This is a genomic window from Catenulispora pinisilvae (assembly GCF_015356865.1).
GTDB classification, from domain to species: Bacteria; Actinomycetota; Actinomycetes; order Streptomycetales; family Catenulisporaceae; genus Catenulispora; species Catenulispora pinisilvae.
Genome location: NZ_JAAFZA010000070.1, coordinates 1 through 44,021 on the forward strand (window position 1 = coordinate 1; position 44,021 = coordinate 44,021).

At 71.2% G+C, this 44,021-nt stretch carries 26 protein-coding genes and 1 pseudogene; 20 read left to right on the forward strand and 7 right to left on the reverse strand.

Annotated features, from left to right (window positions below):
• Positions 1-220: hypothetical protein (locus IZR01_RS20390; protein WP_194898947.1), on the reverse strand; the 220-nt coding region annotated here is incomplete at its 3' end.
• Between the two features lie 128 nt (positions 221-348).
• On the opposite strand from IZR01_RS20390, the gene IZR01_RS20395 reads away from it, so the two are divergent.
• Positions 349-1,083 (forward strand): Crp/Fnr family transcriptional regulator, encoded by a 735-nt coding sequence (locus tag IZR01_RS20395; protein ID WP_194924751.1) that lies wholly within the window; start codon positions 349-351, stop codon positions 1,081-1,083.
• Here IZR01_RS20395 and IZR01_RS20400 read toward each other — a convergent pair.
• Positions 1,019-2,302: an APC family permease gene (locus IZR01_RS20400; protein ID WP_194924752.1), complete on the reverse strand. Its 1,284-nt coding sequence runs from the start codon at positions 2,300-2,302 to the stop codon at positions 1,019-1,021. The genes IZR01_RS20395 and IZR01_RS20400 overlap by 65 nt on opposite strands.
• A 55-nt stretch (positions 2,303-2,357) precedes the next feature.
• Here IZR01_RS20400 and IZR01_RS20405 point away from each other — a divergent pair, with 55 nt between their 5' ends.
• From IZR01_RS20405 to IZR01_RS20430, 6 genes and pseudogenes are all read left to right on the forward strand, one after another.
• Entirely contained in the window at positions 2,358-3,410 is a 1,053-nt protein-coding gene (locus IZR01_RS20405; RefSeq protein ID WP_194898950.1) for a GlxA family transcriptional regulator, read from the forward strand.
• Entirely contained in the window at positions 3,407-4,483 is a 1,077-nt protein-coding gene (locus IZR01_RS20410; RefSeq protein WP_194898951.1) for an ArsR/SmtB family transcription factor, read from the forward strand. The genes IZR01_RS20405 and IZR01_RS20410 overlap by 4 nt, the downstream gene beginning before the upstream one ends.
• A gap of 78 nt (positions 4,484-4,561) precedes the next feature.
• Positions 4,562-6,250 (forward strand): ABC transporter transmembrane domain-containing protein, encoded by a 1,689-nt coding sequence (locus tag IZR01_RS20415; RefSeq protein ID WP_194924753.1) that lies wholly within the window; start codon positions 4,562-4,564, stop codon positions 6,248-6,250.
• Entirely contained in the window at positions 6,247-8,034 is a 1,788-nt protein-coding gene (locus IZR01_RS20420; protein ID WP_194924754.1) for an ABC transporter ATP-binding protein, read from the forward strand. The genes IZR01_RS20415 and IZR01_RS20420 overlap by 4 nt, the downstream gene beginning before the upstream one ends.
• A 1,970-nt stretch (positions 8,035-10,004) precedes the next feature.
• Positions 10,005-11,158 (forward strand): annotated as a pseudogene (locus tag IZR01_RS54305) (inorganic phosphate transporter).
• 24 nt (positions 11,159-11,182) lie between these two features.
• Positions 11,183-11,434, forward strand: coding sequence for a hypothetical protein (locus tag IZR01_RS20430; RefSeq protein WP_194924755.1), 252 nt, complete (start codon positions 11,183-11,185; stop codon positions 11,432-11,434).
• A gap of 80 nt (positions 11,435-11,514) precedes the next feature.
• On the opposite strand, the gene IZR01_RS20435 is transcribed toward IZR01_RS20430, so the two are convergent.
• Both IZR01_RS20435 and IZR01_RS20440 read right to left on the reverse strand, forming a co-directional pair.
• Entirely contained in the window at positions 11,515-18,129 is a 6,615-nt protein-coding gene (locus tag IZR01_RS20435; RefSeq protein WP_194924756.1) for an isopeptide-forming domain-containing fimbrial protein, read from the reverse strand.
• 299 nt (positions 18,130-18,428) lie between these two features.
• Positions 18,429-19,001, reverse strand: a complete 573-nt coding sequence (locus IZR01_RS20440; RefSeq protein ID WP_194924757.1) for a hypothetical protein — start codon at positions 18,999-19,001, stop codon at positions 18,429-18,431.
• Between the two features lie 231 nt (positions 19,002-19,232).
• Between IZR01_RS20440 and IZR01_RS20445 the strand changes: the two genes are divergently transcribed.
• From IZR01_RS20445 to IZR01_RS20455, 3 genes are all read left to right on the forward strand, one after another.
• On the forward strand, positions 19,233-20,855 hold the full coding sequence (locus tag IZR01_RS20445; protein WP_323747054.1) for a M4 family metallopeptidase: 1,623 nt from the start codon (positions 19,233-19,235) through the stop codon (positions 20,853-20,855).
• A 216-nt stretch (positions 20,856-21,071) separates the two neighbouring features.
• Positions 21,072-22,151 (forward strand): ATP-binding cassette domain-containing protein, encoded by a 1,080-nt coding sequence (locus IZR01_RS20450; protein WP_194897494.1) that lies wholly within the window; start codon positions 21,072-21,074, stop codon positions 22,149-22,151.
• Entirely contained in the window at positions 22,148-23,008 is an 861-nt protein-coding gene (locus tag IZR01_RS20455) for an ABC transporter permease (protein ID WP_194897493.1), read from the forward strand. Before IZR01_RS20450 ends, IZR01_RS20455 begins: the two co-directional genes overlap by 4 nt.
• A gap of 9 nt (positions 23,009-23,017) precedes the next feature.
• Here the strand turns inward: IZR01_RS20455 and IZR01_RS20460 are convergent, their stop codons facing one another.
• Together IZR01_RS20460 and IZR01_RS20465 are read right to left on the reverse strand one after the other, a co-directional pair.
• A complete protein-coding gene (locus IZR01_RS20460) occupies positions 23,018-26,299 on the reverse strand; it encodes an ATP-binding protein (protein WP_194924758.1) in 3,282 nt (1,093 codons plus the stop codon).
• A gap of 9 nt (positions 26,300-26,308) precedes the next feature.
• The gene (locus IZR01_RS20465) at positions 26,309-26,947 is read right to left on the reverse strand and encodes a TetR/AcrR family transcriptional regulator (RefSeq protein ID WP_194897300.1); all 639 of its coding nucleotides are present in this window, start codon (positions 26,945-26,947) and stop codon (positions 26,309-26,311) included.
• A gap of 142 nt (positions 26,948-27,089) precedes the next feature.
• Between IZR01_RS20465 and IZR01_RS20470 the strand changes: the two genes are divergently transcribed.
• The 8 genes from IZR01_RS20470 (at position 27,090) to IZR01_RS20505 (ending at position 38,708) form a co-directional block, all read left to right on the forward strand.
• Complete coding sequence (locus tag IZR01_RS20470) at positions 27,090-27,845, forward strand: SDR family NAD(P)-dependent oxidoreductase (protein WP_194897299.1); 756 nt, start codon at positions 27,090-27,092, stop codon at positions 27,843-27,845.
• 434 nt (positions 27,846-28,279) lie between these two features.
• On the forward strand, positions 28,280-32,263 hold the full coding sequence (locus tag IZR01_RS20475; RefSeq protein WP_194924759.1) for a non-ribosomal peptide synthetase: 3,984 nt from the start codon (positions 28,280-28,282) through the stop codon (positions 32,261-32,263).
• Entirely contained in the window at positions 32,253-32,462 is a 210-nt protein-coding gene (locus IZR01_RS20480; protein WP_194897297.1) for an MbtH family protein, read from the forward strand. The genes IZR01_RS20475 and IZR01_RS20480 overlap by 11 nt, the downstream gene beginning before the upstream one ends.
• On the forward strand, positions 32,459-33,874 hold the full coding sequence (locus IZR01_RS20485) for an ATP-grasp domain-containing protein (protein ID WP_323747055.1): 1,416 nt from the start codon (positions 32,459-32,461) through the stop codon (positions 33,872-33,874). Before IZR01_RS20480 ends, IZR01_RS20485 begins: the two co-directional genes overlap by 4 nt.
• The gene (locus tag IZR01_RS20490) at positions 33,871-35,211 is read left to right on the forward strand and encodes an MFS transporter (RefSeq protein WP_194924760.1); all 1,341 of its coding nucleotides are present in this window, start codon (positions 33,871-33,873) and stop codon (positions 35,209-35,211) included. The genes IZR01_RS20485 and IZR01_RS20490 overlap by 4 nt, the downstream gene beginning before the upstream one ends.
• Before the next feature lie 46 nt (positions 35,212-35,257).
• Positions 35,258-36,745: an NAD(P)/FAD-dependent oxidoreductase gene (locus IZR01_RS20495; RefSeq protein ID WP_194897295.1), complete on the forward strand. Its 1,488-nt coding sequence runs from the start codon at positions 35,258-35,260 to the stop codon at positions 36,743-36,745.
• Positions 36,745-37,002 (forward strand): phosphopantetheine-binding protein, encoded by a 258-nt coding sequence (locus IZR01_RS20500; protein ID WP_194897294.1) that lies wholly within the window; start codon positions 36,745-36,747, stop codon positions 37,000-37,002. Before IZR01_RS20495 ends, IZR01_RS20500 begins: the two co-directional genes overlap by 1 nt.
• 173 nt (positions 37,003-37,175) lie before the next feature.
• The gene (locus IZR01_RS20505) at positions 37,176-38,708 is read left to right on the forward strand and encodes an amino acid adenylation domain-containing protein (protein WP_194924761.1); all 1,533 of its coding nucleotides are present in this window, start codon (positions 37,176-37,178) and stop codon (positions 38,706-38,708) included.
• A gap of 114 nt (positions 38,709-38,822) precedes the next feature.
• Here IZR01_RS20505 and IZR01_RS20510 read toward each other — a convergent pair whose 3' ends face one another.
• Complete coding sequence (locus tag IZR01_RS20510; protein WP_194924762.1) at positions 38,823-40,565, reverse strand: DUF885 domain-containing protein; 1,743 nt, start codon at positions 40,563-40,565, stop codon at positions 38,823-38,825.
• 663 nt (positions 40,566-41,228) lie between these two features.
• Here IZR01_RS20510 and IZR01_RS20515 point away from each other — a divergent pair.
• The gene (locus tag IZR01_RS20515) at positions 41,229-41,750 is read left to right on the forward strand and encodes a hypothetical protein (RefSeq protein ID WP_228555456.1); all 522 of its coding nucleotides are present in this window, start codon (positions 41,229-41,231) and stop codon (positions 41,748-41,750) included.
• The gene (locus IZR01_RS20520) at positions 41,747-42,508 is read left to right on the forward strand and encodes a class I SAM-dependent methyltransferase (RefSeq protein WP_194924763.1); all 762 of its coding nucleotides are present in this window, start codon (positions 41,747-41,749) and stop codon (positions 42,506-42,508) included. The genes IZR01_RS20515 and IZR01_RS20520 overlap by 4 nt, the downstream gene beginning before the upstream one ends.
• The last annotated feature ends 1,513 nt before the right edge of the window (positions 42,509-44,021 follow it).

Genomic DNA, 44,021 nt, shown 5'->3' on the forward strand with positions numbered 1-44,021 from the left:
CCACCAGGTCATGCACGATCCGCACCTCGTCCACCCCGACCGGCGCCACCGCCGCCTCCCCGTCCGGCGCCGACCCGATGTACAGGCGGCCGAAGCCGAACGACCCCCCGCCGCCGCTGGGACGGCACACCTCGGTGAGCAGACCCAGCGGTCCACCGGCCAGCACCGCGCACAGGCGCCTGCTTCCCCGGCTAGGCTCGACGAGCTCCCCCACCTGCACCTCGCGCCCCCTTGCCTCAAAGCAGACCCCTGTGCCGCGGGCCCTTGCCCTGACCACTATCGGGAGGAATCGTGGTTCTCATCCCGTGCTAGTACGGGATCTGCTCAAAACTTCCATTGGAGGCAGCGATGAACGCCGCACCGGGAACCTGGGCCTGGCCGCCGCGAAGCCTGCTGCACAGCCTCGGACCGGCCGCCCGCCAGCGGTTTCTGGCCCTGGGCACGATGATCGAGTACGAGCCGGACCGCAAAGTCATCCGCGAGGCCGACGAATCGACGTTCGTCCTCATCCTGCTGGACGGCGTGGTCAAGGCGACCGGCCGCACCCAGGACAGCCGCGACGCGCTCCTCGCCGTCCGCGTCGGCGGCGACCTGGTCGGCGAATTCGGCGTGATGGACGGCCACCCCCGCTCCGCCACCATCACCACCTGCGGAGTGGTCGTCGCCCGCCTGATCACCCGCGACACGTTCCTGACGACCCTGCGCGACGACCCCCCGATAGCCGCAGCAGTAAGCGCCTCCCTCATCACAAAACTCCGTGCCTCCAACACCCGCCGCATCGAGTTCGCCGGCACCGACGCCCCCACCCGCGTCGCCCGCATCGCCTACGACCTGGCCCTCACCTACGGCGAACCGGACGGCGACACGGTCATCCTGCGCTGGCCCCTGACCCAACCCGAACTGGCAACCCTCATCGGCGCCGCCGAACCCACGGTCCACAAGGCCCTGCGGGAGCTGCGCGAGGCCGGGGTGCTGAGCACGGGGTACCGCGGGTTCCGGGTCAACGATCTCGAACGGCTCAAGCAGGTCGCTTATCCAGCCACCGCGTCAAAAGCGCCACCGAAACAACAAGAACCGGAATAACGACATGCCGCGCAGCGTCCGGAATGACAAGCGCCGTCAGGCAAACAGTCAGCACCGCGCACCCGCGAGCGACCCCGCGTAGCAAGCGGATGCCGGCAGCGGCTGCCAGAAGGTAGACCGTGACCACGAGCGTGGAGGGGACGACCACCAGCGTCTCGGTCCCCCACCGGAAGCCGGCGGCCGCGGCCAGCCCCGCGTAGGCGATCGCGGCGACCGTGACGATGCCGCCGACCGGCACCGAACGCCGGTTGATATACGCGCTCTGATGCGGCAGCCAGCGGTCGCGGGCCAGGCTGTAGCCGAGGCGGGAGACGCTGGCGATGAAGGCGTTGGCGGTGCCCAGGCTGATGAGGACGGCGATGACCGCGGCCGCGATGTTCGCGCCGGGCCCGAAGGCCGAGCGCAGGAGGAGGCCGATCGCGACGTGGTCGGTGTGCGGGTCGCCGTAGGTGCCGGTGAGGACGACCGCGGCGGCGATGCCGAGGTAGAGCACTGAGACGATCGCGATGGTGGCCGCCACGGCGCGCGGGACGTCCCGGTCGGGGTCGGTGAACTCCTCGGCGAGGTGCGCCACGGCCTCCCAGCCCGCGAAGGCGAAGAAGAGCACGATGACGCCGTCCGCGACCGGGCCGAGGCCGTGGGGCGCGAAGGGGTGGAGTCTGTGTACTGACATGTGTGGCGCGGCCGCCGCCGTGGTGAGGACCAGCGCCACGGCGACCGCGGCGGCCAGGGCGAGCTGGGTGCGTGCGCTGACCCGCCGGCCGTGCAGGTTCGCGGCCACCGCCGCCGTGAGGATCGCGACGGCGACGAGGTAGGCCCAGCCGCTCCCCAGGTTCAGCGCCTGGGCGACGTAGTAGCCGCCGGTGAGCGGGACGATCGTCTGCCCGAACGAGCCGGCGGCGAAGTAGAGCCAGCCGGTCAGGGCGCCGGCGGTCGGGCCGAACGCGCGGCCGACGTACGTCGCCACGCCCCCGGCCTCCGGAAAGCGGCGCGCGAACGCGGCGAACATCCAGGCCAGCGGCACTCCCAGGACGCAGGCGAACGCCCACGACAGCAACGACGCCGGCCCGGCCATCGAGGCCACCTGGCCGGGCAGCACGAGCACCCCCGCGCCGAGGATCGCGCTGACGTAGAGGGCCGTGCCCTGCCACCGGCCGATGTGCCGGGTGAGCTGGGCCGGAGCCGTCGCAGCGGGAGATGTCGAGGAGTCGGTAATCATCACCAGCCACTCTGCGGGGTTCCCAAGCGGCACCGTGAGTGGCAAATTAGCCACTATGCGCAAGGAATCAGACGGGGCACCCGACAAGACCGGCCTGACCACCGATCCGCATAGTCAATCCGCCACAGCCACCCACCAAATAGCCCTGGTAGCGATCCCAGGCGTCCGCCTCTTCGAACTGGCCATCGCCGCCGAAGTCTTCGGCGTCGACCGCCACGACCTCGTCCCCGACTGGTACGACTTCGCCCTCGTCGCCAGCAGCCCCTCCGGCGAGACCATCTCGCACGGCATCACCGTGCCCGCCGGGCGCGGACTGGACGCCCTGCGCAGTGCCGACACCGTGATCATCCCCGCCTCGGCCGAAGCCCACAGCGGTGCGCCGGCCGAACTGCTCGCCGCACTGCGCGCAGCCCACGCTCGCGGGGCTCGCATCGCCGCGATCTGCTCCGGCAGCTTCGTCCTCGCTGAAGCCGGGCTGCTCGACGGGCGCCGCGCCACCACGCACTGGATGCACGCCGACGAGCTCGCCCGCCGCTACCCGACTGTGGACGTCGATCCCGCCGTCCTCTACGTCCACGACGGGGTGTGGACCTCGGCGGGCAGTGCTGCGGGCCTCGACATGTGCCTGGAATTGGTCCGGCGGGACCACGGGTCGGCGATCGCCAATGAGATCGCGCGCCGTATCGTGATTCCGCCGCACCGGGACGGTGGCCAGGCGCAGTACATTCGCGCGGCCGCCGGCGTCAGCGAATCCGCCCCGAAGCGGGACGTCTACGAGTGGGCGCGGCGCAATCTGCGCGCCGTCACCGTCGCGGCGATGGCCGAGCACCTGGGAATCAGCACTCGCACTCTGCACCGCCGCTTCCTCGACGAGACCGGCCGCCCGCCGCAGGTCTGGCTGCAACGCCTGCGCCTGCAATCGGCCGCCGAGCTGCTGGAGTCCACCGATCTCGGCCTCGACGCCATCGCCCGCCGCGTCGGCCTGGGCACCGCCACCAACCTGCGCGCGCAGTTCGCCGCCGTCTACGGAGTGCCGCCCGCGCACTACCGCCGCACCTTCCGGCCGGCCTTGGAGCCCGCGAGCGCCGGGCCAGGGAGAGCCGAATGATCCGCATCCACCTGGATCCGGCGACACTTGCGCGCACCCGGATCGCGATCAGCCCGCTGGCGGAGACGGTCAGTGCCCTGCAACTGGTCCAGCGCAGCGGGCCGCGGGCCGCGTGGCCGTACACCGGCTGGGCCAAGCAGGCATGGGAACTCCTGCAAGCGGACGAGCGCCTGGCCCCGCTGGGGATCTACGCGCTGCTCCAGGAGTGGCAAAAGTACGGCCCGACACCGGACTTCTTCGACCCGGTTCCCGAAGCACCGCGCGCGGAGTTGGCCGAGGAGCTGGAAGCGCTGCGCCGCACGCCCGCAGCACTGATCAAGGAGCAGTTCGCACGACACTACCCCGCGGAGCTGCCCAAACCGCTCCAGCCCTTCCGCGACGATCACACCGCCACACTCAACATGCTCGCCGACGCGCTCAGGGAGTTCTGGCGCGGTGCGCTGGAGCCCGTGTGGCCGAAAATGCGCGCGGCCCTGGACGAGGAAGTCGTGCTGCGAGCCCGCTCGCTGGCCTCCCACGGCCCGGAGTCCGTGATCGCCGGACTGGGCGGTCGCACGGTGTGGGAGGAGCCGGTGCTGTCGCTCCCCAAGCTCAAGGAGTCCAAGCGCTACACCGTCGATCAGCGCCTGGTCCTGGTGCCGCTGATCTTCGCGCAGGAGCGGGTCTCCTGCTCCACCGACCATCCGCACCTGCTGCGCGTGAGTTACCAGGCGCGGGGTGCGGCGCTGCTGGCCGGTGGCGCGGCCGCACCGTCGGCGGCCGAGCCGGATCGCCTGGTCCCGCTCGTCGGGACACGGCGTGCGGCGGTCCTGCGGGCCCTGGAGGTTCCCGCCACCACCAGCACGCTCGCGGCCCGGTTGGCGCTGGCTCCCAGTACCGTCTCGGAGCAGTTGGCCGCGCTCGTGGCGTCGGGGGTCGCGCGGCGGACGCGTTCGGGTCGGCAGGTCTTCTACGAGCTGGAACCGGCCGGTGAGGTGCTGCTCGCGCTGTTCCAGGCAGGCGTGGACCCGGCTGCGGAACCAGCCCCGGAACCAGCCGCAGACCCAGCCGCTCCGGTAATCGACAGCCCATGATTCGGTGACACCGAATCGTTTGAGCCCCCGCACCGACCCGCATACCGTGGCGCCGTTCCACCAAGGAAGGGCGCCACCATGACAGAGTTCGTACCCGCGCGCGCCGCGGGCATACCCCCGCCGCGCGAGGTCCTGCGCACCGTGCTGCGCAGACAAGCACGTCCCCTGACGATCGCCGCCGTGGGCTCCTGCGTGCATCAGGCATGCGAGGCACTGGTGCCGCTCGCGATCGGTCTGGTGGTCCAGAACGCCGTCGCCGGCGGCGACCTGTCCGACGCGCTGCTGGCCGTCGCGGGCGTGCTGGCGCTGTTCGTGGTGTTGGCGACCGGCGGCGGGCTGGCCTTCTACCTCAACGCCCGCAGCGTGTTGCGGGAGGCGCACCGGCTGCGCAGCGATGCCACGGCCCGCATCCTCGCCGACCCGGCGGCCGGGGCCGGGCGCACCGCCGGGGAGTGGGCCTCAGTGCTCACCTCCGACGCCACGGCCACCGCGCAGGCCGCGCGCGCCCGGTCGAACGTCGTCTCCGGGGCGGTCGGGCTGGCGGTCACCGCGGCGGTGCTGCTGCACATCGACCTGTGGCTGGGGTTGGGCACCCTGCTGACCATGCCGCCGCTGATCCTCGGGATCGATGCGATCAGTCCCCGGCTGGAGGCCAGGCTGCGGGAGCGGTCCCAGGCCGCCGGGCTGGCCGCGGCGCTCGCCGCGGAGCTGGTGCGCGCGCTGGCGCCGCTGCGCGCGTTCGGCGGAACCGGGGAGGCGCTGCGCCGCTACCGCGCGGCCACCGCCCGCTGCCTGGACGCCGACCTGGCCGCGGCCTCGGCGAACGCGGTGGTCGCCGCCGCCGGCCTGGTCTCCACGGCGTTCGTGACGGTGGCGATCGCGGCGGCGGCCGGGTGGATGGCCTTCGACGGGCGGATCGACGTGGGCCAGTTCGTGACCGTGGTGGCGATGGCCTCGTTCGTCGGCGATCCGGTCAGCAGGATCGCGTTCGGCGTGCAGCAGCTGAGCGCCGCCCGGGCCGGCGCGGCGCGCATCGCGCCGCTGCTCGGCACGTCCCCAATCCACGACGCCGAACGAAGCCATAGCCACGCCGCTCCGATGGGCCTCGATCATCCACCGACACTCCATCAGGAGCCTGTGATCCTCGAGAACGTGTCGGCGGGGCCCATCCGAGCCCTGACACTCCGACTCGATCCCGGCGCCGCGGTCGGCGTGGTCGCCGTCGATCCCGCAGCGGCCGCGACGCTGCTGGCGATCCTGCGCGGTCGGCAAGCGCCCAGCACCGGTTCGGCGCGCCTGGGCGGCCAGCCGTTGCTGGTGGTCCCGCACCAGATCCACCTGCTCGGGCGCACCCTGACCGAGGCACTGCAAACCGGCCGCGACACCGATCCGGCCCGCATGCGAGAGGCCCTGGTCACCGCGAGCGCCACGGACCTGCCGGAGCAGCTGACCGAAGCCGGGTCCAATCTCTCCGGCGGCCAGCGTCAGCGGGTGGCCGTGGCCCGCGCGCTCGCCGCCGAACCGGCCGTCCTGGTGCTCAGCGATCCGCTCACCGCCCTGGACGCGGTGACCGAAGACCAGGTCGCCGCCCGGCTGCTCGCGACCCGCCGGGCCCAGGGCGGCGCCACCGTCGTCCTCACCACCTCGCCGCCCCTGCTCTCGCGCTGCGACCACGTGCTCTACATCGACGCGCAGGGCACCGTGCTCGACGCCACCCACGCCGAGCTGATGTCCGAGCCCGGCTACGCCGCGGCGGTGCTGCGATGACCGCGCTGCCGGTGGCCACCGGCCGCCAGACCCTGTCCACGATGCTGCGCCTGGCCCGGAGCCACCCGCGCGGCTGCGTGGCGACCGGGGCGTGGACCCTCGCCGCCGCGCTGGCCACCGTGACCGGACCGCTGCTGCTCGGCGCGCTGGTCGACGCGGTCAGCAGCCGGCACCGCGGCTCGGCCGGACCGCTGCTCGCGCTGCTCGCCGTGGTCGGCGTGGCCGGGGCGATCCTGACCGCACTGGCCCAGCGCGCGATCGTCGCGCTCGCCGCGCGCATCACCGCCGCGCTGCGCGAGCGGATCCTCGGCCGGGTGCTGACGCTGGACTCGACCGTCGTGCACGGCGCCGGAAGCGGCGACGTGACCTCGCGGGTGACCGAGGACATGGAGATCTTCTCGGAGGCGGCGCCGCTGCTGGCCGAGGTGTTCGCGGCCACGGTGACCGTCGCCGTGTCGTTCGTCGGCTTCAGTTCCTTGGACTGGCGCTTGGCAGCCGCGTTCGTCATCGTCTTCCCGGTCTACGCGCTGAGCCTGCGCAGCTATCTGCCGAAGGCCGGTGCGCGCTACGCGGCCGAACGCCGCGCCGCCGCCGACCGCACGCAGACGATCCTCGAATCGCTGCACGGCGCGGCGACCGTCGAGGCTTTCGACATGGCCCCGCTGCAAGCCGAGCGGGTGGCCGCGTCCTCGGCGCGCGCCACCGAGGCCGGTATCAGCGCCCTGAGGCTCTCGCTGTGGCTGACGAAGACGATGAACGGCGCTGAGGCCTTGGGCCTGTCAGCGATCCTGCTCACCGGCTCCGTGCTGGTGCACGACCACGTGATCGCCGTCGGCGCGGTGGCCGCCGCGGCGTTGCTCTTCCACCGGCTGTTCGATCCGCTCGGCACACTGCTGGGTTCCTTCGACGACGTCCAGCGCGCCGGGGCCGCGCTCTCGCGCATCGTCGGCGTCGCCGACATGCGCGGGGCGGAGCCGGTGCCCGTGCGCGCGCCGGACGGTCCGGTCACCATCGAGGCGTGCGGGGTGCGCCACTGCTACGACGGCACGACCGAGGTCGTGCGCACCATGGACCTCACCGTGCCGGCCGGCACGTCGGTCGCCGTGGTCGGGGCCAGCGGGGCGGGCAAGTCCACGCTGGCCGCGATCATCGCCGGGCTGCTGCCGTCCTCAGCCGGCACGACCGCCCTGCGCGACGCGCACGGCACGGTGGCCAGCGCAGACCTCGACGAAGCGGGCCGATCCCGCTGGATCGGCATGGTCGCGCAGGACACGCACGTCTTCACCGGGACCCTGCGCGAGGACCTGACACTGGCCGTGCCCGACGCCGACGACCACCGGATCAGCGCCGCTCTGGCCACCGCCCGCGCCCGCTGGGCCACCGCCCTGCCCGACGGCCTCGACACCCGGATCGGCCCCGACGGCCTGCACCTGGACCCCGCCCAGGCCCAGCAACTCGCCCTCGCCCGCATCGCGCTGGCCGATCCCCCAGTCGTCGTGCTCGACGAGGCGAGCGCCGAGGCCGGCAGTGCGCACGCTCACGAACTCGAGGAAGCCGCCACCGCATTGATGCACGGGCGCACAGCGCTCGTCGTCGCGCACCGACTGTCGCAGGCGCGGGTCTGCGACCGCATCCTCGTCATGGACGACGGCCGGGTCGTCGAGGAGGGCACGCACGACGAACTGCTCGCGCGCGATGGGCGGTACGCGGTGTTGTGGCGGATGTGGACGATGCGCGCGCATGCTCCGGCCGAGCCGGTTCGAGCGGTGTCGGGTCGGGGTTGAGGGCGTCGCTTGGGCACCGCGTGGGCACCGCTCAAGGGCGCCGCTCAAGGGCACCGCTCAAGGGCACCGCTCAAGGGCACTGCTTGAGGGCGCTCTTAGGGACCGCACCGGCAGCTCGCGCAGTAACGCGTCGAGGAAGATATCGAATCTGGGTGCTGCTTCGCGCAGGTTCAGCGAGTACTCCGTGCCGGCCAGCCAGCTCACGATCGAGGTGGCGAAGATGTACCAGCTCTGCTCGGCCAGCTCCGGGCTGGCGCCGGTACGAGTGGCAGGTGCTAGTGACAGGTGGCAGTGACAGGCTTGTGGCTTGCGGTTGGCATGTTGGTTAAAGGCGATTTTTACGGAACTACCTGGTATTGACTAATCACGGATCGAGACGCAGTTCGCTGTGGTGCTCGATGTGCGTGGGCGGCTGCCGGTTGTGTGGGTGGTGCGCGCAGGTCCGAGTCACTGCGCACGCGTTGTGTTGGCGGCAATCGCTGCGTGTGGTGGGTGCCTGAAGTCAACGGCAGGCGCCTCCGGCGGGGGCTCTTGGCTCCCTCGGGGAACTGGCGCGGTTCCATAGGGGGGTCGCCTCAGGGCCCTGCGCTGGCGGTTTGTGAGGTGGTGCGGTTCGTTCCCCTCGGTCGCGTCGTCAGCCCCAAGGGGTACAGCGCCGAACCCCGGGAGTAAAGTCCGCGCGCTGCGGTCAGGCGTGGAAGTGGCGGCTACGTACAGCGCGAACTTGACTCCCGAGAACCGGCACTGTAGGCAAAGCCCTGCCGACGCGACCGAGGGGAACGAACCGAAAACCGACCGGAAGAAGAGCAACCGCAGGGCCCGTAGACACAGGCTGGTTGATGCCGCTGCCGGTGAGGCCCTGGCGGCGGGCCGGTAGTCAGTTGGTCGACAACATACCCGAGTGCAGCACAGTGCAACGGCGCCGGAGGTGAGCTTCGAGGATGCGGGCGGGATCGAGCTCGGTGACCAGCTACCTTGTGCTGGTCTGACTCGGCATACCTGCCACGCCGGATGTATCGGTTGGGGCTGCCGGGCCGGTCCGCACCCGCCAGCCCAGAGTGCGCACCCGCGCGACTGCCGCGCCGCCAGCCTCCGGACCGGCGGCCGAACTCGTCGAGTCGCCGGTCCCGCACCACTCGGCTTTGCACCTATCCGGTCGGTTTTCGGTTCGTTCCCCTCGGTCGCGTCGGCAGGGCTTCGCCTACAGCGCCGGTGGCCGGGAGTCAAGTTCGCGCTATACAAACCGCAGCTTGCAGGCCCGACCGCAACGGCGCGGACTTTACTCCCGGACACCGGTGCTGTACCCCTTGGGGCTGACGACGCGAGCGAGGGGAACGGACCGTAGCCACCTCACAAACCGCCGCCGCAGGGCCCTGACCCGGCCACCCTATGGAGCAGCGCCAGTTCCCCGAGGGAGCCGAGAGCCCCCGCCGGAGGCGCCGGGCTCTTCACCATAGCTCTTGACCTTGATCTTGCTTGGGCTCTTGATCTTGATCTGGCCGTTGATCTGCTCTTGTTCCGACTTGCCGGAGTTGAAGAGGCCTGAGGTGAGGCGGGATCGTGAACACGGGAACCGGCAGCCGACAAGCACACCCGCCACCCCGAACCCCGAACCGGCACAACCATGACCGAAGGCCGTAAAATGTCTTTACAACCAACAAACTAAAGTAACCCGCCCCGCAAACTTCAGCCCCGAAAGAACCCCCGCAGCGTTGCCTCAGCAGCGGGTCACGCTGCCCCGCAGCGTCGGCCAGGTTTCAAGTTTCGCATACCGCTGACCATCCATAACGGCTGACCATCCATAACGAGCGCCGCGTCCCACGAATCCGCAGCCGGCCGCCATCGCCCACCTTGGCCGCTCCCCCAACACAGGGTGAGGTCCGAGTGAATCCAGATGAATAGCTCCCGCGCCCGGCACCAGCGCGCCTCGGGAGCGTTTCCGCAGGCCGGATGCGGTTACTCAACCGGTTGTGACTGGCAACAGTGTCCTGCTCGCGCTTGTAGTAGCCACAGCGCTGGGCTTCGACTTCACCAACGGCTTCCATGACACCGGCAACGCGATGGCCACGTCCATCGCCACCGGGGCGCTGCCGCCCCGGGTCGCCGTCGCCATTTCCAGTGTGCTGAACCTGGTCGGCGCGTTCTTGTCCTTCAGCGTCGCGGCCACGATCGCCAGCGGGCTGGTTCAGACCCATCTGGTGACGCTCACGATGGTGTTCGCCGGGCTGGCCGGCGGCATTCTGTGGAACCTGGCCACCTGGTACCTGGGGCTGCCCTCCAGTTCCTCGCACGCCCTGATCGGCGGGGTCATCGGGGCCGGGCTGGCCTCGGCCGGCGGGCACGCGGTGCAGTGGCACGGCGTGACCTCCAAGGTCATCCTGCCCGCGGTCCTGTCGCCGGTGATCGCGGGGTGGTGGCCGCGGTGGGGACGTTCCTGGTCTACCGGATCAGCCGCGGCGTGCCGGAGGAGCTGCGGGGACGGGGCTTCCGGCTCGGACAGATCGGGTCCGCTTCGATGGTCTCGCTGGCGCACGGCACGAACGACGCGCAGAAGACCATGGGCATCATCACGCTCGCCCTCATCGCGAACGGCTCGATCGGCGCCCATGCCAAGGCGCCGGTGTGGGTCATCATCTCCTGCGCGCTGGCGATCAGCCTGGGTACCTACGTCGGCGGCTGGCGTGTGATCAGGACCCTGGGCAAGGGCCTGGTGGAGATCGAGTCGCCGCAGGGGATGACCGCGGAAGCGGCGTCCGCCTCGGTGATCCTGCTCTCCAGCAGCTTCGGCTACTCGCTGTCCACGACGCACGTCGCCACCGGCTCGATCCTGGGCTCCGGCGTGGGCAAGAAGGGCGCCGAGGTGCGCTGGTCGGTGGCCGGCCGGATGGCGTTCGCCTGGGTACTGACGCTCCCGGCCGCGGGCCTGGTCGGCGCGCTGGCCTACGCCACGGCCCACGGCATCGGCGGCACTACCGGCACCTCCACGATCTTCGTGGTCCTCGCCGCCTGCGCGACCGGCTTCTACCTCGCCTCGCGCCGCACCGCGGTGACGGCGTCGAACGTCAACAGCCAGTGGTCCGGCTCGATGGCCCCGACGCCGGTCCCGGCCGGCGCGGCGCTGTGAACGGCTGAAGGGAGCGGATGAGCCGTGAATTCCTGGATCAATCTGAACGCGCTGTGGAAGATCGTCGTGATCGGCCTGCTCATGGGGGCCGGGCTGCCCGCGCTGTTCGCCGTCGGGCTGCGGGCTTTGGTGCCCCGGGGCGGGACGGTGGGCGGGACTGAGGCCGGGGCCGCAGCAAGCCCGGCCCTACTCGGCAAGCTGATCGCAGGGCTCTGTTTCGCCGCGATACTCGCGGCTATGGCTTGGGGTATCTACAGCATCGTCCACAACAGCTGACAAAGCTCTACATAGCTCTCCACACGTGAGGCTCGGCTGGAGTCCCAGCCGAGCCTCACGTGATCTACCGACAACTCAGATCAGACGCCCGTCCTCCTCGACCCCGCCAGATCCCTCGCCCGACGCCGCGCGGCGAACGTCAGCGCGCCACCGGCGGCCAGCGCCGCCAAAGCGGCCGTCGAGGTCTGCCACAGTCCGTCGGCACCGGTCGCGGGCAGCGTCCCGACCAGAATCCGAACCCTGGCATCGTGCGGGTCGTTGCTGTTGTTCCCGGGGTTCGGATCGATGGCGTCGCTGGCTGCGGTCGCCTTGTTCCGGATGTCCGAGCCGTTGCCCTGGTACGTCGGTGCCAGCCGCACCGTGAACGTCCACGACTTCGACGCCTCCGGCACGAGCTTCGCCTCCGGCCCGCAGGTCACCGTGCCGCCGTACACGCCCGCCGGCCCGGTGCAGCCGTCCGGGGAGGAGAGGAACGACAGCATCTTCGGCAGCGGGTCGGTGATCCGGGCGTTCGGCGCCGTCGCCGGGCCGTGGTTGGTGACCGTGACCGTGTACTGGAACGTGCCGCCCGGAAGGACCCGGCCGTTCTTGGGCAGCTGGGCCACCTTCACCGTCGACAGGTCGGCCTCGGCCGGGGCCACCTTCCCGCCCGGCAGCGGCGCCGGCGGCGAGGTGTTGTCGCCCGGGTTGGGGTCCTTGGTGTCCGACGACGCGGTCGCCACGTTCATCACGTCCGAGCCGTCACCGACGTAACTCGGGTCCAGCTTCACCGTGAACGTCCACGCCACCGACGCGCCCGGCGCCAGCGACGCCCGCGGTCCGCAGGTCACCGTTCCGCCGTACACACCCACCGGTCCGGTGCAGCCGTCGGCCGAGGAGAGGAACGCCAGCCGGGCCGGCAGCGCGTCGACCGACTTGGCCGTGAGCGCCGTGGACGGCCCGGCGTTGGTGATCCGCACCCGGTAGGCGAAGGTCTGCCCGGGGCCGATCGGCGTGTCGGTGACCGCCTGCTTGTGCGCGGACAGGTCAGCCTCCGGCGGGTCCACCTTGCCGCCCGGCAGCGGCGCCGGCGGCGAGGTGTTGTCGTCCAGGTTCGGGTCGGGGGTGTCGGACAAGGAGGTCGCGCGGTTGCCGAGGTCCGAGCCGTCGCCGATGTAGGCGGGGTCGAGCCGCACCGTGAACGTCCACGACTTCGACGCGCCGCCGCCCAGGGAGGGCACCGGCCCGCAGGAGACCTGGCCGGCGTCCGCCCCGACCGGGCCGGTGCAGCCGTCGGCCGAGGAGAGGAAGGACAGGTGCGCCGGCAGCGGATCGGTGACCCGGACGTTCACCGCCGCGGACGGGCCGTGGTTCGTGGTCGTCACCAGGTAGTCGAAGGTCTCCCCCGGCTTGACCGGGGTCGTGCCGACGGCCGACTTGGCCGTCGACAGATCCGCCTCCGGCACGATCGGGCCCGGAGGGTCGACCCGGTCACTGGGGTTCTTGTCGCCGCCGGTCGGCGAGGTCGCGGTGGCCACGTTGCCCTGGTCCGAACCGTCGCCGGTGTAGGCGTGGTCAAGCAGTGCGGTGAAGGTCCACGACTTCGACGCGCCCGGAAGCAATGCCGTCTGCGGACCACAGCTGACCGTCCCGCCCTCACCGGGGGTTCCGGTGCAGCCGTCGGCGGAGGACACGAACGAGATCTTCGACGGCAGCGGGTCGGTCGCGCCGACGTTCACCGCGGTCGAAGGGCCCTGATTCGTGACGGTGATGGTGTAGGTGAAGGTCTGCCCCGGCTTCACCGCGGTCGTCGACGTCGTCTTCACCGTGGTCAGGTGCGCCTCCGGCGGCGCGACCGGGCCGGGCGGGTCCACCGGGTCGCTGGGGTCCTTCTTGCCGTCGGTCGAGGACGTGGCGGTCGCCACGTTGGCCTGGTCGGAGCCGTCACCGGTATAGGAGGGGTCCAGCTTCACCGTGAAGGTCCAGGTCTTCGTCTGCCCCGGCAGCAACGTCACGTCGCCGCCACAGGTCACGGTGCCGCCGTTGGTACCGGCCGGACCGGTGCAGCCGTCGACCGAGGAGACGAACGACAGCTTGGACGGCAGCGGGTCGGTGGTCCCGACGTTCACCGCGGTCGAAGGCCCGTTGTTCTTCACGGCCAACACGTAGTCGAAGGTCTGACCCGGCTTGACCGGCGTGGTCGACGGCGTGGTCTTGGTCATCGCCAGGTCGGCCTCGGGCCGGATCGGGCCGGGCGGGTCCACCGGGCCGCTGGGGTCCTTGGTGCCGTCGGTCGGGGACGTGGCGGTCGCCACGTTGGCCTGGTCCGTACCGTCACCGGTGTAGGAGGGGTCCAGCTTCACCGTGAAGGTCCACGACTTCGACGCGCTCGGAAGCAGCGACGGCTCAGTCCCGCAGGTCACCGTCCCGCCGTTGCCGGCCGTCCCCGTGCAGCCGTCCGCCGAGGACACGAACGAGATCTGCGACGGCAGGGCGTCCGTGGCGCCGACGGTCACGGCCGTCGAAGGGCCCTGATTCGTCACCGTGATGGTGTAGGTGAACGTCTGCCCCGGCTTCACCGCGGTGCTCGACGTGGTCTTCACCGTCTTCAGATCCGCCTCGGGGTGGATCGGGCCGGGCGGGTTCACCGGCGGACCGCTGGGGTCCTTCTTGCCGTCGGTCGAGGACGTGGCCGTGGCGACGTTGCCCTGATCGGAGCCGTCACCGGTGTAGGAGGGGTCCAGCTTCACCGTGAACGTCCAGGACTTCGACGCGCCCGGAAGCAGCGTCGCCTCCGGACCACAGGTCACGGTCCCGCCGTTCCCGGCCGTGCCGGTGCAGCCGTCCGCCGAGGAGACGAAGGAGATCCTCGACGGCAGCGGGTCGGTCGCGCCCACACTCACCGCGGTCGAAGGACCCTTGTTCGTCACGGTCACCGTGTAGGTGAACGTCTGGCCGGGCTTCACCGGGGTGGCGGAGGTGGTCTTCGTCGTGTCCAGCTCGGCCTCGGGCTTGATCGGGCCGGGCGGGAACACCTCAGGGCTCGGATCCTTGTCGCCGCCGGTCGTCGAGGTCGGCGTGGCGACGTTGCCCTGGTCGCTGCCGTCACCGGTGTAGGAGGGGTCGAGCATGACCGTGAACGTCCACGACTTCGACGTACCCGGGAGCAGCGAAGCCTCCGGACCGCACGTCACCGTCCCGCCGTTCCCGGCCGTACCCGTGCAGCCGTCGGCCGACGACACGAACGAGATCCTCGACGGCAACCGGTCGCTCGCGCCCGCGGCCACCGCCGTCGACGGGCCGTTGTTGGTGACCGTCACCTTGTAACTGAAGGTCTGTCCCGGGACGACCGGGGTGGTGGTCGTGGTCTCCTTGGCGGTCAACAACTGCGCCGAGGGCGCCGCCGGTCCGGGCGGGAGCACCGGACCGCTGGGGTCCTTCGTCCCGCCGGTGGTGGAGGTCGGCGTGGCGACGTTGCCCTGGTCCGAACCGTCACCGGTGTAGGAGGGGTCCAGCTTCACAGTGAACGTCCAGGACTTCGACGCGCCCGGAAGCAGCGTCGCCTCCGGCCCACACGTCACGGTGCCGCCGTTCCCAGCCGTACCGGTGCAGCCGTCCGCCGACGACACGAACGACACCTTCGACGGCAGCGGGTCGGTCGCGCCGACGGCCGCGGCCGTGGACGGCCCGTTGTTCTTCACCGTCACGGTGTACGTATACGTCTCGCCGGGCTTCACCGGCGTGGTCGAGGCCGTCTTGGTGGCCACGAGCGCGGCGGTCGGCGTGATCGGCCCCTTCGGGTACGCCGGGTCGCTCGGCGTCATCGTGCCGGGGGTGTCGGCCGAGGGGGTGGCGACGTTGCCCTGGTCGCTGCCGTCACCGGTGTAGGACGGGTCCAGCTTCACCGTGATCGTCCACGTCTTCGTCCCGTTGGCGGCCACAGTCGCCTCCGGTCCGCAGCTGACCCTGCCGCCGTTGCCCGCGGTCCCGGTGCAGCCGTCGGCCGACGACACGAACGCCACCTTCGACGGCAGCGGGTCCGAGATCCTGACGTTGCGCGCCGGGTCAGGCCCCTTGTTCTCCACCGAGATCTGGTAGGTGAAGTTCTGGCCGGGCTCGACCGGGGCGGCCGAGGCCGTCTTGGTGGCGACCAGGTCGGCCTGTTCCACGGCGCTGGTCGCGGTGGCCGGGTCGGAGGTCTGCGGTGCCACGCCGGCCACCGGGGTCCACGTGGTCGTGGCCGAGTTGGTGACGGTCGAACCGGCCGGGGCGCCGGCGTTGACCGTGGTCTGGAAGGTCACCTTCCAGGTCTCGCCGGGCTGCACGGCGCCGCCGGTCGCGGGCGGGCCGCCGGTGCCGATGGCGACCCGGACGACGCCGTTGGCGTACCCGTTGGCGTCGCTCACCGGGGTCGTCACGCCGGTCGGGCTGATCAGCTTGATGGAGCCGGGCACGAACGTGGTGTTCGCGGGGATGGGGTCGTTGACGTACGAGCCCGTGGTCTGGGTGTTCCCCGGGTTGTTCGCGGAGACCGTGTAGGTCAGGGTGTCACCGCGCCGGGCCGGGTTGTTGCCCTGCACGTTCGCGACGGTCTTCATCGGCTTCAGGCAGCCGGGCGAGCCGAACACGATGTTGTCGAGGAAGTTGCCGATGCTGTTGTTGCCGCCGGTGGCGGAGACCGAGACGAAGGCGAAGCGGGTCACGGTCTGCCCGGCCGGGACGGTGTACGAACCGGTGTAGCGGCCCCAGGCGGTGTTGCCGTCGGAGATGGCGGTCGTGCTCTGACCGTCCGGGGTCTGGGCGACCAGCGGCCCGCCGGGCGGGCCCATCTCCAGAGCCATGACGTCGGTGCCCAGGCGTCCGCGGTGGGACAGGGCCCAGTTCATCGGGGTGCCCGGCACGGTCGGGATGTCCTGGTAGAGCGTGGAGACCTGGTTGGCGTTCAGCTCGACGAACTGGTTGCCGTCGGCCGCCGGCACCCCGTTGGTCCCGCTCTTCCAGATCTCGATCTTGTGGTCGGTGGCGGTGGTGTTCCAGCCCGGCACGGTGGAGTCGTCGACCATGGTCACGCCGCCGGAGGTCACCGGCTGCTCGAAGCTGCCGTTGACCATGTTCACCGGCACGTAGCCGCAGGCGTCCTTGGGCGCGGTGACCGAGGTGGAGGTGGTCGAGCGGTTGTCGGTCTGGTCGGAGTCGGTGGTGCCGGCGGCCGCGGCGATGGTCGCGGTGTTGTTCAACACCTGGGTCTTCATCGTGGCCGAGGTGTTGCCCTTGACGGTGACCACGGCCTGTCCGCCGACCGGGAGGTCGACGTTCGCCGAGACGTTGTTGCCGCTGCCCGAGGCGGTGGCGCACTTGGCTCCGCCGGAGGCGGCGCACGTCCACGTCACCCCGGTCAGCTGGGAGTCGACGCTGTCCTGGACGACGGCCCCGGTCGCGGCGGCCGGACCGGCGTTCGTCGCGGTCAGGGTGAAGGTGATCGAGTCACCGGCCTGGGCCGTGGCCGGCGCCGACTTGACGACCTTCAGGTTGGTGCCGGTGTCCACCTTGAACGGCTGGGTGTTGCTCGCCGGGTAAGTGGCCGAGGGCGCCGTAGGGTCGCTCGCGGTGGCCACCACGGAGTGCGATCCGTCGGACAGCGCCGTGGACGGTGTGCACGACCAGGAGTTGTCCGGCTGCACCGTCGCGGTGCACAGCGTCGTCGAGCCCTCCTTCACCGTGATGGTGGTGCCGGGGACGCCGGTGCCGCTGATCGGCGGCTTGTTGACGAGCTGCGTGGAGTTGGCGGCCGGGCCGGTGATCACCGGGGCCGGAGCGGTCCACTGGAGCGTGACCGAGCCGTTGCTGCTCGCGGCGCTGCCCTGGCCGGCCTGGGTGGTGCCGTTGGTGACGCCGGTGCCGCCGGCATAGCCGGAGCCACCGCCGCCTCCGGTGTCGCTGTTGTTGCCTCCGGTGTCCTGCTGGCACTGGCCGCCGCCGCCACCGAAGTAGCCGCCACCGCCGGCGCCACCGGCGTCAGCCCCGCCGTTGCCACCGTTCCCGCCCCGGTACTGCGCACCCGCGGTCGGACCGGTGGAGCAGTTGTTGTTGGTGACGGCCGCGGCCCCGCCCGCGCTCTGCGTGCCGCCCTGGCCGCCGTTGCCGATGCCGCTACCGGGGTTGCCGCCGTTCGTGCCGGTGGCTCCGCCGCCGCTGCCGCCGCCGGAGCCACCCTCGGCACCGCCGGCTCCGCCACCGGCGATGAGCAGCGGCGTCCCGGTGAGCGAGGCGCCGGTCCACAGGGCGCTCATACCGCCGCCGGACCCGCCGCTGTAGCGCGAGCCGCTGCCGCCGGAGCCACCGCCGCCATAGGTCGCGGCGCCCTTCAGGCTGCCGCCCTGCCCGGCCATGACGCTGAGGCTGTCGCCCGCGGCCACGGCCAGCGTCCCGGTGGTCAGGCCGCCGGCCGCGCCGTTGCGGCCACCGCCGCCGGCTCCGGACAGGCTCGCCGTCAGGCTGCTGACGCCCTTGGGCACCACGAACGCCTGATCGCTCCCGGAATAGGTGAACTGCACACAGCTGGTATTCGAACCCGTCGGAGTGCACGCCACTTGCGCGGCCCGGGCCGGCGCGGCCCCGGCCGTGAAGCCGGCCACGGTCGACGCGGCCACGAGGGCGGCACTGGTGATGACGCGCAGCAGCCGAACGGCTGCGGCGCCCGCGGGTCGGGAGGGCAAGGTCACAGATCCTCCGGCAGGAGAAGGGGAAGGAGGCGATGCGGTTGACGCGCTCGACGCGATCGACGCGTTGACGCGGTTGATCAGCAAGGTAAGGCCCTTGCTTTCCCGGTTCCTGCCGACATGAGGGTTGCGCGATAAATGCGCCCTATTCAGCGCATTTCTCCGACTATTCCGTCTGACTATTCGGTCCGACTAATCTGCCCGACTATTCCGCCCGGCTAGCCACGGACCCGGGCCGTGCGCCGAACCGCGCGCGGACATCGCACGCCGGCCGCCGCGATCCCCCGCTGCCGGGCTCAGCGCGCCGGCTGGATCGTGAACCGCAGCACCTGCTTGGTCAGCGTCAGGCTCGCGGCGGGCTGGTCCGGGTCGGCCGGGCAGTCCACGAAGGCGACACGCACGGCCCCGACGGTCAGGACGTAGCTGTAGGCGTCGCGGCAGCGGGTCGGCGGCCGGGACCTTGCCGCCTCGGTGGTGAGCCGGGGGTCGGCGGCCAGGGTGGTGATCCGGGTCGCCTGGTCCGGTGTCAGCTCGCCGGTGCGGCGGGTTCCGCTCTTGTCGGTGGCGGTCCACGATCCGTGCGGGGCGAGGTCGACGGTGTCCTTGGCGCCGGCGAAGCCGCCGGTTCGCTGGACGGTGATGTTCGGTACCGATGCGGTGGCGGTCGTCGTGCTGTCGGCCGGGGCCGAGACGGTGGCGCCGCTGTGGCCGTTGGCGCTGCCCTGAGTGGAAGCGCCGGAAGCGCCGGGAGTGCTCGAAGTGCCGGAGGCGCAGGACGCGGTCGCCGTCACCGACGCTGCCAGGGCCAAGCCCGCACCGAGGGTGAAGGATGTCAGGCTGCTGACTTTGGTTTGTCCGTGTGCTGGCATCGTCCTCCCGCCGTCCGGCGGCTTCCTCGCCGATTGTCATGAAATGGCAAAGAGTCTGCCATCCGGCGAATCCACCCTTTGTTCAGCATTGACCCCATCAGGGTACAGCGATACGTTCCGCGTCAGCTGACAGGTTTCTGAAGATTTCCTGAAGGCCTGCGCGCTCGGGCCGCGCCGCGGGTGGCTCGAGCACGCCCCTCACCCGCCTCGTCTTACGCGAAAGGAATGGCCGTGAGACTCAGCAACACCCTGACCCGGCGCCGAAGTATGCGGCGTCTGGCCATCGGCGTCACCGCCGGCGCCACCGTCCTCGCGATGTCCACCACGATGGCTGCGTATGCCAACGCGTCGCCGTCACACCGGGACGGTTCGGTGGCCTCCCCCGCCGCGATCCAGGCTCTGGCCGCGCGCTCCGCCGACGCCCTGGTGGCCACTCACCCGGCGTTCCTGATGGCGGCCGCGCAGGACCAGTTCCAGCGGCAGCAGGTCGTCTCCGCTCAGGGCACGCAGTATGTGCCCTATCTGCGTACGCACGCGGGCCTGCCCGTGGTCGGCGGCGACTTCGTCATCGTCACCGACAGCGCCGGGCACACCGTGTTCCACTCGGTGGCCCAGCAGCACCCGATCGGCGCGCTGTCCACCACGCCCAAGCTGGGCAGTGCCCAGGGCGCGGCGGTGGCCGAGCACCAGTTGAAGCAGGTGTCGAAGGTCGAGTCCACCAAGCTGGTGGTGTTCGCCCTCGGCGCCGCCCCGGCCGCGCTGGCGTGGGAGAGCACGGTGGACGGCATGGGCTCGGACGGCGTGAGCCGGCTGAGCGTGGACGTCGACGCCGGCACCGGCCGCGTGCTGCACACGCAGGAGCACGTCACGGACGGCACCGCGAACGCCGTGTGGAACGGCCCGGAGCCGCTGAGCATCGACACCACGAACTCCGGCGGGACGTACTCGCTGCAAGCCCCGAACATCAGCGGCCTGGCTTGTCAGGACGCTGCCAACAACACCACGTTCACGAACTCGACCGACTCCTGGGGCAACGGCGACGCCACCGACCGGGAGACCGCCTGCGCCGACGCCCTCTACAGCGCCGAGACCGAGAACCACATGCTCTCGCAGTGGCTGGGCCGCAACAGCTTCGACGGCAACGGCGGGGCCTGGCCGATCCGGGTCGGGCTGGACGACGTCAACGCCTACTACGACGGCTCGGAGGTCCAGGTCGGGCACAACACCGCGGGCCAGTGGATCACCGCGATGGACGTCGTGGACCACGAGATGGGCCACGGCATCGACGACCACACCCCCGGCGGCATCTCCGGCAACGGCACCCAGGAGTTCATAGCCGACGTCTACGGCCAGTCGAGCAAGGCCTTCGCCAACGAGCCCTCGCCGTACGCGGTCGTGGACTGGGTGGTCGGCGCCGAGGTCAACCTCGAAGGTACCGGCCCGATCCGCAACATGTACGACCCCTCGCAGGTGAACGGCGACCCGGACTGCTACTCCGACGCCATACCGGGCGACGAGGTGCACCAGGCCGCCGGACCCGGCAACCACTGGTTCTACCTGCTGGCCCAGGGTTCCAACCCGAGCACCGGGCCCACCAGCCCGACCTGCGACGGCTCGACGGTCACCGGCCTCGGCGTGGAGAACGCGCTGAAGATCGTGTACAACGCCCAGCTGATGAAGAACTCTGACAGCTCCTACCTCGCCTACCGCACCTGGACCCTGCAGGCCGCGATCAACCTGGACCCGACCTGCGCCGAGTTCAACACGGTCCAGGCCGCGTGGAACGCGGTGAGCGTGCCGGCCCAGTCCGGCGACCCGACCTGCTCGGCGGGTGGGAACGCGACTCGGAGGTGAACTGCTCAGAGGTGAACTGCTTCTAGCAGACTGCGGACTGCGGAACAGCAAGGTTGAAGGGACGTGTGCCCGTCGCGCTCAGCGGCGGGCACACGTCTTTCGTCTGCCGACCTCGGTCTGCGCCACAGCTGTGAAACCGCCATGAAGCCACGGTGAAGCCGCCCCCGCATAGCGTCCCGGCATGAGTTCCACACCAGGACGAAGGAGCACGACGCGATGACGACAGCCACCGCCGCCGTGGAGGCGATCGGGCTGCGCAAGGACTTCGGCGGGTTCCGGGCGGTCGACGGAGTCGACCTGGAGGTCCGCCAGGGGGAGATCTTCGGCGTGCTCGGCCCGAACGGGGCGGGCAAGACGACGGCACTGCGCATGCTCGCCACTTTGTTGCCGATCGACGGCGGCCAGGCCCGGGTGTTCGGGGTGGACGTGGCCCGCGAACCGCACCGGATCCGGCAGCTGATCGGCATCACCGGCCAGTACGCGTCGGTCGACGAGGACATGACGGCCACGGAGAACCTGTGGATGTTCGGTCGCCTACAGGGCCTGCGCTCGGCCGACGCCCGGGCCACCGCGCGCCGGCTGCTGGCCCAGTTCGATCTCGAAGCCGCCGCCGACCGGCCGATCGCGCAGTTCTCCGGCGGCATGCGCCGCCGGCTGGACCTGGCCGCGAGCCTGATCACCCGGCCGCCCCTGATCTTCCTCGACGAGCCGACGACCGGCCTGGACCCACGCACCCGCGGGCAGATGTGGGACACCATCCGCGGCCTGGTCACCGAGGGCTGCACGGTGCTGCTCACCACCCAATACCTGGACGAGGCCGACCAGCTCGCCGGGCGGATCGCGGTGCTGGATCGGGGCCGCAAGGTCGCCGAGGGCACGCCGGAGCAGCTGAAGGCCTCGGTCGGCAACTCGACGTTGCAGCTGCACCTGGCTCCGGGGGCCGACCAGGAGCAAGCGCGGCAGGTGGTGCTCCGGGTCGCCGGTGCCGAGCCGGTGCTCACTCCGGAGTCGGGGCGGATGAACGTGCCGCTGGACACCGCCGACCGGGCCGCGGACGTGCTGATCGGGTTGCGCGGGGCCGGAGTGTCGATCGCCTCGGTCAGCGTGGCCCAGCCGAGTCTGGACGAGGTGTTCCTCGCGCTGACCGGGCACGGTGCCGATGCCGGTGAGGACGACGCTCGCGGTGGGACCCACGGCACCGACGGCACCGACGGCACCGCCGGAAGCAATCGGAGCAATGGCACCGGCACGTTTTCTTCGCATCCCACCGACCAGATCCCCCAGGAGATCCAGTGAACACCGCGTCCCCGACCCTGGCGGCAGCGCACCCGGCGGCCACGGCGTACCGGGTCGACCCGGCCGCCGCGGTAGCCGCCACCCGCCCGCGCAACACCCCGGCCGAGACCGTGGGCCAGACGCTGGTCATGGCCCGGCGCGCGCTGAAGAAGATGCGGCGCAACCCGGAGCAGTTCTTCGACGTCACCGTCCAGCCGCTGCTGTTCACGGCGATGTTCGCGTACATCTTCGGCGGCGCGATCGCCGGCGGCGTGAAGAACTACCTGCCGGTGCTGATTCCCGGAATCGTCGCCCAGACGGTACTGACCACCTGTATGGCGACCGGCGTGCAACTACGCGAGGACATGGAGAAGGGGGTCTTCGACCGCTTCAAGTCCCTGCCGATGGCCCGCATCGCCCCGCTGGCCGGCCCGATGGTCGCCGACCTGGTCCGCTACCTGATCGCCGCCGGCCTGACGTTCCTCACCGGTGTGGTCATCGGCTACCGCCCGCACGGCGGCGTCCTGGGCGTGCTCGGTGCCGTGCTGCTGGCGGTCATCACCGGCTGGTCCCTGGCCTGGATCTTCACCTGGCTCGGCACGATCACGAAGAGCGCGAAGTCGGTCCAGGGCATGTCGATGATGATCCTGTTTCCGTTGACGTTCCTGTCCAACGCGTTCGTGCCGGTACAGACGCTGCCCGGTTGGCTGGCCGACTTCGTGAAGGTCAACCCGGTCTCGCACCTGGTCTCCGGCACTCGGGCGCTGGCCAACCAGGGGACGGTGGGCGCTGAGGTGGGGTGGACGCTGCTGGCTTGCTTGGTGGTGGTCGCGGTGTTCGCGCCGCTGTCCACTCGGAGCTATCGGCGGCATCTGTAGGCCCGCGCCTCAGTACCCGCCGACCAATCCCGCCACCAGTCCCCGGGCCTCGGCCAAAAGCTCTACCGGCCGCCGGTCCGCGTACTCAGCTCGCAGCTCATCAAGCCGCCCCGGAAGCGCCCGTTCGGCGACCGGGGCGATCCGCTCCCAGTCCATGGTCGGCAGCATCCGGTTGTAGGAGAACCGCTGTGCCAGCGCGAGCAGGCGCAGCGCGTTCGCCGTATCTGCTGCGTCTGCTGCGTCTGCTGCGTCTGCTGCGTTCACCGCGTCTGCCGCATCTGCTGGCGCTTCCCCCGCCGCGTCCGCGACCGCATCCGCTCCCACCGCGCACCGCCGCAGCAGCCACCAAGTCCCCAACCCGAACAGCAACATCCCGCTGGCCGGATAGTCGATCCGCTCATTGTCCGGCGTGAGCACCAGCAGCGCGCTAGCGCGACACGCCGCGAACACCGCACGGCCATGCGCCTCATCCGCCCCGGAGGCGTGCCAGGCGTGGGCGCTCAGCGCCATCGCGTCACCGATGAAGGTCCACAGCTCGGTGCCGGTCTTGGTGGCGCCGGGGAGCTCGGTCTCACGGTACTGATCCGCGCACTCGCGGAAGAGGCGCAGCCCGTCTTCGGCGCGGCCCGAGGCGAGCAGCAGTTCGGCGCGGCAGATGTGGCGGTGCAGGTCGGTGCCGAAGGTCGCCGTGCGGGTCTCCATCCGGTCAATGAGCTCTATCTCCTCCCGAGCCCGTTCGAGCCGGCCTTCGGCGACGTCGCTGAGCGCCATCAGCGTGCGCAGTTGCGCCTCGTCGTCGACGGCGCCGAGGCGGCGCACCACGGGCAGCGCCAGGCGGGCGTGCGCCACGGCCGCCGGGCGGTCGCCGAGTTGCATGCTCAGCTCGGCCAGCAGCATGCGCGGCATGGCGGTCATCGTCCAGGGCCCGGCGGCGGCGTCGGCCAGGACCAGCGCGCGTTCGGCCAGGACCCGGGCGCCGTGCGGGTCGCCCTCGTTCTCGCGGTAATGGCTGAGCCAGGCGCTGGCGCCGGCCGCGGTGCTCGGGTCCGGGCCGGCGGCCAGTGCGGTGAGCCTGGCCAGGGACGCCTCCACGTCCGTGGCGTCCCAGGCGAGCAGCACCCGGACCAGGGCCGAGACGTAGACGTCGCCGCCGTCGGCCGGGCCGAGCCGGCGTAGCAGGGCCGACAGGTCGGCGCCGTGCTCGCCGGACAGCGCCATCGTATTGCTCAGCGTGACCGCCACCGCGGCGCGGGCGGCGTCGGCGAGTTCCGGCGGCGGCGTCCAGTCCGACAGCGCGTCACGCAGCGCCCCGGCCAGGAAGAACATGCGGATGTGCTCGCCGCGGATCGTCCACATGGTGCCGAGCGTGGCGAGCAGGCGGACCAGGGAGGCGTTGTCGCCCTCGGCGAGCGCCGCGCGCATCTCGTCGGCCAGGTTGGTCTCCTCGGCGCTGAGCGCGTCGATCGCCGCGAACTGCCCGGGACCGGCGAGATCAGACTGCTGCGCATCGGCGTAGGCCACGGCCCACCGGCGCTGCGCCGCACGCGCCTCGGCCTCGTCCCCGGCCTCCGCCAGCCGCATCCGGCCGAACTCGCGCACCGTCTCCAGCATCCGGTAGCGGACGCCGGCCGGACCCTCACGCACGGTCACCAGTGACTGGTCGACCAGCCCGCCGACGGTCTCGACCACCTCGGGTTCGGACCCTGATGATCCGAGCACTGATTCGGCGGCCTCAAGCGTGAACCCGTCGTGGAACAGCGCCAACCGCCGAAGCGCCCGCTTCTCCACCGGATCCAGCAGATTCCACGACCACTCGATCACCGCCACCAGCGCCCGATGCCGGTCCGGCGCACTCCGGTCGCCGCCCCGCAGCAACGCGAACCGGTCCTGGAGCCGCCGGTCGATCTCCTCGACCGCCATCATCCGGACCTTGGCCGCGGCCAGTTCGATGGCCAGCGGCAGCCCGTCCAGCCGGCCGACGACGCCGGCCACGACCGGCTCGTCGAGCCGCACGTCCGGCCGCGCGGCCAGCGCGCGCTCGCGGAACAGCCGGGCCGCGTCCGCCGGACCCAGCTCGCCCAGCGGATAGACGCGCTCGGCCGCGATCGCCAGCGGCGCCCGGCTCGTGGTGAGCACGCGCAGATCGGGGGTGGCGGCGATGAGGAACGCCACGAGTTCGGCGACCGCCTCGATGAGATGCTCGCAGTTGTCGAGCACCAGCAGCCCGGGCACCAGCCCCAGCTGTTGCGCCAGCCGGGCCCGGATGTCAGCCCGCTGACTCGCCGTCAGCGTCCCGCGGCCGCTGACCGAATCGCGCACCCCCAGCGCCGATCCGACCTCCGCCGCCAGGTCCGCGCCGGACACGACACCGGCCAGTTCGACGAAGTAGACCGCCGCCTGTTCCGCCTCCCGTGCCACGACCTGCGCCAGCCGCGTCTTCCCGAGCCCGCCGGCGCCGACCACCGACACCACCCGCGAGCCGGCCAGCGCGGCCCGCAGCCGCTCCCGGTCGCCCTCCCGGCCGATCAGCTCGGTGGCGTCGTAGCGCAGCCCGTGGCGCACCGGGCGGTCCAGGGCCAACAAACCGCGCTGCACCCGCCGCAGTGGCTCGCCGGGATCGGTGCCGAGGCGGTCCCGCAGCTCCCGCCGGTGACGCTCGAAGCGTTCGAGCGCGGCCGCCGGACCGCGAACCGCCGCCTCGCTGCGCAGGAGATCCGCGAGCAGCGATTCATCGTGCGGCGCCCGCGTGTATGCCGCCTCAAGGTATGGCAGTGCCCGCACATGCCCGCCGGTCCTGCTGGCCGCCCGGGCGAGCACGACCCCCGCGGCCTGCGCGTCAGTGGCCGCGCCCCGACGGATCTCGGCCAGCGGACCCCCTCGGGCGGCGTTGTCGCCGCCCGCCGGGTCGCCGTCGGCCAGCGCCAACGCCTCCCGAGCCAGCGCCTCGGCCCGCGCCGGATCGCCGTCGAGCGCCGCCGCCGCTTCCCGGACCAGCCCGGACAGCCTGCTGCTGTCGACCTCGTCCGGCCCGGCGCCGAGCCGGTACCCGGCCCCCTCCCGGACGATCGCCTCCACCCCGCAAGCGCTGCGAGTCCGCGACACCAGGACCTGCAAGCCCTTCACCCCGTTGCTCGGCGCCGCCTCGCCCCACACCAGTTCGATCAGCTCCGCCGACCCCACCGGACGGCAGTCGCGCGCAGCCAGCGCGGCCAACAACGCCTGCGGGCGCTCACCGACGACGGGGACCCCGTGCCAGCGCACGTCGCCCAACAAGGTCAGTGTGATGCTCACTTGCCAAGTCTAGGTGCGGGCGGCGTCCTGAGGCGGGGCACTGAAGCTGGCCACGGCCCGCAGCGCGACGTCCACCGAGGCCTGCAAACTCTCGCGCCCGGCGCCGGCCGCGGCGTGGACCGCCAGGCCCTGGCCCAAGGTCACCACGAACCGCGCCAGGGCGGCGGTATCGGTGCCGGATACGAGGTCGCCCTCCCCCTCCGCCCGGGCCAGCCGCTGAGCGAGCGCGCCTTCGAAGACCGCCCGGAAGTCGGCCAGGAGCTCGGTGATCCCGCTGTTCGCCGGCCCGCAGGACAGTCCGCCTTGGATGGACAGGCAGCCGGGCGGATGGCCGCTTTCGGTGAGGGCGTCGACCGCCGCCCGCAGATAGCGCTCGACGACGCCGTACGCGGTGGGCTCCTCCAGGGTGGCCGGCGCGTACGCCACGTAGGTGTCCCGGTAGCGGACCAGCGCGCGCCGGAACAGCTCTTCCTTACTCCCGAACACGGCATACAGGCTCGGCTTGTTGATGCCCATCGCGGCGGTGAGATCGCTCATCGACGCGCCCTCGAAACCGTGCTCCCAGAAGACCCGGACCGCCCGGTCCAGGACCTCGTTCTCCTCGAAGCCCCGCGGCCGGCCCCGGCCGCGCACCTCGTCGGCGATCATGCGGACACCCTGTTCATGACGCCAATCTACCAGTCGGTACAAAAATCCTCCGGCCACTCCGACCACCCGGAAACCGATCGGTACAAAATCTGTTAGCGTGGCCGCGCAGCATCCAACCGATCGGTACAAAAAGGAGTCACCCATGGGACAGCTCGACGGCAAGACCGCCCTGGTCACCGGCGCCACCTCCGGCATCGGCCTGGCCTCGGCCCGGGCACTCGCGGCCGAGGGGGCGTACGTCTTCCTGACCGGACGGCGCGCGGACCGGCTGGCCGAGATCGTGACCGAGATCGCGGCGGAGTCCGGCGCGCAGCGCGCGACCGGCATCCAGGCCGACGTCACCGACCTCGCCGATCTCGACCGGGTGATGGCGGCCGTCGAGCAGTCCGGCCGGGGTCTGGACATCCTGTTCGCCAACGCCGGTATCGCCGAGCTCGTACCGCTCGGCGAGATCACCTGGGAGCACTACGCGGACACGTTCAACACCAACGTCGGCGGCGTCGTGTTCACCGTTCAGAAGGCGTTGCCCCTGCTGAAGGACGGTTCCTCGGTCATCCTGTGCGGCTCCAACGTCGCCGTCAAAGCCGCGCCGGCACTGAGCGTCTACGCCGCGACCAAGGCCGCGGTCCGCTCGCTCGGCCGCACCTGGGCCGCGGAGCTGACCGGGCGGGGAATCCGCGTCAACACCATCGCCCCCGGCCCCACCGAGACCCCGGGCCTGCTCGGCCTGAATCCCGACGAAGAACAGCTGCGCGCGGCCCTCATCGCCACCGTGCCGATGAACCGCCTGGCAAAGCCGGAGGAAACAGCTGGTGTCGTAACCTTCCTCGCCTCCGACCGCGCCAGCTTCATGACCGGCGCGGAGGTCTTCGTCGACGGCGGAGCCAGTCAGATCTGACCGTTGCGGAGAAACCAGACCTCTGATAAGAAGGGGGACGTGAGCTGAAAGGTACGGTTGCGATTACGCCCTGCGCGATATCGAACCCGGCCAACGGGAGGGGCTCCATCTCATGACGACCAGTGCCACACACTTCGTCTCCACCGATTCCGGATCCGCGCTGTTCATCCACGGCGACCGGAACGGCTGGCGCAGATCCGCCTGATCTCTTTCCAGGCATCTCTTTCTCGGCCTTGAGGCCGATTCATGCCCCGGTTCCGGGGATGCGATGACGCACGTCTGATTCGCCCGCGGCGAACCCTCGCCGCGGCGCGATCACGCCGCGCCCAACCCGTCCAACCCCGTCCAACCCTCGCCGACGCCGAGCCCTCGCCTGCTCGCGTACCGCGCAGACCTCATATACGCCTGCCCTCGCACAAAGAGGTGGTTCTGCCATGTCCCGCGAGTCCCCCGCCGACCAGCCCCGGCGATCAAGCAGACGCCAGCGCCGTCCGGCCAATCCCTTCGCGCTGGCCCACGACCCCCAGGCCCGCAGCCACCCGCTTTCCGCCGGGCAGCAGCGCCTGTGGTGGCAGCGTCAGCTGGACTCGGCGTCCGACCGGTACCACATCCACGGCGGCTGGCGGTTCGCCGACGGCCTGGATCCCGGGACGCTGGACGCCGCGCTGGCCGCGCTGGTGCGGCGGCACGAGATCCTGCGGACCGCCTTTGTCTCCGACGCCGACGGCCGCACCTCGCAGCACGTCCTGAAGACGGTCGAGGTCCCGGTCACCTGGGCCGGGCGCGACTGGCGCGCGGCGGTGGACCGGGCCGGCGCCGAGCCCTTCGACCTGGCGCGGCCGCCGCTGTTCCGGGTCGTGGCCGCCGAACCGGACGACGGACCGCCGGCGCTCTACACGGTGCTGCACCACATCGTCACCGACCGCTGGTCCATGGATCTGCTGCCCCGCGACTTGTTCGAGCTCTACGACGCCGCGCGCACCGACCGCGAGCCCGACCTGCCCGCGCTCGCCGTGCAGTACGGCGACTACGCCGCCTGGCAACAACGAGCCCTGACCCCCGAGCGCCGGGCCGAACTGGCCGACTGGTGGCGCTCGATGCTGTCCGGCCAGGAGCGGGCCGAGTTGCCGTCGGACCGGCCCCGGCGGCCGGCGCCGGACGGGAGCGGGGCGACCGTCGCCGTGGACCTGCCCGCGGACGTCACCGCGCAGCTGACCGACCTGGCCTGGGGTGCGCGCGCCACGCCGTTCATCGTGGTGACCGCCGCCCTGGCCCGGCTGCTCGGCGAGGCCACCGGACAGGGCGACGTGACGATCGGCGCGATCGTGTCCGATCGGCCGCACGGCGCGTTGCAGGATCTGATCGGGTTCTTCGTCAACACCGTCCCGCTCCGGGTCGACCTGTCGACGCCCGGCCTCACCTTCCGCCAGGCCCTGACCGCCACCCGCGAGGCCTGGCTGGCGGCCGACGCACACCAGGACGCGCCGTTTGAGGAGATCGTCGGGGCACTGCGGGCCGGCTCGGATCCGGGCCGGCACCCGCTGTTCGACGTCGCGGTGAACCACGGCGGCGACCACACCAACCTGACCGGCCGGCAGAACGCGCCGGTGTGGTGGCGGCCGGGGGTGCCGGAGACCGCGCGCTTCGACTTGTCGCTGACGACGATGGTGGTCGACGGCCGGTTGCGTGCCACCTTCCTGTATCGGCCGGACCTGTTCGACCGCGGACCGATCGCCGCGCTCGCCGAGCGTTACGTGCGATTGCTGGAACACGCGGTCGCCGAGCCCGACCGGCCGATGGACGACTTCGTCCTGGTGGACGCCGCCGAGCTGGAGCCGCGGGACCGGCTCGACGATCCCAGCCCGGTGCCCTCGGAGACTGTCGTCGAACTCTTCCAAACCCGAGCCGCACGGCATCCGGACGTCCCGGCGGTGGTCGCCCCCGATGGGCAGCTGACCTACAGCGAACTCAACGAGCGAGCGAACCGACTCGCCCGGCGATTGGTCTCGCGCGGCGCCGGTCCAGAGCAGGTCGTCGGGGTGTGCCTGGAACACAGTGTGGACCGGGCCGTCGTGCTGCTGGCGGTCGCCAAGAGCGGCGCGGCCTACCTTCCGCTCGATCCGGACTTTCCGGCTGAGCGACTGCGGTTCCTGCTGACCGACGCCGCGGCGATCCTGACCGTCGTCAGCCCCGCGCTGCGTTCGGCGCTTCCGGCCGACATCGGGTTCGTGATGGAGTTCGGCGGCGGCGACCCGGACCTGTCGGAGGCCGCGGCGACGGACCTGGTCCCGGTGCGCGCACGGCCCGACAACCTGGCCTATCTGATCTCCACGTCCGGATCGACGGGCAAGCCGAAATCGGTCGCGGTGCCGCATCGGGCACTGAGCCGGCTGGCCGTCGGCGCGGCGGGCTACCTCGCGGTGGGTCCCGGCGACACGTTCCTGCAAGCCGGTCCGCTCACCTTCGATGTGGCGGTGCTGGAGTGGGCGCCGCTGGTCCACGGCGGGCGGGTCGCGATAGCCGCCCTCGGGACGTGGCTGGAGAACGCGGCCGACGTGGTCCGGCAGCACGGCGTCACCACTCTCAAGCTCGTCTCGCCGCAGCTCGACCTGCTCGTCGAGCGGGACATCGACCTCCTGGCCGGACTGCGCCAGCTGATCGTCGGCGGCGACGTGGTACGGCCGGGCAGCTTCACCCAGGCGCGGCTCCGGCTCCCGGGATGCGAGGTGCTCGCCTCGTACGGACCGACCGAGAACACCGTGCTGTCAACGGTCTTCGCAGGTCCCGCCCCGTCCCATCGCGTGCCGATCGGCCACGCCGTGCCGTATACGAGCATTTACATCCTGGACCGGAATCTCCGGCCGGCGCCGGTCGGCATGCGCGGCGAGATCTACCTGGCCGGCGCGGGCCTGGCACGCGGCTACCACGGACGTCCCGGACGCACTGCGGAAGCCTTCGTCCCCGACCCCTACGGCCCGCCGGGATCGCGCATGTATCGGACCGGCGACGTCGGGCGGCGCCTGCCCGACGGCGAGATCGACTTCCTCGGCCGCGCCGATCGGCAGTTGAAGATCCGCGGCTTCCGGATCGAGACCGGCGAGGTCGAGCACGCGCTGCTGCGCCAGCCCGGAGTCACGGCGGTGGTCGTGACGCGCGCCGAGTCGGCGACCGGTCCTTGCCTGGTCGCTTACCTCACCACGGCCGCCCACGTCACCACGGCCGCCGAGCCCGCGGCGCCGCTGGACCATGACGCGCTGCGCCGGGCCCTTCGTACCGAACTGCCCGCGTACATGGTTCCGGACCACATCATCGAGCTGCCCCGGATCCCGCTGACCGCGCACAACAAGGTGGACCGGGCCGCACTGCCCCCGATCAGCCGGGTCGCCGATCGCCCGGAAGAGCAGATCAACAGCGTTGGCGACTACGGACTTGTCAGCCGGGTCGCGCAGGCGTGGTCAGAGGTTTCGGGCACCGCACTCACGTCCGAATCAGACTTCTTCGATAGCGGCGGCCACTCCCTGATGGTGCCGCGGGCGACGGCGGCCATCCGGAATCTGCTCGGCAGAGAGATCCCGCTGCGGCTGATGATGGAGCACCGGACTCCCGCCTCGTACGCGGCGGCACTGGCTCTGGCGAGCACGCCCGATCTGGCGGCTGCCACGCGGGAGCACCGGCTGGTGCGCGAGACGTGGCACAGCGCCGCGCTCGGCGGTGACCGGCGGGTGGACCTGTTCGTCACGCCGGGCGCCCCCGACGCGATCGTCGAGCATGCCCTGGTCGTCCCCGACGGATCAGAGTTCGTGGACATCATGCGGCTGCCCGCGCTGCTGGACCGGCTGGCGTCCGAGGGCGGGATCGGGCCGACGGCGGCGGTGTTCCTGAGCCCGGCGGACTCCTCGGTGCGCCGTACCGAACTGCTCGATCCGGGGTACGTCGACGTCCTCGCCGACGAGCTGCTGCCGCACCTGCGTGCCTGGCTCGGCACGCGATTGCGGGCCGAGCGCGCGGTCGTCCTCGGCGCGAGCCTGGGAGCGGTGGTCGCGGTGCGGGCCGCTTTGCGTCGGCCCGATCGGTTCGCCGGGGCGGCGGCGCTGTCCGGGCCGTTGAGCGAACACCGGCTCGGCCCTGGACCAGACGGACCAGACGGACCAGACGGAACCCTCCAGGGCCCGGCTTCGACTCTGACATCGGCCCGGCTGTTCCTGGCGGCCGGGGACGCCGAAGCCGACCTCAGCCTGGACGACGGACTCAGTCTCCTGGAGGCGAATCAGAAGACCGCTGTGGAACTCGACGAACAAGGCAACACCGTGCGCTTCGAGCACGGCGCGGGGGGCCACACCTACGCCGCCTGGGAGGCGCTGCTTCCCGAGGCCGTCATCTGGACGCTTCAGGAGGGAACCGAGCACCATGTTCGCTGACGAGAGCCGGGATTTCCTGGTCGTGGTGAACCACGAGGAGCAGTACTCGATCTGGCCGGCCGACCGCGAGCCGCCGACCGGATGGCGAACCGAGGGATCGCCCGGACCGAAGGCGCAGTGTCTGGCCCGGATCGACCGGGACTGGACCGACCTGCGGCCGCTGAGCCTGCGCCGGGCGATGGACGGTGAGCCGCGGTGAGCGACGCGCGCCAGGAGTCCGCCGCGCCCGTGGCCGGATCCCGGGCCGAGCCCGGGGCCGTGCCCATGGCCGAGCCCGTCACCGTGCCCATGGCCGAGCCCGTGGCCGAATCCGCGACCGAGCCCGCGACAGAGGCGGCCGGTGTGGCGCAGCCCCCTGCCATACCACCGGCCGAACCGGTCGTCCTGGTCATCGGCGGCCGGCCGAAGATCGTCCAGAAGGCCCGGACGCTCGGCCTGCGCGTGGTCTACCTCCAATATCCGGGTTCTTATGGCGAGGCCCACCGGCCCTACGTCGACCAGGCCTTGCTGCTGGACTACTCCGACGTCGAGCGGCTGCTGCCGTTGGTGTCGGCGCTCCATCGCGCCTATCCCTTCCAGAAAGTGGTGTCGCTGTTCGAACTCGGCCTGCTGCCCGCGGCCCGCATCAGCCAGGCGCTCGGGTTGGGCGGCACCACGCCGGAGACCGTGGAGCTGTTGCTCGACAAGTGGCAGATGCGGCAGCGGCTCGAAGCTGTCGGCGTAAGCCCGGTCGCGGCCGCTATCGGGCGCACCGAGGACGACTTGCGCGCGTTCGTCGAGCGCCACGGCCTGCCGGTGGTGGTGAAGCCGACGCGCGAGGCCGGAAGCATCTGCGTGCTCGCGGTCCGCACCGAAGCCGAGGTGCCAGCGGTGCTGGCCCGCTACCGCGAGCTCGGCGCCCTGCTCGACCCGCGCGATCTGGCCGGGCCGCTCGAAGAGTTCCTGATGGAGGAGTACCTGGACGGCCCGGAGATCAGCGTCGAGACGCTGAGTTTCGACGGCCGGCACGTGGTCGTCGCGGTCACCGACAAGGTGATCGGCGCCGGTCCCGCCGGGTTCGTCGAACTCGGGCACTCGATGCCGAGCCGGCATCCGGGCCCTGATGTGCGGCGCGCCGAGCCGTTGGTGTTCGCGCTGCTGGACGCGGTCGGGCTGCGGGACGGGCCGGCGCACACCGAGCTGAAGCTGACGCCGCGCGGACCGGTGGTCATCGAATCGCACAACCGGATCGGCGGGGACCGGATCAACGAGCTGGCCGAGCTGGTCTACGGGATCGACATGGACAGCTACGCGCTCGGTGCCCCGTTCGGCCTGGTGCCGCCGCTGACCGAGCCGCCCGCGCCGGCCGGCGGCGCTGCCATCAGGTTCCTGACACCGGCGCCGGGCCGGGTGGTCGAGGTGTCCGGGGCCCAGGCGGTGAGCGAGGATCCGGCGCTGGTCGAGCTGGAGATCGCGGTCGCGGCCGGGGCCCTGGTGCCGGAGCTGACCTGGAGCGAGGACCGGGTCGGCCACGTGATCGCGCGCGGCGCGGACGCCGAGCAGGCGATCGCGAACTGCGAGCGGCTGGCGGCGGCCGTGACGATCCGGACGGAGCCGGTGGGCCGCCGGTGAGCGGCACCGCGCCCGAGGGCGAACTCCGATTCCGCGACAGCCTGCGGCACCTGCCGCCGCGGGTCTGGATCGTCAGCGCCGGCAACCTGGTCAACCGCGCGGGCAACTTCCTGCCGATCTTCATCGTGCTCTACCTGGCCAGCAAGCACCGCTCGGCCGGTGCGGCCGGCCTGGTCCTGGGCGCCGCCGGGATCGGCAACATACTGGGTGCCACGCTGGGCGGACACCTGGCCGACCGCATCGGCCGGCGCTGGACGATGACCGTGTCCGCGTTGCTGACCGCGGGCCTGACCGCGCTGGTCCCGCTGGTGGGCAACCTGGCGCTGCTGGTCGGGCTGGTCGGCGTGACCGGTGTCGCCTCCCAGCTCTACCGGCCGGCCGCGGCGGCCCTGCTCGTGGACGGCATGGACCACCAGCAGCGGCTGGCGGCCTCGGGGGTCTTCCGCTTCGGGATGAACGTCGGCGCCTCGATCGGCGGCGTGCTCGGCGGCCTGCTCGCGTCCCGGTCCTTCGCATGGCTCTTCTACAGCAACGCGATGGCCAGCCTGGCATTCGGCATCCTCACCGCGATCCTGGTCCGCGACGCCCCGCGCCCCGCCGCCACCGTGCGCGTCGCGGACGGTGATGGAGGCGGCGATAGAGACGCGGACGCCGGGAGCGGATCAGGGATCGAACACACGGCGGCCGACCCGAGTTACCGCACGGCGCTCGCCGACCGTCACCTGCGCCGGTTCCTGGCGATGACCTTCGTCGCAGAGTTCGTCTACGTCCAGTCCACGGTGGGTCTGCCACTGCACGTGACCTCGGTCGGGCTGTCCGCCGAGAGTTTCGGCCTGTTGATCGGCCTCAACGGCCTGCTGGTGCTGATCTGCGAGCTGCCGCTGACCGGCGCGGTCTCGCGGCGCCGCCCGGAGTACGTCCTGTTCCTGGGCAACCTGCTCACCGGAGCCGGGCTGGCGCTCACGGCGTTCGCCGGCTCGATGGCCTGGCTGGCGGCGACGGTCGTGCTGTGGACCGCCGGGGAGATGCTGTACGCCTCCATGGCCGCCGCCCACCTCGGCGGCCTGTCGCCACCGCACCTGGTCGGCCGTTACCAGGGCCTTTACGCGGCGGCGATCACGGCCGGAACCGGCCTGGGCCCGCTGATCGGCGGGCTCGTCTACACCTCCAGCACGAAGGTGTTCTGGCTGCTCGTGGGAGCGGCCGGGCTGTGGTCGGCACAGCTGTGCCTGCCGCCGCGGCGCCGTGCTGGCCGACCGGGGGCCGGCGGAACCGGCCCCGATCACCACCCGGAGGAAGGCCGGGAAGCGCAGCCGATCCGGATCAGCAACCAGTGATTCCCAGACAGATCCCATACAGATCCCAAGCGGAGGTGCCACTCCCATGTCAGCCACTACCGAGAAACCAGACGTCCGGCCCGCACAGGCCGACGTCCTCATCGTCGGCAACGGCGCGCTCGGGCTGTTCCTGGCCCGCGAACTCAGCGCCGCCGGCGCCGGCTCCATCGTCGTGGTCGGCCCGGCCGACCGCTCCTCCGGCGGCAGCCAGGCCGCCGGCGCCATGATGGGCTGCTTCGCCGAGGCCACCAGCGAGTCGCTGCGGACCCAGCCCGCGCGGACCCGGTTCGAGCTGGGCGTCGCCGCCCACGAGCGCTGGCCCGCGGTGCTGGCCGCGCTCCAGGAACACGCCCCCGGCGGACGTCCGCTGCTCACCGCGCCGGAGACCCACGTGGTGCTGAACTCCATCGGCGCCGAGTTGGACAACGTCAACCTCGCGGCGATCATCAACGCCCTGACCGAATACGGCAAGCCGTGGCAGGAGTGCGACCCGCACGACATCCCCGGCTTCAACCCGCGCACCGACACCCGCGCGCTGCGGGCGATCCTGCTGCCGGAGGAGGGCGCCGTGGACGCCCGGGCGGTGCTCACCGCGTTGCAGTCCGACCTCCAGGCCTCGGGCGTCACCCTGCTCGACGCCTCGGTACGCACCCTGCTCGGCGACTCCGACTCGGTCACCGGGGCCGAACTCGACGACGGCCACGTCATCGAGGCCGGCAAGGTGGTGGTCGCGGCCGGCGCGCTCAGCGACAGTGTCCTCAAGACCCTGATACCGGACCTGGACCTGGTCCCGACCTTCGCGGGTCTGGGCTTCGCCATGATCGCCCGCCGCACCGGCGGGGAGCCGTTCCGCAGCGTGGTGCGCACCCCGAACCGGGGCTTCGCCTGCGGCCTGCACGTCGTGCCGCAAGGCGACGGCACCGAGTACTACGGCGCCACCAACCGCCTGGTCGACGAGGTCGGCAGCACGACCTGGATGGCGGACGTGCGGTTCCTGGCCCAGTACTCGATGCAGCAGCTGGACGAGCGCGCCGCCAGCCACGAGGTGGTGCGCTGGCTGGCCGGCAACCGGCCGGTCACCCTGGACGGCTTCCCGCTGATCGGCTGGCTGCCGCGCGCCGGGCTGTATCTGATGTCCGGCACCTACCGCGACGGCTTCCACTGCGCACCGCTGCTGGCCGCGCACGTCGCCAACGAACTCCAAGGGAAGCCGGGTCTCATCGACCCGATCTTCCAGCCCACCCGCCGACCGGTGGCGACCCGCACGGTCGAGGGCTCGATCCAGGAGTACGTGGAGCACAACCTCGCCGGCTGGTTCGAGACCGGCGCGCAGGCCGCGCCGCAGATGACCACCAAGCAGATCGCCGACTACTACCGGAACATGGCCACGCAGTTCTACGAGCGGGTCGGGACCGACTACGCGCTGGGGCCGGACATCCTCTGGTACGCGCAGGGGAGCCTGCTCGGCGGCCGGCGGGTGGCCCGCTACCTGCGCCGGTTGCAGCCGGCCGCGGCCGGGGCGGGGGCGCTGTGATGGCTATCGCGCAGCAGACCACCGTGGCGGCCGTGCGGACCCTGGTCGTGCAGCACCTCAACCTGGCGCTGCCCGAGGGCCGGCCGACTGAGCAGGACGACCTGTGGAAGCTGGGCATGACCTCGCTGTCGTGCCTGGGTCTGATGCTGGCCATCGAGGACGAGTTCGACATCGAACTCGCCCAGGACGCGCTGAAGGAGGCGACGTTCCAGAACCTGGCGACGATCTCGGCCGCGGTGGACGCGGTGCTGGTATAGCAGCGCAGATCAGCAGCGCACTGACGCCAATGCCCTGATAGCAGGGACCTCGCAACAGTGACCCTCTTCAAGAAGACAGACTCACAGCGACCCACAGCAGACATCTGATACGTGCGGTGTGCGGCGCGCCCCTGCGGCGGGCCGCACACCGCCCGATGTGAGAGGAATGTGCCGTGGCCGATTCGGGCCGCCCCGGCCTGGTCCCCGCCGGGGCCCAGACCGTCCTGGACCTCATCGACGCGCGGGTCCGGGACCAGCCGGACGCCACCGCGATCCGCACCCCGCACCGTACGCTGACCTACGCCGAGACCGCCCGGGCCACCTCCCGGCTGGCCGACCGGCTGCGCCGCCGCGGCGTCGGACCCGAGACGATCGTCGCGGTGCATCTCCCCCGCGGCCTGGACGCGCTGATCGGAATGCTCGCGGTCCTGCGCTGCGGGGCCGCCTTCCTGCCGCTGGCCGTGGAGGATCCCGGACGGCGCAAGCAGGAGGTACTGGCCGACGCCGGATGTCTGCTGACGCTGGTGGAGGCGCCGGTCGACTGGACTTCGCAGGTGGAACTCGTCGTCGATCCGGAGCCGGCCGACCGACTCGGCGATCGCGGTGGCGACGCGTCTGAGCTACCCTCCCCGGCCGAGCCCAGACCGCAAGAATTGGCTTACGTCATCACGACTTCCGGCTCCACCGGACGCCCGAAGGTCGTCGGGATCCCGCACGAGGGCATCCTCAACCTGGTCGTCGCCTCGATCCTGGAGCTGGACCTGATCCGGCCCGACGACACGATCCTGTGGACCACCACGCTCACCGCCGACATCACCGTCCACGACTGCCTGATGGCCCTGTGCTGCGGCGCGACCGTGGCCATCCCCGACCGCTCCGAGCTGCCGATCGGCCGGATCGCGGCCACCGCCCGGCAGCTGGCGGCCAGCATCGTCGACCTGCCCGCCGCGGTCCTGGGCCCCTACGGCCGCTCACTGGTCCCACGCCTGGCCGAGGCCGGGGTACGCCTGCTGTTCACCGGCGGCTCACAGCTGGACGGCGACGGCTTCGCCGACCACGCGTCGCTGGTCGTCGCCAACGGCTACGGCCCGACAGAGGCCACCGTCGCCGTCACCTGGTATCGCTGCACGGACAAGACGCCGGCGTGGGTGCCGATCGGCTCGGCCTTCCGCGGCGTACGCCTGTACGTGCTCGACGAAGAGCTGACGCCGGCACCGCAGGGACAGCCCGGCCAGCTGTACGTCGCAGGGGTCTGCCTGGCCCGCGGCTACCTGGGCCTGCCCGGCCGCACCGCCGAATCGTTCGTCCCCGACCCCTTCGCACCGACCCCCGGCGAGCGCATGTACGCCACCGGCGACCTGGTCCAGCAGAACGAGGACGGCGACCTCATCTACCGCGGCCGCATCGACAGCCAGGTCAAGATCAGCGGCTACCGGGTGGAGCTCGGCGAGGTGGAGCACGCGGTACGCGACTGCCCCGGGGTGGTCGACGCGACGGCGCTGCTCCGTGCCGACGCGCCGGGCGGAGCCGCGATCATCGCCTTCGTCGTCGGCGACAGCGGGCTCGGGGCGGTGGTCGGCGACCGGCTGCGGGAGCGGCTGCCGGCGCACATGGTGCCACGGCATGTGGTGTGGCTGCCGGAGCTGCCGATCAATGCGCTGGGGAAGGTGGATCGAGTGGCGCTCGCGGCGATGGCGATTGGTTGAGGCGCGCCCGCGCGCGACCGGCTGACTCGCGCCCAGGCCAGTTGGTTCGGCTCGCGCCCGGACCAGGTGGCTCGCGCTTGACCGACTCACTGTCGCACCGGCCGCTTGCCTAAGTCAGCTGAGCCGGCCGAGCACCAGGTCCCGCAGCGTATCCAAGCCTGCGGGACCGGCCCGCAACGCGTCCATGTGGAACCGCCGCAGCTCGAACCCGGCCCCATCGCGGGCCCTGGCCTCTTCGCGCAGCTGGAGCCACAGGCGCTCGCCGAGCTTGTACGCGGGCGCCTGGCCCGGCCATCCCAGGCACCGGTCGATCTCGGCCGCCGCACGTCGGGCATCCATCAGTGTCCTGCTACCCAGGAACTCCACCGCGAGCTCCGGCGTCCAGACCTCGCCCTCGTGAAAGCCGGTGGCGCCGGGGATGCGCAGCCTCAGATGCAGCCCGATGTCGACGATCACGCGGGCGGCCCGGAACAGCGCCTTGTCCAGCATGCCCAGCAGCTCGCCGTCATCAAGGAAGCCGAAGTCGTGCATCAGGCGCTCGGCATACAGCGCCCACCCCTCGCCGTGCCCGTCGATGAAGCACAGCAGCCGCTGGAAGCGGTTCAGGCCCGGCGCCGTCACCGCGGTGCCGATCTGTAGATGGTGGCCCGGCACCCCCTCGTGGTACACGGTGCTGAGGTCACGCCACGTCGCGAACACCTCCTTGCCGGCCGGCACGTTCCACCACATCCGCCCGGGGCGGCTGAGGTCGTCCGCCGGTCCGGTGTAGTAGGCGCCGCTTCCGCCGCCGGGCGGCGCGATCAGGCACTCCAGGCGCATCAGAGCGTCCGGGACGTCGAAGTACGTCCCAGCGAGATCAGCCAGCGCTCGATCAGCGCGCTCCTGCAACCAGTCCCGGAACGCGTCGACACCGGTGACGCGATATCGCGGATCGGCGTCGAGCACATCGGCCGCCTCCCGAACCGAACCACCCGGCAGGACGCGCGCGGCGGCAGCAGACTGCTCGTCGCGGATCCGCCGGAACTCGATCCATCCCCACTCATACGCCTCGCGCAAATCCACCTCCGCGCCGAGGTACTTGCGGGACCACAGCCGGTAGACGTCTTCGCCGACCGCGTCCACGTCCGTCGCCCCCGGCGCCGATTCCTCGCGCAGATAGCGCGCCAGCTCCGCATACGCCGCCGACGCGGCCCGGGCACCGGCGTCCAGATCCGCGCGCAACGCGGCGGTCACGCCAGGCACCTGCTCGGCGCCGACGACCAACTCCCCGAACGCCGACCCGCCGCCGTCCAGCCCCGCCCACGCCCGGCACTGCCCGATCACCTGCTCGACCTGCCGCACCGCCGGCACCCGCCGAGCCGCTTCCGCTCCCGACGACCCCGACCCCGACCCCGACGCTCCCGGCGCCCCAATCGCCGCCGCCGTCAACGACTCCTGATACCCGGCCAACGCCGCCGGCACCGCGGCCAACCGCGCGGCGATCACAGCCCAATCCTCGGAGCTCTCAGTCGGCATGAGGTCGAAGGCCTGCCGCACCTCCTGCACCGGACACCACGTCGCGTTCAACGCCGAACCCGGCAACCCGGCCGCGTGCAGATCCACCTCCAGCCGCATGCGCTCGGCGAACACCGCGCGCGCGGCCCGCTCACCGTCATCACCCGGCCGCGCGGCACCAATCGCGGCCAGCCCCCGCCGAGCAAGCTCAGCGCGCGCCTCATGCCCAGCCGGGGAGAGATCCGGCAGCGTGGCGTCGTGGCCCTGGATCCCGAACTCGGTGGCCGCGGTCGGATACAGGCGGGCGTATTCGTCCACGTATGCGTCGCAGATCGCGTGGACACCACCGACGAGGGAGGACATTGGTCGCAGTCTACTGATTCGCCTGTTCACGCGACAGGCGTCTGCCCCAAGGGCTCCGGACGGCAACGCGGCTGACGGAACCGCCCCGGCAGCGATCGGCGGGACGCCCCACTGCGGGCAAGGGAAAGGCAATGCCCCTGGCTGGTCTTACTGCCAGGGGCATTACTCGGGGGTACCGCTGGGCTCGAACCCGGCCCACGCGGTTTCAACGGGCGCATGGGGTCACTTCTTCGCGTCGGTCTCCACCGGACGGGTACGGCGCTCACGCTCGGCCTCAGCCTTGCGCCGAGCGGCGGCGATCTGCAGGCGGCCGGTCACGACTTCGCTGTTCATGGTTGTCTCCTTGGGAATCCATCGGATCTGATCTCGTCGCTTACGATTCTAAGGCATCAGACGGCCATGGCTAACCAATTTAAGGTGAACACCATCACAGGGGGCGGATTTAAAAGTTCAGACAACGGTTGGACAGGCGCCTTGATCACCGCCGCGCCCGACCCGCCTCGCCAAAGCGGACCCCACCGCCTTCTCAGCCGTACTGCCGCCGGAGTAGCGACGGTGTCTTCAGACAGCGGATGTGCCCGTTGCTCCCCGGCCGAGAGCATGGGCCCGCCGAGCTGAACGCCCGGCCCCATCTCGTCGCTAGCCGATAGGAGCGTGCCGCCCGTGCTCGTCGTCAAGAAAGAGACGGTGCTGCCACGCCTCGGGAGCAGGGCGCGCAAGGCGTTGGTCTGCGTGCACGTCGCCGTGTCCGTCAGCTGGCTCGGGATGACGCTGTGCCTGTTGACGATGGCCGTCACCGCACTGCTCACGAACGACGCCGACACCTTGCGCGCGGCCTACCGGGCGATGAAGATGCTCGGCGACACGTTGGTGATCCCGGTGAGTCTGACCGCGCTGCTGTCCGGGCTGTGGCTCTCGCTGGCCACCCCCTGGCGGCTGTTCTCCTGGCGCTGGGTGACGGTGAAGTTCTGGCTCACCCTGGCCGCGGCCGCCGCCTCGATCTTCGCCCTGCGGGCCCGGCTGGACCAGGCCGCGCACGTCGCCGCCACCCATCCGGTCGGGACGATCGCGCAGATGCACCTGGGATCCCTGCGGTCCAGCATGGTGATCATCCCTAGTGTGGCAACCTGCGTATATCTTGCCAATGTGGCGATCTCGGTGACCAAACCCTGGGGGCGTAAATGAGCGAGCGGAAACCACCGTCGGCCGAAGACTTCAACCAGTGGTACGCGGACATGGCCGAGCAGTCGACCGGCGACGAGATCAAGCGGGGGTATCTGGGGCTGCCGCCGCTCCTGCTGTCGTCGAGCCTGCTGACCTGGGACGGCATCGCCGACGTGATCGAGGCCCTGCGCCTGCCGCAAGGCGGCCGGCTGCTGGACCTCGCGTGCGGACGCGGTGGCTACGGACTCGAGATCGCGTCGAGGACCGGCGCGAAGCTGACCGGCGTCGACTTCTCCGAGGAGGCGATCACCCAGGCCGAAGCACTCGCGCAGCAGTGGGGCGCCGAAGCCGAGTACCGGGTCGGCGACCTGACCGGCACCGGCCTGCCCGACGCGTCGGTCGACGCCGTCGTGATCGTCGACTCGATCCAGTTCAAGCCCGAGGCCGCCTCGTTCCAGGAGATCCACCGCGTACTCGCCCCGGGCGGCCGCGTCGTGCTCACGACCTGGGAAGCCCTGGACCCCACCGACGAACGCGTCTCGAACCTGCTCCGCGTGGTCGACACCCGGGCCGGCTTGGAGCAGGCCGGATTCGTCGACATCGAGGTCCGCGAACGTCCGGCGTGGAGCGCGGTGGAACGCGCGCTGTGGGAGGAGGCGGTGAGCCTGGACCCGGGCGACGATCCGACCCTGAAGTCCCTCCATGACGAAGGCGTCCGCGTGCTGCCCGGCTTCGACTTCGTTCGCAGAGTCCTCACGAGCGCGAGCGTCGATCGGTAGTGCCGTATCAGGCAACGTTTGCCCGGGAGTTTCGCGATGTGGTTCGCGACGTGCCGATCGGCGGGCGGGATCCGTCGGCGGGTGGAGTTTGCTGGGGCTGGAGTTTGCTGGGGCTGGAGTTTGTGAGCCAGGTTGCGGTTTGGCTGTTGTTTGAAAGGCAATTTTTACGGCCTTCGGTCATAGTTGTGCCGGTTCGGGGTTCGGGTCGGCAGGCCTGTGATTTGGCTGCCGGTTCCCGCGTTCACGACCCCGCCACACCTCAGGCCTCTTCAACTCCAGCAAGTCAGAGCAAGAGTCGCAAGCAAGATCAACAGCACAGGCCAGATCAAGAGCAAGATCAAGAGCCACAGGCAAGGTCAAGGTCAAGAGCTGTAGTGAAGAGCCGGGCCTCCGGCGGGCCTCGACAACCTCAGGGAAACTAGCGCGGTTCCCTCGGGTGGCCGAGCCAGTCTCAGCGGCGGCGGTTTGTGAGGTGGTGCGGTCCGTTCCCCACGGTCGCGTCGTCAGCCCGATGGGTACAGCACCGGTGTCCGGGGGTCAAGTCCGCGCGGCTGCGGTCGGGCGGGCAGGTGGCGGCCTCGTACAGCGCGAACTTGACCCCCGGCCACCGGCACTGTAGGCGAAGCCCTGCCGACGCGACCGAGGGGAACGAACCGAAAACCAGCCGGAGAAATACAAAACAGGTGGTGCGGGTACCGGCTGCTCGGCGAGCTCGGCCGCCGGTCCCGGTGCTGGCCAGCGCGCCGGTGTCCGAGGTGCGCGTTCCGGGTTGGCGGGCGCCGGATCGGCCCGGCGGCAACAAACAACCGATACCACCACCGGGATAGCAGGTTGCCGAGAAAGATCGCCAGAAAGCGGCTGCGATAGTCGCCGAACTGGCTCCGGTCCGGGCCTTCGACTCTCAAGGCAGGCATGGCCGTTCAGCACTGCACCTGGGCCTGTTAACTGCACTGCACCGCACCCGGGCATGTTCTCGACCAACTAACCACCGGCCCGCCGCCACGCCCTCACCGGCAGCCGCACCAACCAACCGGTGTCCACGGACCCTGTGATTGCCATTCTTCCGGTCGGTTTTCGGTTCGTTCCCCTCGGTCGCGTCGGCAGGGCTTCGCCTACAGTGCCGGTGGCCGGGGGTCAAGTTCGCGCTTCACAAAACCGCAGCTTGAGCACCCAACCGCAAGTGCGCGGACTTTACCCCCGGACACCGGTGCTGTACCCATCGGGCTGACGACGCGACCGTGGGGAACGGACCGTAGCCACCTCAGGGACCGCAGCCGCTGAGACTGACCCGGCCACCCTAGGGAACCGCGCTAGTTTCCCTGAGGTTGTCGAGGCCCGCCGGAGGCCCGGCTCTTCATCACAGTTCTTGACCTTGACCTTCAGCCTGTCGGGTGGCCCGGGGCATCTCAGCCCCGGGCTCCCACAGATCCGGACGTGACAGTCTCCCGTCATCCGGCTCTTGTTGTCCTGGTCACGGGCCTGCCGGGGGCGTGATCGTCCAGTGAGGGAAGTA

Bases quoted from the DNA above. Each gene is read 5' to 3' on its own strand.
- IZR01_RS20450 (WP_194897494.1), top strand. From the start codon at position 21,072: ATGACGACAGCCACCGCCGCCGTGGAGGCGATCGGGCTGCGCAAGGAC.
- IZR01_RS20405 (WP_194898950.1), top strand. From the start codon at position 2,358: ATGCGCAAGGAATCAGACGGGGCACCCGACAAGACCGGCCTGACCACC.
- IZR01_RS20475 (WP_194924759.1), top strand. From the start codon at position 28,280: ATGTCCCGCGAGTCCCCCGCCGACCAGCCCCGGCGATCAAGCAGACGC.
- IZR01_RS20440 (WP_194924757.1), bottom strand. From the start codon at position 19,001: ATGCCAGCACACGGACAAACCAAAGTCAGCAGCCTGACATCCTTCACC.
- IZR01_RS20410 (WP_194898951.1), top strand. From the start codon at position 3,407: ATGATCCGCATCCACCTGGATCCGGCGACACTTGCGCGCACCCGGATC.
- IZR01_RS20480 (WP_194897297.1), top strand. From the start codon at position 32,253: ATGTTCGCTGACGAGAGCCGGGATTTCCTGGTCGTGGTGAACCACGAG.
- IZR01_RS20470 (WP_194897299.1), top strand. From the start codon at position 27,090: ATGGGACAGCTCGACGGCAAGACCGCCCTGGTCACCGGCGCCACCTCC.
- IZR01_RS20400 (WP_194924752.1), bottom strand. From the start codon at position 2,302: ATGATTACCGACTCCTCGACATCTCCCGCTGCGACGGCTCCGGCCCAG.
- IZR01_RS20415 (WP_194924753.1), top strand. From the start codon at position 4,562: ATGACAGAGTTCGTACCCGCGCGCGCCGCGGGCATACCCCCGCCGCGC.
- IZR01_RS20420 (WP_194924754.1), top strand. From the start codon at position 6,247: ATGACCGCGCTGCCGGTGGCCACCGGCCGCCAGACCCTGTCCACGATG.
- IZR01_RS20510 (WP_194924762.1), bottom strand. From the start codon at position 40,565: ATGTCCTCCCTCGTCGGTGGTGTCCACGCGATCTGCGACGCATACGTG.
- IZR01_RS20395 (WP_194924751.1), top strand. From the start codon at position 349: ATGAACGCCGCACCGGGAACCTGGGCCTGGCCGCCGCGAAGCCTGCTG.
- IZR01_RS20520 (WP_194924763.1), top strand. From the start codon at position 41,747: ATGAGCGAGCGGAAACCACCGTCGGCCGAAGACTTCAACCAGTGGTAC.
- IZR01_RS20495 (WP_194897295.1), top strand. From the start codon at position 35,258: ATGTCAGCCACTACCGAGAAACCAGACGTCCGGCCCGCACAGGCCGAC.
- IZR01_RS20500 (WP_194897294.1), top strand. From the start codon at position 36,745: ATGGCTATCGCGCAGCAGACCACCGTGGCGGCCGTGCGGACCCTGGTC.
- IZR01_RS20465 (WP_194897300.1), bottom strand. From the start codon at position 26,947: ATGATCGCCGACGAGGTGCGCGGCCGGGGCCGGCCGCGGGGCTTCGAG.